Raw genomic sequence first — 56,403 nt, 5'->3', positions numbered from 1 at the left:
CCCTTATTAACCGCGAAGTTCGTAAACTTCTGGATTTTGTGCTTGATGCGGATGCTCCGAACCAGCGTATGCTTTAAGTCTAAGTTTCATTGCGTTACCTTGACGAGTTTTTGGCAACATGCCGTGAACTGCCAATTCGATAGCGCGGTCAGCTTTTTTAGCGATCATCTCGTGAGCTGGAGTTACTTTCAAACCACCAGAGTAACCCGAGTGACGGTAGTACATTTTGTTTTGCATTTTCTTACCAGTCAGTACAACTTTATCAGCGTTGATTACGATAACAAAATCGCCAGTATCAACGTGAGGAGTAAATTGCGGTTTGTGCTTGCCGCGGATCAGGCTAGCAGCTTCAGTAGCCAGACGGCCGAGCGTTTTACCAGCAGCATCAATGATGTGCCATTTGCGCTCAACTTCATTTGGCTTAGCCATATACGTAGTACGCATGGAGATCCTCCTTATATCCGTTACAGTTAAAATTTTATTAAACAACGTTTCACGTTTGCTTTAGTTGATTCAGATGTTGCATGCCAAGTTTGTGACAGTCTCAGTCGGGGCTGTGGGATAGCCACTAAGAAAGCACAAGTTATATTCTACTATAGATAATGGCCTAAATCAAGAAGTTATTAAATGTAAATTACATTTTGTCCGGATAATCGACTTTCATTAACGAAAGACCATGAGGCATCGCTGTTGGCCCTGCGAGAGACCGTTTACGACCGTCCAATATGCGCGCCATATCTTCGGGCTTTAGCTTCCCGTGGCCGACATGAAGCAGCGTGCCCATCACGATTCTAATCATGTTATAAAGAAACCCGTTACCGGTCATATACATATGGAGCATTTGTCCCTCACGCTCGAAATAAGCCTCGTAGATGGTCCGTACATGATGCGGCTTGGTCGAGTGAATAGATGTAAATGAAGTGAAGTCATGCTCCCCCACAAGGCAGCTAAGCCCTTGCTGCATCGCTTCAACATTAAGTGGTGTGGGATGATGGAATGCATAACGGCGGTAGAACACATCCGGAAACTTCCCCATATCAATCGTATAGCGATAAGTCTTCCGTTTAGCTGAGCGTCTCGAATGGAATTGTTCAGGTACCTCATAGGCATCTGTAATAACAATATCCTTCGGCAGCCGGGTATTCAAAGCAATCGCCCAACGTTCCGCTGGAATCGCCGACTCCGTATGGAAGTTGAATACTTGTCCCGTTGCATGCACGCCGGCATCCGTTCTGCCAGATCCGATAATGATAAGATCCTCACCGGTCAGCTTTTTGATCCCCAGCTCGATCTCTTGCTGGATGGTCCTTCCGAACGGCTGAGACTGAAACCCGTTAAAGTCCGTCCCGTCGTAGCTTACCGTTACTGCTATATTCCTCATCCTTCACCACCTCCCCCATATGTTAATAACACACGTAATTAACATTCAATCCCCTTAAATTCAAAAGGGTGAACCCTTTTCGGCCGCTCTTTTTTCTTGCCAAGCATGAAGTTGCGACACTGGCAGCTGTTCGGAATAAAAGGTTTTGACCGATGAAGCGTTAGCGTCCGCCTTTGTTATCGAATTTCAACCGCTTAAGCGAGTGTGATGAAGAAATTCGATAACAACAGCGGTCGAGGCAAAAACTTTTATGCAGGACAACAATAAGCCACTGTAGCACTCCTTCAATGCAGGGCAATAAAAAAAGGTGGCCTCAAGGGTCCACCCTTTCTCACCGCGAAACGTAGCTCTCCGCTCAGAGCGGCGAGCTGATTACGCTTGTGTTACGCACGGTCAACCAGTTCCAGGTACACCATAGGCGCAGCGTCGCCACGGCGAGGTCCTAGTTTCAAAATCCGTGTGTATCCGCCCGCACGTTCCGAGTAACGGGTGGCCAGATCGGAGAACAGTTTTTGGATTGCATCTTGCTCTCCGTCAACAGTTTCACGACGAACGTAAGCAGCTACTTGACGACGAGCGTGCAAGTCACCTTTTTTCGCTTTCGTGATCAGTTTTTCAGCGATCGAACGAACCTCTTTCGCTTTAGCTTCTGTTGTTTGAATGCGCTCATACAGGAATAGGTCAGTAACGAGGTCACGGAAAAGTGCTTTCCGCGCGCTAGCGTCACGGCCCAATTTTTGATATGCCATCTTGATTTCCCCTCCCTTGCCTATAGTCTGTTCTAGATGCTCAAGATTCTACTCTTCCATGCGAAGGCCAAGACCAAGCTCTTCGAGCTTCTCTTGAACTTCCTCAAGGGACTTACGGCCCAGGTTACGAACCTTCATCATATCCTCTTCGGATTTCGTAATCAGCTCTTGAACAGTGTTAATGCCTGCACGTTTCAAGCAGTTGTAGGAACGCACGGAAAGATCCAGTTCTTCGATAGTCATCTCCAGAACTTTCTCTTTCTTGTCCTCTTCCTTCTCGACCATGATTTCCGCGTCTTTGGCTTCATCGGTCAATCCGACGAACAGGTCCAAATGCTCGGTCAAAATTTTAGCGCCAAGGCTTACAGCCTCTTCCGGTCTGATACTACCGTCAGTCCATACTTCAAGCGTGAGCTTGTCGTAGTTGGTTACTTGACCAACGCGGGTATTTTCAACGCTGTAATTGACACGGGTAATTGGCGTGTAAATCGAATCAACGGGAATAACCCCAATCGGTTGATCGTCCCGTTTGTTACGGTCCGCTTGGACGTAACCACGTCCGCGATTGGCAAAAATTCGCAAATGGAGCCGCGCGCCGGAGGCCAAGGTTGCGATGTGAAGATCAGGGTTCAAAATCTCGACATCGCTGTCAGCTCGAATATCCCCTGCCGTAACGATTCCTTCGCCTTCAGCGTCGATTTCCAGCACCTTTTCTTCATCGGAGTGGATTTTCAACGAGAGGCCTTTCAAGTTCAGAATGATCTCAGTTACGTCCTCGATCACTCCTGGAACCGTAGAGAACTCGTGAAGCACTCCGTCGATTTGAACAGATGTTACTGCCGCGCCCGGCAGCGAGGACAATAAAATTCGGCGAAGCGAATTTCCAAGCGTCGTGCCATATCCACGCTCGAGCGGTTCTACTACGAAACGCCCGTAAGTTCCATCCTCATTCAAATCTACGGTCTCGATTTTCGGCTTTTCGATCTCAATCACTAATAGTACCCTCCTTCAAACGTCGCTCCGTTACCTTCGTTTTGTGTAGTCAAATCTCGTAGTATGCCAAACCTTCACAACCATTATTCACAAGTTGTTGTTATTTGATACCACAGCGGACCCAACTATACGCGACGACGTTTTGGCGGACGGCATCCGTTGTGAGGAACTGGCGTTACGTCTTTAATCAGGTTAACTTCCAGACCAGCTGCTTGAAGCGAACGAATCGCTGCTTCGCGGCCTGCGCCAGGACCTTTAACCATAACCTCAACAGCTTTCATGCCATGTTCCATCGCTGCTTTAGCTGCAGATTCAGCTGCCATTTGAGCTGCGAAAGGCGTGGATTTACGCGAACCTTTGAAGCCCAGGTTACCGGAGCTTGCCCAAGAGATTGCGTTGCCATGTGGGTCAGTGATCGTTACGATCGTGTTATTGAATGTCGAACGGATGTGTGCTACGCCCGACTCAATATTTTTCCGGTCACGACGTTTTGTACGAACGACTTTTTTAGGTTTAGCCATTGCCCTATTTCACCCCTTTATTATTTCTTTTTGTTAGCTACAGTCCGACGAGGACCTTTACGCGTACGCGCATTTGTTTTCGTGCGTTGACCACGAACAGGCAAACCACGACGGTGACGAACACCACGGTAGCAACCGATCTCGATCAGGCGTTTAATGTTAAGCGAAATTTCACGACGCAGGTCGCCTTCCACTTTAACGGATTTGTCAATTGCTTCACGCAATTTCGCAAGCTCGTCTTCTGTCAGATCGCGAACACGAGTGTCAGCGTTAACGCCAGCAGAGCTCAAGATTTTTTGCGAAGTTGTTTTGCCAATACCGAAAATGTATGTCAGGGCGATTTCGACGCGTTTATCACGCGGCAAGTCTACACCAGCTATACGTGCCATAGGCCGTTGTCCCTCCTTTTATCCTTGTTTTTGTTTGTGTTTCGGATTTTCACAAATTACCATAACGTTGCCTTTACGACGAATGACTTTGCATTTTTCGCAAATCGGCTTTACCGAAGGTCTAACCTTCATTGTGAATTACCTCCCGAATCCTTCGCAAGTAAACCGCAGGCGGTCTACTTCCGATAGGTGATGCGCCCTCTTGATAAATCATAAGGCGATAACTGTATAACCACTTTGTCCCCAGTCAAAATAGGGATGAAATGCATTCTGAGCTTACCGGAAACATGTGCGAGAATTTGATGACCGTTCTCCAGCTCCACCTTGAACATGGCATTCGGCAGCGGTTCAATTACCGTACCTTCGACCTCAATGACGTCTTCCTTAGCCACCGTCATTCTCCTTTCGCATGTGCGTACTTCTGAATCACATAACGTAACTTGGCATTGGTCACCCTGCCCGTTTCAAGCAAGCTGCTTGTAACTTCGCTGCTTATAGCGGGTTGTAACTCGAGATGCAGAACGTTCTTTTTCTTCGGTTGATCAAACCTGCGTTTATCGCCATCGACGATAAGAACGAAGCGTTCGTCAACAATGTCAATAATAACAGCATAGCTGTTCTCATCCTTGCCCCGAAGCACCTTGACGATTTGACCGATTTGCGGTTGTTTATCCATAACAGATTACACCGAATGCGGTAGTTTCGTCAAAATTTCGAATCCGTCCTCCGTTACGGCAACCGTGTGCTCGAAGTGAGCGCACCAGGAGCCGTCTTCCGTTACGACCGTCCAATTGTCTTCAAGCGTACGAACGTAACGTTCGCCGATGTTGACCATAGGTTCGATGCAAAGCACCATTCCTGGCTTAAGACGTGGCCCGCGATCCGGAATGCCGTAATTCGGAATTTGCGGTTCCTCGTGGAGGTCCTTGCCAATACCGTGTCCGACAAATTCCCTTACAATCGAAAAGCCCGCCGCTTCGGCAACCTGTTGAACCGCATGCGATATTGTAAATAAACGAACATCTGGGCGGATCAGATTCAGTCCTGCGTACAGAGACTGTTCTGTCACCTCAAGTAATCGCTTGACTTCATCCGAGACGTTGCCGACCGGGTAAGTCCAAGCCGAATCACCATGATAGCCTTTATACTGCGCTCCAATGTCGATGCTTATAATATCGCCTTCGTTCAACTTACGAGGTCCGGGAAAACCGTGTACCAGCTCGTCATTTACAGAAGCGCAAATGCTGGCAGGAAAACCATTGTAACCTTTGAAGGATGGCTCAGCGCCTTGACTGCGAATGTACGCTTCGGCCAGCTGATCAAGTTCCTGGGTAGTTACCCCGGGTTTAACCGCTTCAGCCATAATCCGATGTGTCTCCGCAACAATGCGGCCGGCTTCCCTCATATATCGCAGCTCCGATTCGGATTTGCAAATGATCATTACAATGAACCTCGCAAGCAGGAAACAATCTCAGTCGTAACCGTATCGATTTCCTTCTCGCCGTCGACTTCGCAAAGTAGACCTTTACCATTGTAGTAGTCGAGAAGTGGTGCGGTTTTCGAGATATACTCGTCAAGACGCGTTCCGACTTTCTCTTCCGTGTCATCCGACCGTTGGTACAATTCGCCGCCGCATTTGTCGCAGACGCCTTCTTGTTTCGGTGCGTTGAACATTACATGGTACGTTGATCCGCATGCTTTACAAATGCGACGTCCAGTCAGACGAGCAAGCAGCAAGCCGCGATCAACCTTCAAATTAACAACATGGTCAATGCCGCGGTTCAATTCTGTCAGCATAACATCAAGCGCTTCGGCTTGCTGCAGCGTACGTGGAAAACCATCGAGCAAGAAACCTTTATTACAATCGTCTTGAGCAAGACGCTCTTTGACAATACCGTTCGTAATCTCATCGGGAACGAGCAGTCCTTGATCGACAAACTCTTTCGCTTTAAGACCGAGCGGAGTCCCCTGTTTCATCGCAAGACGGAATGCATCGCCTGTCGAGATATGCGGAATGCCAAACTCTTCAACGATACGTTCTGCTTGCGTCCCTTTACCGGCCCCCGGAGGACCCATGAATAAAATGTTCATTCCGTCTTCCTCGCTTTAAGCACAATAGGCTCGTGCGGGTTCCGTCCATCGCATGCGACGTTACGGAAGCCCGGTCGGAACCTATTGTTATTTATTGATAAACCCTTTGTAATGGCGTTTTATCAACTGGCTCTCGATTTGCTTCATCGTATCAAGTGCAACACCGATGACGATAAGAAGCGAGGTACCGCCCAGTCTTACCGAAGCTGGCAATCCGGCGATTTCACCGAACAGCACCGGCAACAAGGAGATAACGGCCAGGAAAATCGCACCCGTCAGTGTTATCCGCGACAATACGCGAGTCAAGTAAGAAGATGTTGGTTTGCCAGGACGAATGCCTGGAATGTAACCACCGTTCTTCTTCATTTGATCCGCCATTTGAACCGGATTGATCTGTACGAATGTATAGAAGAACGTGAACCCGATAATCAACAGAACATAAAGTACCATGCCAAGCGGTTTGGTATAAGTTAAGTTCTGCGTGATCCAATCAGCCCAAGCGGCACCAGCCCAAAATTGTGCGATTGTTGCCGGGAACATCAATAACGAAATTGCGAAAATGACCGGAATAACACCTGCACCGTTCACTTTCATTGGTATGTGAGTCGATTGACCACCATACATCTTCCGTCCAACTACACGTTTAGCATATTGAACCGGAATTTTACGGATACCTTGTTGTACGAAGATAACCCCTACAATAATCAGTACAATCGCCAGAGCGATCAGTACAACCTTGCCGATACTCCAGAACAAGTTGCCGTCTTGGCCAACAAATTCTGTTTGGTAAATCGTACGGAAATGTTGTGGAATGCTTGCTGCGATGGCGGCAAAGATCAGAATCGAAATACCGTTACCGATACCACGTTCTGTAATCTGCTCACCAAGCCACATCAGGAATGATACGCCCGCTGTCAGTACGATAGCGATAAGCAAGTAATCTACAAAATTTGCACCAGGTACCATCTCATAGTTGTATTGACGATTGAAGCCGATTGCTGTTGCAAAACCTTGCAATAAACCAAGGATTACCGTGCCGTAACGTGTAATCTGCGCGAGCTTCTTTTTCCCGTTCTCGCCTTCCTTCGCCCATTCGGCGAATTTAGGGATAACGTCCATCGATAACAGCTGCACGATGATCGAAGCTGTAATGTATGGAGCGATACCAATCGCAAAGATTGAGAATTGGAACAGGGCCCCGCCGGAGAACGTGTTAAGCAAACCGAACAGATTCACACCGGTTTGGTCAATCTGTTTGAATACATCTTTGTTAACGCCTGGCGCCGGAATAAATGCTCCGATGCGATAAACAAGCAGAATGAAAAGGGTGAAGAGGATCCGCCTGCGCAAATCCGCCACTTTCCAAATGTTGGACACGGTGTTGAACAATTAGATCACCTCGGTTTTACCGCCGGCAGCCTGGATTTTCTCTACCGCAGATTGAGAGAACTTGTTTGCTTTAACAGTCAATTGAACCGTAATTTCGCCATTACCCAAAATCTTAATGCCAGCCAAAGGATTTTTGATGATCCCTTGCTCAATAAGAACTTCTGGAGTAACTTCGGTACCTGCTGCAAAGTTATTCAACTCTTCAATGTTCACGATAGCGTACTCCGTACGGAAACGGTTGTTGAAACCACGTTTCGGCAAACGACGGTACAATGGGTTTTGGCCACCCTCGAATCCAGGACGTACACCGCCGCCGGAACGAGCATTTTGACCTTTATGACCACGACCTGCAGTTTTACCATTGCCGGAGCCAATACCGCGACCTTTACGCTTACCCACTTGCGTGGAGCCTGGTGCTGGTGCGAGTTCATGCAATTTCATCGTTCTTGCACCTCCTTATTTATTTCTTGTAGCAAGCGTTCAGCTTACACTTCTTCTACTTTAACCAAGTGGCTTACAGCATTAACCATGCCGCGAACAGCCTCGCTGTCGTTCAAAACAACGGATTGACGAATTTTCTTCAAACCGAAGGATTCAACAGTAGCACGTTGTTTCTCGTTGCGGCCGATCAAACTGCGAACGAGGGTGATTTGCAATTTTGCCATCCTATTCCCCTCCTTAACCTAACAGCTCTTCGACAGTTTTACCACGAAGCTTAGCAACATCTTCCGCACGTTTCAGGCGGGAAAGGCCTTCAAGCGTTGCGTTTACCATGTTCATGGAGTTCGAAGAACCAAGCGATTTCGTCAGGATATCGCCTACACCAGCCAGTTCGAGTACTGCACGAACAGGACCGCCGGCGATAACACCTGTACCTTTGGATGCCGGTTTCAAGAGAACTTCCCCTGCACCGAAGTGTCCAATTACAAGATGTGGAATTGTTGTTCCTACGAGTGGAACGTGGATCAGGTTTTTCTTAGCGTCATCGATACCTTTGCGAATCGCATCAGGTACTTCGCCCGCTTTACCGATCCCTGCGCCTACATAGCCATTGCCGTCGCCGACAACTACGAGCGCACTAAAGCTGAAACGACGTCCGCCCTTAACAACTTTAGATACACGGTTGATATGGACAACTTTTTCAGTCAGTTCTAACGTATTTGGATCTACACGCAAGTCGATTAACCTCCTTATAAGTAAATTCGACTAGAATTCCAGACCAGCTTCGCGTGCTGCGTCAGCAAGCGCCTGAATTCTGCCATGATACAAGTAACCACCACGGTCAAATACGATTTGGGTCAACCCTTTCGCTTGAGCGCGTTGTGCAATCAATTGTCCTACTTGACGAGCAGCTTCTACGCTACCGCCGTTGCCGATCGATGCTGCCAGTTCTTTGTCTTGTGTGGACGCGGAAGCAATCGTTACGCCTTGTACATCGTCAATCAGTTGAACATAGATATGTTTAGCTGAACGGAATACAGAGAGACGTGGACGAGCAACAGTACCGTTGATTTTTTTACGAACACGCAGGTGTCTTTTCAGACGAGCCTTGTTTTTATCGCCTTTCGTAATCATTCAAGGTTCACTCCTTTCCTTATGCCTTATACCGCTATTTTAAGCAGCCCAATCAGACTGCTTATTTCTTCTTACCAGCTTTACCTTCTTTGCGGATGATGCGTTCGCCTTCATACTTGATACCTTTACCTTTGTAAGGTTCTGGTTCACGTACGGAGCGGATTTGAGCAGCAACAGCGCCTACGCGCTCTTTGTCGATACCGCGAACAGTAATCTTCGTGTTCGCTGGAACTTCGAACTCAATACCTGCTTCAGGTGCAATCTCCACTGGGTGGGAATAACCAACGTTAAGAACGATCTTATCGCCAGTTTTATTCGCACGGTAACCAACGCCTACCAGCTCCAAGTTTTTCGAGAAGCCTTCAGTAACACCGCTCACCATGTTAGCGATGACGCTGCGCGTTGTGCCGTGCAAAGAACGATGCAATTTATTGTCAGAAGGACGTTCGATAACGATCTCGTTCTCAGCAACGTTCACTTTCATATCTTTGTGAATTTCGCGGGAAAGCGATCCTTTCGGTCCTTTTACAGTAATAACCGTGTTATCCAAGTTAATGCTTACGCCAGCTGGCACTTGAATCGGTTTGCGACCAATACGGGACATTGTTACACCTCCAATCTTGTGACTAGTTAATTACCAAACGTAGCAAACGACTTCGCCGCCTGCTTTACCTTGGCGTGCTTCTTTATCGGTCATAATCCCTTTGGATGTGGAAATGATAGCAATTCCCAGACCACCCAAAACGCGAGGGACTTCAGTCGATTTTGTATAAACGCGCAGACCTGGTTTAGAAATACGTTTCAGACCAGTGATAACGCGCTCTTGGTTAGGGCCGTATTTCAAGAAAATACGGATCATCCCTTGTTTGTTGTCTTCGATATACTCAGCATCGCGGATGAAGCCCTCGCGTTTCAGAATCTCAGCGATTTGCTTCTTTACTTTCGAAGCGGGCAATTCCACGGTTTCGTGACGAACGACATTCGCGTTGCGAATGCGCGTCAGCATATCTGCAATCGGATCAGACATAACCATTTGTGTTAACCTCCTTCCCGAACTAGGCTGATTACCAGCTTGCTTTTTTAACGCCAGGAATCTGGCCTTTGTATGCTAACTCGCGGAAACAAATCCGACAAATTTTAAACTTTTGCAAAACAGAGTGCGGACGGCCACAACGTTCACAGCGCGTGTAGGCACGCACTTGGAATTTCGGTGTACGTTGTTGCTTCACTTTCATCGAAGTTTTTGCCACTGGGTATTACACCTCCTAAAAGTGGATTACTTCGCAAACGGCATGCCCATTTGGGTAAGCAGTTCACGAGATTCTTCGTCCGTTTTTGCCGTCGTGACGATGACGATGTCCATACCACGAACTTTATCAACTTTATCATACTCGATCTCAGGGAAGATCAATTGCTCTTTCAAGCCAAGCGTATAGTTACCGCGACCGTCGAATGCTTTCGTCGATACACCGCGGAAGTCACGTACGCGTGGAAGCGAGATGTTGAACAGCTTGTCAAGGAAGTAGTACATGCGCTCGCCGCGCAGTGTAACTTTAACCCCGATTGGCATGTTCTCACGAAGTTTGAAGCCAGCGATGGACTTCTTCGCACGAGTTACAACCGGCTTTTGACCGGAGATTTGACGAAGTTCGTCGACAGCGACATCAAGCACTTTGGAGTTAGCAACAGCTTCGCCAACACCCATGTTGATGACAACTTTCTCGATCTTCGGCACTTGCATTACAGTCGTATAACTAAACTTCTGCATCAATGCAGGCGTAATTTCGTTAAGAAATTTATCTTTCAATCTTGCTGCCATTTTTTATGGACCTCCTTCCTACAGTAACGATTAGTCGATTACTTCGCCGGAACGTTTTGCGAACCGAACTTTTTTGCCGTTGTCCAACACTTTGTATCCGATACGAGTTACTTTGCCACTCTTCGGATCAATGTGCATCACGTTCGAAACGTGAATCGGCGCTTCTTGCTCGATGATTCCACCTTGTGGATTCACTTGGGATGGACGAGTATGCTTTTTAACGAAGTTGACGCCTTCTACGAGAACGCGGTTTTCACGCGGATACGCAGCGATTACACGACCTTTTTTGCCTTTGTCCTTACCGGAGATGACAATGATTGTGTCGTCTTTTTTGACGTGCAGCTTGTTGTTATGCGATTCAAGAATTTTTTTCAGCCTTGGCATGAGTTACACCTCCTGCATGCTTGATAATCAAGCTATTGCGACCCTTTCAGGGACTGTATTAGATAACCTCTGGTGCAAGCGATACGATTTTCATGAAATCTTTATCGCGCAGCTCACGGGCAACAGGTCCAAAAATACGAGTACCCCGCGGGCTTTTATCTTCTTTAACGATTACAGCTGCATTCTCATCGAATGCGATGTAGGAACCGTCTTTACGACGAACCGCACGCTTCGTACGAACGATAACTGCTTTAACAACGTCGCCTTTTTTGACAACGCCGCCTGGTGTTGCTTGTTTCACGGAACATACGATCAGGTCGCCGATAGCACCTACACGACGTCCAGTACCGCCAAGAACACGGATACACATCAATTCTTTAGCGCCGGAGTTGTCCGCAACACGCAAACGAGTAAATGGTTGAATCATTTCATCGTCCTCCTTCCGGAAAAATGCTCATTCACTATACTACATATTAAAGGACAATCGCCACTTCTACAACTTCAACAAGTCTGAAGCGTTTATCTTTCGACAGCGGACGAGTCTCCATGATTTTCACGATGTCGCCAATTTTCGCTTGATTGTTCTCATCATGCGCTTTGAACTTTTTCGTGTACTTGATGCGTTTATGGTACAAATCATGTTTTTTGTATGTTTCAACAGCAACAACGATTGTTTTGTCCATTTTATCGCTAACGACCTTACCGATTTGAACTTTGCGGGCATTGCGTTCGCTCATGTTCTGCCTCCTTCCTTAAACCTTGGTAATCCTTAGTCAAGGACAGCTATTTAGCTGCTGATACCGAGTTGTCTTTCATGCAAAATGGTTTTAGCGCGAGCGATATTCTTACGCACGTCACGAATACGTGTCGGGCTTTCCAGTTGGCCAGTTGCCAATTGGAAACGAAGGTTGAAAAGCTCTTCTTTAAAACCAGCAATTTTTTGTTCAATCTCAGCAGAGGTTAGGTTGCGAAAATCACTAGCTTTCATTTGCTTCACCACCTACTTCTTCGCGTTTCACGAACTTCGTTTTGATCGGCAGTTTGTGGGACGCGAGGCGCATCGCTTCACGAGCGACTTCTTCGGAAACACCAGCCAGTTCGAACATGATCTTGCCTGGTTTCACAACTGCAACCCACTTCTCAACGTTACCTTTACCGCTACCCATCCGAACTTCGAGAGGCTTTTGAGTGATCGGTTTATGTGGGAAGATTTTAATCCACACTTTACCGCCACGTTTGATGTAACGAGTCATTGCAATACGAGCCGCTTCAATTTGACGGTTCGTAATCCAAGTTGGTTCAAGAGCTTGTAAGCCGTATTCGCCGAAAGCTACTTCAGTGCCGCCTTTAGCGCGACCTCTCATGCTTCCACGTTGTTGCTTACGATGTTTGACACGTTTAGGTACCAACATGATTAGTTGCCTCCTTCCTGGGGAGCTTTCTTCTTAGCTGGAAGGACTTCACCGCGGTAGATCCATACTTTTACGCCGATACGGCCGTAAGTTGTATGAGCTTCAGCTGTGCCATAATCGATATCTGCACGGAGCGTATGAAGCGGTACTGTACCTTCGCTGTAGCCTTCCGAACGAGCAATTTCAGCACCGCCGAGACGACCGCTGACAGCAGTCTTAATCCCTTTAGCGCCTGCGCGCATCGAACGTTGGATCGCTTGTTTCAAAGCACGACGGAAAGAAACACGACGTTCCAGTTGTTGCGCGATGCTTTCAGCTACAAGAATAGCGTCCAGATCTGCTTGTTTGATTTCGGAAATGTTAATGTGTACTTTTTTGCCTTTAGTGATCTTACCAAGCTCTGTGCGAAGGCCTTCCACTTCGGAACCGCCTTTGCCGATAACCATGCCTGGTTTAGCAGTTTGGATCGTTACGTTAACGCGGTTAGCCGCACGCTCGATCTCGATGTGGGATACTGCCGCATCTTTAAGTTTGTTCTTGAGGTACTCACGAATTTTAACGTCTTCCATAAGAAGATCGCCGAAGTCTTTACCAGCGTACCATTTGGATTCCCAATCACGGATGATCCCGATACGCAGGCCGACCGGATTTACCTTTTGACCCACACGTTATCCCTCCTTATTTTTCAGATACAACCAATGTGATGTGGCTGGTTCTTTTGTTAATCCGGCTTGCACGTCCCATTGCACGAGGGCGGAAACGTTTCATTGTCGGACCTTGGTTCACGAATGCTTGCGTGATAACCAGTTTGTTCACGTCCAATTGGTAGTTATGCTCAGCGTTAGCAATAGCAGAGTTCAGCAACTTCTCCAGGATTGGGGAAGCAGATTTCGGTGTATGACGCAAAATCGCGATCGCTTCACCTACTTGTTTGCCACGGATCAAGTCCGCAACTAACTGTGCTTTACGAGGAGCAATGCGTACGAAATTAGCGTGCGCTTTAGCTTCTGGCATGGATGAACCTCCTCTCATACATTAAAAAATGTTCTAGGCAAACTATCTTTTGCCTGTCTTTCTGTCATCGTCATGGCCTTTATAGGTACGAGTTGGTGCAAACTCACCGAACTTGTGTCCAACCATATCTTCCGTTACATAAACTGGTACATGCTTGCGGCCGTCATAGACTGCAATCGTGTGACCAATGAATTGTGGGAAAATTGTCGAGCGACGGGACCATGTTTTGATAACGACTTTTTTATTCGTTTCGTTCAAAACCTCGACTTTTTTAAGCAGGTGGCCGTCAATAAACGGACCTTTTTTCAAACTGCGACCCATTTGGAGTCCTCCCTTCGCGGAAACGTAGCGCGACCATCGGTCACGCAGCTTGCAAACAAGCGTTTATTACTTCGTACGACGACGAATAATATATTGGCTCGATGCTTTTTTCTTCTTGCGTGTTTTGTAACCAAGAGTCGGTTTGCCCCAAGGAGACATAGGGGATTTACGACCGATTGGAGCACGGCCTTCACCACCACCGTGTGGGTGATCGTTAGGGTTCATTACTACGCCGCGGACTTCAGGACGTTTGCCCATCCAACGGGAACGGCCGGCTTTACCGATTTTCACGAGTTCGTGATCTTCGTTACCAACAGAACCGATTGTTGCACGGCAAGTGCTCAGAATACGACGAACTTCACCAGATGTCAGACGAACGGATACATAGTCGCCTTCTTTACCAAGAAGTTGAGCATCTGTACCAGCTGCGCGAACCAATTGGCCGCCTTTGCCTGGTTTCAATTCGATATTGTGGATAACCGTACCTACTGGAATGTTGATAAGTGGCAACGCGTTACCGATTTTGATGTCAGCATCAGGTCCAGAAACGACTTGATCTCCAACTTTCAGACCTTTAGGTGCGATAATGTAAGCTTTCTCACCATCAAGGTAATGAATCAAAGCGATGTTGGAAGTACGGTTCGGATCGTATTCAACCGAAGCTACTTTACCTACAACACCATCTTTAGTACGTTTGAAGTCGATAATACGGTATTTACGTTTGTGTCCGCCGCCATGGTGACGAACTGTAATTTTACCTTGGTTATTACGACCAGCTCTTTTGAAAAGTGGTGCAAGCAAGGATTTCTCCGGTGTGCTTGTTGTGATCTCTTCAAAAGTCGAAACGGACATGTTACGACGAGCCGGGGATGTCGGTTTGTACTTTTTAATTGGCACTTAGTTTCCCTCCTTTTCTAAACAGACGTTTCAAAGAATTCAAGTTCTTTGCTCTCAGCGCTAAGCTGAACGATTGCTTTTTTCCAATCAGGTCTATAACCGTTGTATTTACCGTAGCGTTTCGGCTTACCGGCAACACGCATTGTATTAACGCTCGTTACTTTTACTTTAAAGATTTGCTCGATAGCATCTTTAATTTCGGTTTTGTTAGCACGAAGGTCAACTTCGAATACATAGCGTTTAACGGCCATGAAGTCACTTGTGCGTTCCGTAATAACAGGGCGTTTGATAATATCGCGAGGATCTTTCATTATGCAAACACCTCCTGTACTTTCTCTACGGCTTCTTTCGTGATGATGAGCTTGTCATGCACCAATACATCCAGAACATTAATGCCGTCAGCAGCGACGAATTTAACACCTGGGATATTGCGAGCCGACAATGCTACATTGTCATCATAAGTTGGCAAAACAACAAGTGCTTTGCGGTCAACTTTTAGGTTGTTCAACATTGCTACGAATTCCTTCGTTTTAGGAGCCGCGAATGCCAGTTGATCAAGAACGACGATTTCGTTAGCGATCACTTTCGAAGACAAAGCGGATTTAATCGCCAGACGGCGAACCTTCTTAGGAAGTTTGAAGCCATACGAGCGTGGTGTCGGTCCAAATACTGTACCGCCGCCAACCCATTGTGGCGAACGAATGCTACCTTGACGAGCACGGCCAGTACCTTTTTGTTTCCAAGGTTTACGACCGCCGCCACGTACTTCGGAGCGTCCTTTAGTTTTGTGCGTGCCTGCGCGCTCAGCAGCTTGCTGAAGCAACACAGCGCTATGCAGAACATGAGAGTTAGGTTGGATACCGAATACGCTATCTGCCAATTCGATTTGACCAACTTCAGATCCACTCACGTTATAAAGTGTAACTTTAGGCATTTTATGTTCCTCCTTTCTTTATAAGCAATTAGTTCTTAACTGTTTGTTTTACTTTAACGAAACCGTTTTTAGGACCAGGAATGGAACCTTTAACGAGAAGCACATTACGCTCAGCGTCTACACGGATAATTTCGAGTTTTTGGATCGTAATTGTCTCATGACCCATGTGACCAGGAAGGTGTTTACCTTTTGGTACGCGGTTCGCTTGAATGGAACCCATGGAACCAGGACCACGATGGTAACGGGAACCGTGGGCCATAGGACCCGTGCTTTGTCCCCAACGTTTGATAACGCCGGCAAAACCTTTACCTTTCGAAATACCTGTTACGTCAACAAACTCGCCTGCTACGAACAAATCAGCCTTCACTTCTTGGCCAACTTCATATTCGCCCAGATTAATACCGCGAATTTCACGAACGTAGCGCTTAGGAGCTGTATTAGCTTTCTTCGCGTGGCCGATTTCCGGCTTAATCGCTCTAGACTCTTTCTTATCGGAGAAACCGAATTGTACGGCTTCATAACCATCGTTCTCTTGATCTTTCTTCTGGAGAACTACACAAGGACCAGCTTCGATAACCGTTACTGGAACGACATTACCTTCAGCGGTGAACACTTGCGTCATACCAAGTTTTTTGCCTAAGATACCTTTCATGTTGACACCTCATTTCCTTTCAATAATCAAATATACTTATTACAGTTTGATTTCGATATCTACACCGGATGGTAAATCCAGGCGCATCAACGCATCAACCGTTTGCGGCGTTGGGTTAACAATATCGATCAAGCGTTTATGTGTACGCATTTCGAATTGCTCCCGGGAATCCTTGTACTTGTGCACCGCACGGAGAATAGTGATGATTTGCTTTTCCGTAGGAAGCGGAATCGGCCCGGATACGCCTGCACCGGAACGTTTTGCTGTTTCCACGATTTTCTCAGCGGATTGATCAAGAATTCTGTGATCGTATGCTTTCAAGCGAATACGAATCTTTTGCTTTGCCATATAAGTCCCTCCTTCTATCGCCCAATTTCTTATCGGACATACTCCGTGAGAAAACCCGGCACATGCCCCATGGCAAAGGGGCCGGGTGTGTCGGCAACCTCTCACATCATCGCAACGTCACAGACCAACATTCAATATTATACCGAAACAGCTGGGCAAATGCAAGGGAAAGTTATGGCTTTTCCTATCATTACTCAGCTTGGTGTAACGCGCTCGTTCGACTTTCCCGTTTTCCGCCCCTTAAGGACGAACCGTGTTTTCCACTTCGCCTATCATACACGATTTCGTCCACACTTCCAAATCCATTTTTGTCCTGTTGAATTGCTTCTATATAATAGAAGAAACGCAATGACGAATTAACGTCATTGCGTTCCTATGCGTTTCTATTATGAAGCTATTAACCCAATACCACACGGTCGTCTGCCATCTTCTTACCACTGATCTGTTCGAACTCGCCAAGCAAACGCTCCACGGTCAGATCTTTCTTCCGATCCTCATTAACCTCGAGAATAATCTTCCCTTTGTCCATCATGATTAATCGGTTACCAAGTCGGATAGCTTGCTCCATGTTATGGGTAACCATAAGAGTAGTCAGGTTCATCTCACGAACTAGTGTTTCAGTCAGAGTTGTAATTAACTCTGCACGTGCTGGATCTAGTGCCGCTGTATGTTCATCGAGGAGCAGAATCTGAGGTTTCGTGAAAGTAGCCATCAACAGGCTTAGTGCTTGTCGTTCACCACCAGATAATAATCCTACCTTAGCGCTTAATCGATTCTCAAGCCCAATGCCAAGACGAGAAAGCTGCTCCCGGAACAATTTACGACGAACACTGTTAATTGCGAGAGAGAATCCACGCTGCTTACCACGTGTATAAGCCATTGATAAATTCTCTTCTATAGACATACGTGGTGCAGTACCTGCCATAGGGTCCTGGAATACTCGTCCGATCCATTTACTTCTGCGGTACTCTGGAAGGCTGCTTATATTCTTGCCTTCAATCCGGACTTCGCCGATGTCCGGCTTCATTACACCAGAGATGATATTCATTAAGGTTGATTTGCCTGCTCCGTTACTGCCGATTACCGTAATAAAATCCCCCGGCTTCATCGCCAGATTTGCGTTTACTAGTGCTGTTTTTTCATCTAATGTTCCCGGGTTGAACAGCTTTGATACTTTTACAATTTCCAGCATCAGCGACTGCCCCCCTTCTGTTCAACGCTATTCAATAGAGCTGCCGTCCGTTTGCGAGCTAGAACTTTCTGCTTCCACGATTTCTGTATAGATGGGAAGACTAGAGCAATTATTACGATCACGGCAGTGATTAACTTAAGATCCGATACCTCAAGGAATTCACTCTGATAAGCAAGACCGATAATAATACGATAAATAATCGATCCAAGAATGACAGCCAATGTTGCCCGGAATACAGTTCTTCCACCAAACAACGCTTCGCCGATAATGACCGATGCCAGACCGATAACGATCATACCAACGCCCATAGAGATATCCGCAAATCCACTTTGTTGTGCAACAAACGACCCTGATAAAGCGACAAGACCGTTCGAGAGTGATATGCCCAAAATTTTCGTCGTATCTGTATTCGTACCAAAGCTCCGAATCATTCGTTCGTTATCACCTGTAGCGCGTAAGCTTAAACCCAAATCGGTCTTAAAGAACAAATCAAGCAAAAGCTTAATGATAATAACAATGATCGGCATAAGTAAAAGTACCTTAGCTCCAGAGAACACTGTGGAGATATCCGTTCCCATTAAACCGATATTCGGCTTGCCCATGATCCGCATATTAATCGAATATAACGCAATCATCATAAGAATACCGGACAATAGTCCATTAATTCTACCTTTCGTATGCAGCAAACCTGTAATTGCACCTGCGGCAGCTCCGGCGCCAAATGCCGCAAGACATGCTAGCCATGGCGAAGTGCCGTTCGTAATCAGAACTGCTGCTACCCCTGCTCCGGTTGTAAAGCTTGCATCAACCGTGAGATCGGGAAAATCTAGGATGCGAAATGTAATATAGACGCCAAGAGCCATTAATGAGTAAAGTAAACCAAGCTCAAAAGCACCATTTAACCATACTGGCACCGGGGCACCTCCTCCACATAATAAGAGAACGGGATGAACGCAAGGAGCGTTTACCCCGTTCTCATGTTGTTATTGAATAATATTATTATCCGGATCTTTAACTCCGGCTTTCATCGCATCAGTTACTGTGATGCCTTGGTCTGCAGCAGCTTTCAGGTTCAAAATCAAATCAAGCTTATCAGGTGTAGTCACTTTCATTTCACCTGGATTTTTACCATTCAGAATTTCAGCAGCCATTTGGCCTACTTGGTATCCATGGTCGTAATACTTAAAACCAACAGTTGCGAATGCGCCCTTCTCAACCGTATCGCGATCGCTAGAGAAGAATGGAATTTTGTTTTCTTTCGCAAGCTGCAGAAGTGCGTCAACACCGGATACAACCACGTTGTCCAAAGTAATGAACATCGCGTCTACTTTACCAACAAGCGACTCGCCTGCTTGTTTTACTTCCGAAGTGTTTGTTACAGCAGCTTCAACAAGTTCAATGTTGTGTTTAGCCAGTGCTTGTTTAGCGTTAGCTGTCATAACAACGGCATTTGGCTCACCTTTATTAATAACCACACCAATTTTCTTCACATCAGGGAAGTTAGCCGCAATGAAATCCATTAATTGAATGACTGCATCAGGGTTCGTATCAGAAGCACCTGTTACATTCGCGCCTGGAGCATCAAGATTTGTAACAAGCTTAGCATCAAGAGGATCCGTTACTGCTGCGAACAATACTGGACCTTTATTACCAGCTTTGTCATAAGCATTAACGAGTGCTTGTGCAGAAGGTGTAGCAATACCAAGAGCAAGATCAGCTTTAGCTCCTGCAATCTTTTGAGCGATAGACAAGTTATTTGTTTGATCGCCTTGTGCAGTATTGAAATCTACTGTCAAGTTTTCCCCTTGAACAAAGCCTGCATCCTTAAGCGCTGCAAGAAAACCTTCTTTTGTAGCGTCAAGTGATGGATGCTCTACGATCTGAGAAATAGAAATCTTGTATGATTTCTTATCTTGCGAATTTGCCGCGTTAGATGCGTCAGATGCATTTGTTCCATTATTACTACCTTCGTTGTTCTTCGCACTGTTCCCGCATGCTGCTGTAATAAGCAAAAGTACTAAAGCAAGTGGTACCAACCATTTCTGTTTCACTTCTAGATTGCCCCCTCAGTTGGATATATTGTCTGAATACTACTAATAACGTCGATTGACGCCCATCCATCAATTTTAATAGCATGTAAAGTTATACGTCAATGGATTCAATTACAAATTTAAATAAAAAAACCCTCTGCATATGGCAGAGGGTTTTTAAGATAAAGCGCGGCTAATGCCGCACTTTATTATTTTTGGATTGTTGCTACAGCGCCAGCGCCTACAGTACGGCCGCCTTCACGGATGGAGAAACGAGTTCCTTCTTCAACCGCGATTGGAGCGATCAGTTCAACTGTAACTGTGATGTTATCGCCAGGCATAACCATTTCAGTACCTTCAGGCAGGTTGATGATACCTGTTACGTCAGTTGTACGGAAATAGAATTGTGGACGGTAACCAGTGAAGAAAGGCTTGTGACGGCCACCCTCTTCTTTAGTCAGAACGTAGATTTGAGCTGTGAAGTTAGTGTGTGGTTTAACCGAAGCCGGTTTAGCCAATACTTGACCACGCTCGATGTCTTTACGGTCTACACCACGAAGCAATGCGCCGATGTTGTCGCCCGCTTGAGCGGAATCCATCAATTTACGGAACATTTCTACGCCCGTAACAACGGATTTGCGAGTTTCTTCAGCAAGACCAACGATTTCGATCTCGTCGCCAACTTTAACCACACCACGATCGATACGGCCAGTTGCAACTGTACCACGACCTGTGATTGTGAATACGTCCTCGACAGGCATCAGGAAAGGCTTAGCTGTGTCGCGCTCAGGAGTTGGGATGTAAGTGTCAACTTGTTCGAACAGTTCAACGATTTTCTCAGCCCAAGGACCATCTGGGTTTTGCAGAGCTTCACGAGCTGCACCACGGATGATTGGAGTGTCGTCGCCTGGGAACTCATACTCGTTAAGAAGGTCGCGAACTTCCATCTCAACCAGTTCAAGAAGCTCTTCGTCTTCAACCATGTCGCATTTGTTCAGGAATACAACGATGTAAGGTACGCCTACTTGGCGGGACAGAAGGATGTGCTCGCGAGTTTGCGGCATAGGGCCGTCAGCTGCGGATACAACCAGGATTGCGCCGTCCATTTGAGCAGCACCAGTGATCATGTTTTTAACATAGTCGGCGTGACCAGGGCAGTCAACGTGAGCATAGTGACGGTTAGGAGTCTCATACTCAACGTGAGCTGTCGAGATTGTGATACCACGCTCGCGCTCTTCTGGAGCTTTGTCGATTTGGTCAAAAGCGATTGCAGCGCCACCGTATTTTTTGGAAAGTACAGTAGTGATTGCAGCAGTCAAAGTAGTTTTACCATGGTCGACGTGACCGATTGTACCGATATTTACGTGCGGTTTATTACGTTCAAATTTAGCCTTTGCCATTGAACTTAATCCTCCTCAATATAACTAAAGTTTTATGTGTGGGCAAAGCACAAATGCTATAAAGCCTTTGTGCCCAGCCTAGCATACCCTAAGGTATCGTTAAGTCACTTAATAATTAAGCGCCTTTGTGTTTGGAAATGATTTCTTCCGAGATCGAACGTGGTACTTCTTCATAGTGCGAAAGCTCCATGGAGAATACGCCACGACCTTGAGTACCGGAACGAAGAGTTGTGGAGTAACCAAACATCTCAGCGAGAGGCACCTTAGCACGGATGATTTGTGCACCTGCACGAGTATCCATACCTTCGATACGACCACGACGGGAGTTCAACATACCCATAACGTCGCCCATGTACTCTTCCGGAACCATAACTTCAACCTTCATGATAGGCTCAAGAAGAACTGGGTTACATTTTTCTTTGGCAGCTTTAAGCGCCATCGAACCTGCAATTTTGAACGCCATCTCCGAGGAGTCAACGTCATGGTACGATCCGTCTACAACAGTTGCTTTAACGTCAACGAGTGGGAAGCCAGCGATTACGCCGTTCTTCATCGACTCTTCGATACCCGCTTGGATAGGACCAATGAATTCACGAGGAATAGATCCACCCACAACTTTGTTTTCGAATACGAAGCCTTGACCTGGCTCTTGCGGAGTGAATTCCACCCAACAATGACCATATTGACCTTTACCACCGGACTGACGAACGAATTTACCTTCAACCTTAGCCGCAGTACGGAATGTCTCACGGTAAGCTACTTGAGGTTTACCAACGTTTGTCTCAACTTTGAATTCACGAAGCATACGGTCAACCAGGATTTCAAGGTGAAGCTCACCCATACCCGAGATGATCGTTTGGTTCGTTTCTTCGTCTGTATGAGCACGGAACGTTGGATCTTCTTCAGCCAGTTTGGAAATTGCGATACCTAGTTTATCTTGGTCAGCTTTCGTTTTTGGTTCGATAGCTACCGAGATAACTGGGTCAGGGAAGTTCATCGATTCAAGAATGATCGGGCTCTTCTCATCGCAAAGTGTGTCGCCCGTAATCGTGTCTTTCAGACCGACTGCAGCAGCGATATCACCGGAGTAAACTTCGGCAATTTCTTGACGTGCATTCGCATGCATTTGCAGGATACGGCCAATCCGCTCACGTTTGTTCTTAGTTGCATTAAGAACATACGAACCGGATTTCAAGATACCCGAATATACACGGAAGAACGTCAACTTACCAACATAAGGGTCAGTCATGATTTTGAATGCAAGTGCCGCGAACGGCTCTTCATCAGAAGAATGACGTACTCCCTCTTCGCCATCTTCGAGTGTACCTTTAATAGCAGGAACATCGAGTGGGGAAGGAAGGAAGTCAACAACTGCATCCAACATCATTTGAACGCCTTTATTACGGTAAGAAGAACCTGCGATTACTGGGAAGATCTTAACTTCGCAAACACCCTTACGGAGTGCAGCTTTCAGTTCTGGAATCGTAATTTCTTCGCCTTCCAGATACTTCATTGTTAATTCTTCATCCAGCTCAGCTACCTTCTCGATAAGCTCCAAACGAAGCTCTTCTACTTGGTCAGCATATTCAGCAGGAATTTCGATTTTCTCAGGATCTTTCCCGAGATCATCTTTGTATTTGTAAGCTACGCGATCAATAATATCGATTACGCCGAGGAAATCACTCTCAGCACCAATCGGCAGTTGAATCGCAACAGCATTCGCTTGCAGACGCTCGCGCATGTCTTTAATAACATTCAGGAAGTCCGCACCGATAATGTCCATCTTGTTGATGTAAGCGATCCGAGGAACGCCATAACGGTCAGCTTGACGCCATACTGTTTCTGACTGTGGTTCAACGCCTTCTTTAGCACTGAAAACCCCAACAGCCCCATCCAATACGCGCAGGGAACGCTCTACTTCAACAGTGAAGTCAACGTGCCCCGGGGTGTCGATAATATTGATGCGGTGACCATCCCATTGAGCGGTCGTCGCGGCAGACGTAATCGTAATACCGCGTTCTTGTTCTTGCTCCATCCAGTCCATCGTTGCAGCGCCTTCATGCACTTCACCGATTTTATGAGTACGGCCTGTATAGAACAAGATACGCTCAGTTGTAGTCGTTTTACCAGCATCGATATGCGCCATGATCCCGATATTACGCGTATTCTTCAAGGAGAATTCTCTTGACATGAATTTGTCTCCTCTCGTGTATTGAGTTAAACTCAATCAAATTATTTAAAATCCTACCAACGGTAGTGAGCAAACGCTTTGTTCGCTTCTGCCATTTTGTGTGTGTCTTCGCGCTTCTTCACAGATGCACCAGTGTTGTTCGCTGCATCCATGATTTCTGCTGCCAGACGCTCTTCCATCGTTTTCTCACCGCGGTTACGCGAGTAGTTAACGAGCCAACGAAGACCAAGCGACGTACGGCGCTCTGGTTTTACTTCGATAGGCACTTGGTAGTTAGTACCGCCTACACGGCGTGCTTTAACCTCAAGTACTGGCATAATGTTTTTCAATGCTGCTTCGAACGTTTCCATTGGATCTTTACCTGTGCGTTCTTGGATCAGTGTGAAAGCATTATACAACAGCGTTTGAGCAACACCGCGTTTGCCGTCGATCATAATACGGTTGATAAGACGAGTTACCAGCTTGCTATTATAAAGCGGATCTGGCAATACATCACGTTTTGTTACAGGACCTTTGCGTGGCATGATAAAGTCCCCCTTTCCCAGTTAGTCGTTATACCCGGATATTATCCGAATGTATTCAACTTATTATTTTTTAACTTTAGGACGTTTAGTACCATATTTCGAACGAGATTGGTTACGGTTGTTTACACCCGCAGTATCCAATGCGCCACGAACGATATGATAACGTACGCCCGGAAGGTCTTTTACCCGTCCACCGCGGATCAATACAACGCTGTGTTCTTGAAGGTTATGACCGATACCTGGAATATACGCCGTTACCTCTACGCGGTTAGTCAAACGTACACGCGCATATTTACGAAGTGCGGAGTTCGGTTTTTTCGGAGTCATAGTACCTACACGAGTGCACACACCGCGTTTTTGCGGAGCGCTGATATTCGTTGCTTCACGTTTCAGAGCGTTAAACCCTCTTTGCAAAGCAGGCGATTTCGATTTTACGACTTTAGCTTGGCGGCCTTTACGGACCAGCTGATTAATTGTTGGCATGTTGCCACCCCCTTCCCATGATTATGTCTTATTTATGGCAAGACATTTAACCCAATCATTAAGCCCACAGATCCAGGCGGTTCATAAAAGAACAAATAAAAATTTTCGCCAGTCCATCATCTTTCAATTCTGCACCAACAAAAATTATGTTTTCATTATTCTTCATCAGGTATGAGCGCTGCCATAGCAGCTCCGACATCAATCCCGCAGGTCTCCCCAAGTTCATGCATCGTATCTGCCCACTTAATCGGAACACTCAACCGCTCGCAAAGATGAACGATCTTCTCTATCATCCTTGGATCTGCATCACGAGCTACATAGACTTCGATAGCTTTATCTTGCTCAAGCATCTTCGTCGTCTGTTTCGCGCCAACCTTGAACTGCATGATATCACCTTTCCTTCATCGGTAGAGCGATCACACAATTAGGCACACTTCGATATAGTAACACCTACATCTACAAGTGTCAAGCTGTAATACACCCTGTCCAAATTGCAAAGTTATGGATAATTCATTCGGACGGTTAAAGGTAAGGCCCACTAATCATTATACATGTAAAAGAGCGAGTATCAACAGGGAAGACCAACCATCCCTGCCGATGCCGCGCTCTTCTCATCTATTACACTATTCTATTCAATCGTTACAGCTTCGGATTCCAATTCGCCTTCTTCAGTTGTTTCCGGCTCATCTTCAAGGCCTACCAGCTTAATACTGCGGTAACGGTTCATACCTGTACCAGCCGGGATCAGCTTACCGATAATAACGTTCTCTTTCAGGCCTAGCAATTGGTCGACTTTACCTTTGATAGCAGCGTCGGTCAATACGCGAGTCGTTTCTTGGAACGATGCCGCGGACAAGAACGAGTCTGTCTCAAGGGATGCCTTCGTAATACCAAGCAATACTGGCTTCGCAACTGCAGGCTCAAGACCTGCAAAGATTGCTTCACGGTTAGCTGCTTCGTATTCATGAATGTCAACAAATGCGCCTGGAAGAAGCGTAGTGTCCCCAGCGTCAACGATACGGATTTTGCGAAGCATTTGCTTAACCATAACCTCAACGTGTTTATCGTTGATTTCTACACCTTGGTTACGGTATACGCGCTGTACTTCTTGCAAAATGTAGTTTTGAACGCCACGGATACCTTTAATACGCAGCATATCTTTAGGGTCGATCGAACCATCTGTCAGCTCGTCGCCGGCTTCGATTTGCTGGCCTTCGGTTACACGGATACGCGAACCATACGTAATAGCGTATACTTTCGTTTCCGCTTCACCTTGTACTTCAACTTCGCGACGGTCTTTCGCTTCGCGAATTTCTTTTACGACACCGTCGAGCTCAGTGATAATCGCTTGACCTTTCGGATTACGCGCCTCGAACAGCTCTTGGATACGCGGCAAACCTTGCGTAATATCATCGCCGGCTACACCGCCGGTATGGAACGTACGCATTGTAAGCTGTGTTCCTGGTTCGCCGATCGATTGCGCCGCGATAATACCAACCGCTTCGCCGATCTCAACGTGTTTGCCTGTTGCCAAGTTACGGCCGTAGCAAATTTTACATACGCCATGACGCGCACGGCAGCTAAGCACCGAACGGATCTGAAGTTTCTCGATACCAGCATCGATAATCGCATCTGCTTTACCGGAATCGATAAGCTCGCTTTTCTTAACGATAACTTCACCCGTTTTAGGATGACGAATCGTTTCGAATGCATAGCGACCTTCGATACGGTCATACAGATCCTCGATAACTTCTTTACCATCTTGGATTTTGCTAACAGCAAAGCCTTTATCTGTACCACAATCATCTTCACGAACGATAACATCCTGCGCTACGTCAACCAGACGACGAGTCAAGTAACCCGAGTCAGCTGTACGAAGGGCTGTATCGGCCAAACCTTTACGCGCACCATGCGTCGAGATGAAGTACTCGAGGACGGTAAGGCCTTCACGGAAGTTCGATTTGATTGGCAACTCGATGATACGACCGGATGGGTTCGCCATCAGACCACGCATACCGCCGAGCTGAGCGATCTGCGATTTGTTACCCCGTGCTTTGGAGTCAACCATGAGCATGATGGAATTGTAACGGTCCATCGATCTCATGAGAATTTCCGTAATTTGATCTTTGGATTTACTCCAAATTTCGATAACACGGTCATAACGTTCTTCGTTTGTAATCAGACCACGACGGTACTGATTCATAACGACAGCTACTTTAGCATCGGATTCTTTCAAGATCTCGACTTTTTCCTCTGGAACAATTACGTCCGATACCGCTACAGTAATACCCGCGCGAGTAGAGTACGTAAAGCCGAGTTGTTTAATACGGTCAAGAATAATCGACGTTAAAGTTGTATGGTAGATACGGAAGCATTCGCCGATGATGTTGCCGAGATACTCTTTACCGACACCGCCGGCAATTGGTAATTCGTCAACAATTTTGTTCAGGTCGCTGCCTTTTTCGTATACGAAATACTTATCCGGTGTTCCATGCAGCAAGTTCGCTTTAGTAGCTTCGTTGATGTAAGGGAAGTCTTCCGGGAAGATCTCGTTGAAAATGACTTTACCAACCGTTGTACTAATCAGCGAGTTCTGCTGCAGTTCCGTAAAGATCGTTTTCTTCAGTACTTTAGCTGGCACGAATACACGAGCATGGAGCGATACAATACCACGCTGATAAGCGGAGATTGCTTCGTTCACAGTCGCGAACACAGAACCGGAACCTTTGGCTTCCTTGTTGTCCATCGTCAAGTAATACGATCCGAGAACCATATCCTGCGATGGTGTAACAACTGGTTTGCCGTCTTTCGGGTTCAAAATATTACCCGATGCAAGCATCAGGAGACGTGCTTCAGCTTGTGCTTCTGCCGACAATGGTACGTGAACGGCCATTTGGTCACCGTCGAAGTCCGCGTTATAAGCGGTACATACGAGCGGATGAAGCTTGATGGCACGGCCTTCAACCAAGATCGGTTCGAACGCTTGGATACCAAGACGGTGAAGCGTAGGGGCACGGTTAAGAAGAACCGGGTGCTCCTTGATTACTTCTTCAAGAACGTCCCATACTTCTGGGCTAACGCGCTCAACCTTACGTTTCGCGCTCTTGATATTATGAGCCAAACCTTTGTTAACAAGCTCTTTCATAACGAATGGCTTGAACAGCTCCAGTGCCATCTCTTTTGGAAGACCACATTGGAACATTTTAAGGTTTGGACCTACTACGATAACGGAACGACCAGAGTAGTCAACCCGTTTACCGAGCAAGTTCTGACGGAAACGACCTTGTTTACCTTTCAGCATATGGCTGAGCGATTTCAAAGGACGGTTACCTGGGCCTGTTACTGGACGACCACGACGACCGTTATCGATGAGAGCATCAACTGCTTCTTGCAGCATACGCTTCTCATTCTGAACGATAATGTCTGGTGCACCAAGGTCAAGCAGACGCTTCAGACGGTTGTTACGGTTAATAACACGGCGGTACAGGTCATTCAAGTCAGACGTTGCGAAACGTCCGCCATCCAATTGTACCATCGGACGAAGCTCTGGCGGGATAACCGGAAGTACATCGAGAATCATCCATTCCGGCTGATTGCCGGAGTTACGGAATGCTTCGATAACTTCAAGACGCTTAATCGCACGATTACGACGTTGCCCTTGAGCAGTGCGCAATTCTTCTTTAAGCTGTTCCAGTTCTTTCTCTACGTCGATGTCTTGAAGCAATTTCTTAACTGCTTCTGCACCCATGCTTGCTTGGAAGCCATAACCGTATTTTTCACGGTAGCTGCGGTATTCTTTCTCCGACAGCAGTTGTTTTTTCTCAAGCGGCGTATCACCAGGATCGGTTGTAACATAGGATGCAAAATAGATAATCTCCTCAAGCGAACGAGGCGACATGTCAAGCGCAAGGCCCATACGGCTTGGAATACCTTTAAAGTACCAGATATGCGATACAGGAGCAGCAAGCTCGATATGGCCCATACGCTCGCGGCGTACTTTAGCGCGAGTTACTTCAACGCCACAGCGGTCACAGACTACGCCTTTATAACGAACGCGTTTGTATTTACCGCAATGACATTCCCAGTCTTTTGTAGGCCCGAAGATCTTCTCACAGAAAAGACCTTCTTTCTCCGGTTTTAACGTCCTATAGTTGATCGTCTCCGGTTTTTTGACTTCTCCGCGGGACCAAGAACGAATTTTATCCGGCGAGGCAAGCCCGATTTTCATATACTCGAAGTTGTTCACGTCCAACAAGGAGCAACCCTCCTTCGTCATGTATGGCTATGTCGTACAAATTGGCGGCTGCACGCCCTTCTGATGAAGGACGAGCAGCCTATAATCAAATCTTATTCAGCGCCTGCTTCGGCACCTTCCAAATTCAGGTTGAGCTTATCGCTCGTACCGTCATCTTCGTCATCGATTTCTCTCATCTCGATCTCTTCTTCATTCTCGGAAAGGATCTTAACGTCCATACCTAGAGATTGAAGCTCTTTGATCAATACTTTGAACGACTCAGGAACACCTGGCTCCGGTACGTTCTCACCCTTAACGATCGATTCATACGTCTTCACACGGCCAACAACGTCATCGGATTTGACGGTAAGAATCTCTTGAAGCGTATAGGCAGCGCCGTATGCTTCAAGCGCCCAAACTTCCATCTCGCCGAAGCGCTGACCACCGAATTGAGCTTTACCGCCCAATGGTTGTTGCGTAACGAGGGAGTAAGGACCAGTCGAGCGAGCATGGATTTTATCGTCAACCATGTGCGCCAGTTTGATCATGTACATGACGCCAACTGTAACTTCACGTTCGAACGATTCACCTGTACGTCCATCGTACAGAACCGTTTTACCGTTACGTTGCATACCGGCTTCTTCCATTGTGTCAAATACGTCATACTCGCGCGCACCGTCGAATACCGGTGTTGCAGCATGCAAGCCGAGCTGTTTACAAGCCATACCCAGATGGACTTCGAGTACTTGACCGATGTTCATCCGTGATGGTACGCCTAGTGGGTTAAGCACGACTTCTACTGGTGTGCCGTCTGGCAAGAACGGCATATCTTCCTCAGGCATAATACGGGCGATAACCCCTTTATTACCGTGGCGTCCTGCCATTTTGTCGCCTTCGGAAATTTTACGTTTTTGAGCAATATATACACGGACCAGCTGATTCACGCCTGGTGGCAGTTCATCGCCGTTCTCACGAGTAAATACTTTAACGTCTACAACGATACCGTCGGTACCATGCGGTACACGAAGCGATGTATCACGGACTTCACGAGCTTTCTCACCAAAGATCGCGTGAAGGAGACGTTCTTCCGCTGTCAGTTCCGTAACACCTTTAGGTGTTACTTTACCAACGAGGATATCGCCAGCGCCAATCTCTGCGCCGACACGGATAATACCGCGTTCGTCGAGGTTCTTAAGCGCTTCTTCGCCGACATTCGGAATGTCGCGCGTAATTTCTTCTGGTCCAAGCTTCGTATCACGTGCTTCGGATTCATATTCTTCGATGTGAATGGATGTATAAACATCCTCTTTCACAAGCTTCTCGCTAAGAAGAATCGCATCCTCATAGTTGTAGCCTTCCCAAGTCATGAACGCAACGACAACGTTACGGCCAAGCGCCAATTCACCTTGCTCTGTCGAAGGACCATCAGCGAGGATATCGCCAACCTTGATCACATCACCTTTGCGGACAAGCGGACGTTGGTTAATACATGTTCCTTGGTTAGAACGCATAAACTTATGCAGTTTATGTTTTACGAGATCGCCAACAACTTGTTTGCCGTCCAAAACTTCAGTACGACGCAGCCAAATTTCATTTGCAGAAACTCGTTCAATAACACCGTCAAACTTGGACACAATACATACACCAGAGTCTTTTGCCGATTTGTGTTCCATACCAGTACCAACGAGTGGTGCTTTAGGAATAAGAAGCGGCACGGCTTGACGTTGCATGTTGGATCCCATGAGCGCACGGTTGGAGTCGTCATTTTCCAAGAACGGAATGAGCGCTGTCGCAACCGATACAACCTGCTTCGGCGATACGTCCATGTAGTCAACGCGTTCACTTGGCATAGTCAGGATGTTATCTGCTTGTTTGTTATAACGAACGATTACGCTGTCGTCGACAAATCTACCGTCTTCTGCCAACTTCGCGTTCGCTTGTGCGATAACGTAGTTATCCTCTTCGTCAGCCGTCAAATACGAGATTTGCTCGGTAACGATACTAGTCTTCGGATCAACCCAACGGTAAGGCGCCTCAATGAAGCCATACTCGTTAATACGAGCAAATGTCGACAAGGAGTTGATCAAACCGATGTTCGGACCCTCTGGTGTTTCGATCGGACACATCCGCCCATAGTGGGAGTGATGGACGTCACGCACTTCAAAGCCTGCGCGCTCACGCGTCAAACCACCCGGACCGAGTGCAGACAGACGACGTTTGTGCGTCAATTCCGCCAGCGGGTTCGTTTGGTCCATGAACTGCGACAGCTGCGAGGAACCAAAGAATTCTTTAATCGACGCAATAACTGGTCGAATGTTAATCAAAGCTTGCGGCGTGATCGCGTTAGCGTCTTGAATCGACATTCTTTCGCGAACAACACGTTCCATACGGGACAGACCAATACGGAACTGGTTTTGCAACAATTCGCCTACCGAACGCAAACGGCGGTTACCGAGATGGTCGATATCGTCTGTGTTGCCTACGCCATGCAGAAGGTTAATGAAGTAGTTAATGGACGAAATAATATCCGCAGGCGTAATATGCTTAACGGATTTATCAATAACGCCATTCGCAATAACTTTAATGACCTTCGCATCATCAAGCGGTGAATACACACTAATCGCTTGAAGTGGAATGCTGTCTGCATCCAACACACCATTAGCAACATGATATGTTTTGAAGCCGACGTTTTTCTCCAATTTGTCGAGGATCTCATCAAGCAGACGACGGTCAATCATTTGTCCTGCTTCTGCGATGATTTCACCCGTACCTGGATCAACCAGTGTCTCAGCAAGACGTTGGTTAAACAGGCGGTTCTTAATGTGAAGCTTTTTGTTTATTTTGTAACGACCAACGTTAGCCAAATCATAACGTTTTGGATCAAAGAAACGAGCAACTAGCAAGCTCTTTGCATTGTCCAATGTAGGCGGCTCGCCTGGACGAAGGCGTTCGTAGATCTCGATCAACGCTTTCTCAGTCGAATCTGTGTTGTCTTTATCCAGCGTGTTGCGAATATACTCGTCATGGCCGAGCAATTCTAGGATTTCAGCGTCGGTCCCGAAGCCAAGAGCGCGCAAAAGCACCGTCACCGGTATTTTCCGGGTCCGGTCAATACGAACGTAAATGATGTCTTTAGCATCCGTCTCAAGTTCGAGCCAAGCTCCGCGATTCGGAATTACCGTTGCCGTGTATGTTTTCTTCCCGTTCTTATCAACCTTCGTGCTGAAGTACACACTTGGGGATCGAACCAACTGGCTGACAATAACACGTTCCGCCCCGTTAATAATGAACGTACCGGTCTCTGTCATCAGCGGGAAGTCGCCCATGAACACTTCTTGTTCTTTCACTTCGCCGGTTTCTTTGTTGAAGAGCCGTACTTTAACGCGTAGTGGAGCAGCATACGTCACATCGCGTTCCTTTGATTCATCGACCGAATATTTCGGTTCGCCTAAGCTATAGTCGATAAACTCAAGCGATAGATTGCCCGTAAAGTCCTGAATCGGCGAAATGTCCTGGAATAACTCAAGCAAGTCATTGTCCAAGAACTTTTCGTACGATTTTTGTTGGATTTCAATCAGGTTCGGGACTTCCAGCACCTCGTTGATCCGGGCGTAACTTCTCCGCGTGCGCCGACCATACTGAACAAGTTGTCCTGCCAACTTAACCTCACCCCTCATGTCTGTCTCACAGCATCGATATATCACTGCGTATACTTTAAATAAAGAAAAGCCCTTATCGAATAGTTCGAAAAAAGAGCGTGTTCCGGCAGCCAACCAAACGCAGCGCGGCGCGATGGTTCCATATCAAGTAATTTTGCCCAAAATGTAAACATTATACGTCAAATGTGCAAGTATTATGCATTCCGCGCCAAAAATCGCACTTGACATTTTAGTTGACTAAAGAGATTGAGCCCAATTTAATGCTGACATTTTATAATATTACCATATCTAAAAAGTCAAGTCAAGAAAATCGTTAGCTAGATTTCGTTGCCAAAAAAATCCTGTACCCCTTGTCCTTCGTTACCTCTTCCACATCGCCAAACAGCAACTCCAGCTTGGCTTCCGCCGATGGCGCGCCTTGCTTCTTCTGAATGACAACCCACATCTTACCGCCGGGATTTAGGAGCTGATAACCCTCTTCGAAAATACGATGAACTACTTGTTTGCCTGCCCGAATAGGAGGGTTGGTCAAGATAACATCATACCGGTTCTCTTTCACCGATTCATAGATATCACTTTGCGTAACCGTAACATTGTTTATTCCGTTTAGCTTGGCATTCTCTTTCGAGAGTTCCACAGCACGTTCATTAATGTCGATCATGGTTACATGCCCCTCTGGCGCAAGCTTAGCCGCAGTTAATCCGATGGGCCCATAACCGCACCCGACATCCAGCACTTTAGCAGACGGCGCAAGAACGAGCGCATCCAGCAGTACACGACTGCCATAATCGACACCTGATTTGGAGAAAACGCCGGCATCCGTCATAAATCGTAGCGTATACCCTCGAAGGTTCGCCTCATGTATTTGTCTATCATGCTTCACTCCCGGAGTTTGGGAGTAATAGTGGTCCGACATCCTTATGGCCTCCTGCCTATCGCTCTTCATGGCTTTAACATGCAACGAACCCCTTGAAACGTGACGTTTCAAGGGGCCCGTTATTATAGTTTGAAGTGAAATTACTTCACTTCTACAGATGCGCCAGCTGCTTCAAGCTTAGCTTTAACTGCTTCTGCTTCTTCTTTAGCAACATTTTCTTTGATTGCTTTAGGAGCGCCGTCAACCAGGTCTTTCGCTTCTTTCAGGCCAAGACCTGTGATTTCGCGAACAACTTTGATTACGTTGATTTTCGATGCGCCAGCGTTGTTAAGGATAACGTCGAATTCAGTTTGCTCAGCAACTTCTGCTGCGCCGCCTGCAACAACTGCAACTGGTGCAGCAGCTGTAACGCCGAATTCTTCTTCGATTGCTTTAACAAGATCGTTCAGTTCAAGAACAGTCATAACTTTAATCGCTTCTAAGATTTGCTCTTTAGACATGATTATACCTCCGAGAGTGTTTTTATTTTTTTTGGTTTATGCCGCCTTCTGAAGAAGGTCAGCAGTTCGAACATGGTTTATGCAACAGCTATTATTAAGCTGATTCTTTTTGCTCGCCAACTGCTTTAACCGCAAGCGCGAAGTTGCGCATTGGAGCTTGCAGAACGCTGAGGAGCATGGAGAGCAAGCCTTCGCGGGACGGAAGTTCCGCCAGTGCTTTGATCTCTTCCGCACCTACTACTTTACCTTCAACAACGCCGCCTTTTAATTTCAGCGCGTCATTCTTTTTAGCGAAATCGTTCAAGATTTTCGCTGGTGCTACGGCATCGTCAACGCTGAAAGCGATGGCTGTAGGACCAACCAAAATGCTGTTCAGTTCTGTCAATTCCGCAGCTTCAGTAGCACGGCGAACGAGCGAGTTTTTCAGTACTTGAAACTCGATACCAGCTTCACGAAGCTGTTTACGAAGTTCAGTTACTTGCCCAACGTTCAATCCGCGATAGTCTGCAACGACAGTGCTGGAGCTCTCACGAAGTTTCGCTGTGATCACTTCAACCGCCTGTTGTTTCTCTTGGATGATTTTTGCGTTTGCCAAAACGTACACCTCCCATAAAATTTGTACATTCCGTTTTATGACAAGCTTCCTCAGCTTAGGGTGCATGAGAAAGGCCTCCACAGAGACTGCGAAGGCCATGATATATTGTTGCCGTAAAGTTAATCACGCGCAAGTCTATTTATCATAACACCTCGGTAGGGAATTAAGCCTTACGGCACCTACTGTCTACGGTATGCGTATTCGAATGTTAGTTCCGTTCTCGTTAACTTAACGGTAAACCGATACGTTAAGACGAGCACCAGGGCCCATAGTCGAGGAAACGGAGATGTTTCTCAGGTAAACCCCTTTAGCTGCTGCCGGTTTAGCACGGTTCAAAGCATCGATCAGAGACTTAAGGTTTTCATTAAGTTTCTCAGCATCGAAGGAAACCTTGCCGATTGGAGCATGGATTTGACCTGCTTTATCAAGACGGTATTCGATTTTACCAGCTTTAATTTCTTGAACAGCTTTAGTAACGTCGAATGTTACCGTACCCGCTTTAGGGTTAGGCATAAGGCCTTTACCACCGAGGATACGACCCAGTTTACCAACTTCAGCCATCATGTCCGGCGTTGCTACGCAGACGTCGAAATCGAACCAGCCTTGTTGGATTTTGTTGATCATGTCTGCATCGCCAACGAAGTCAGCGCCAGCAGCTTCTGCTTCTTTTGCTTTTTCGCCTTTCGCGAATACGAGAACACGTTTCGTTTTACCAGTACCATGCGGAAGTACAACAACGCCACGAACCGCTTGGTCTTGTTTACGAGGGTCAACGCCCAGACGTACAGCTACTTCAACGGATTCGTCGAATTTTGCTGTAGCAGCCTTCTTTACAAGCTCGATAGCTTCCAAAGACTCGTAAGTTGCTTCGCTGGAGATCAGCTTAGCTGCTTCCAAATATTTTTTGCCATGTTTAGCCATTTGAGTTTTCCTCCTTTGTGGTTGTAGCGGAAAATTCCCGATCGGGACTCCTCCCACCTACGAAGCCGAAACTTCGCTGGGCATCGCCTTATAGGCGGCCCTTGTGCAGTGACCGCAAGCGGTCAGCAGCACAATTAGTCAACGATTGTAACACCCATGCTGCGTGCAGTACCTTCAATCATAAGCATTGCTGCCTCAACGGAAGCTGCATTCAGGTCAGGCATTTTTTGCTCAGCGATCTCACGTACTTTCGCACGATTAACCGTAGCAACTTTCTTCTTGTTTGGTTCACCGGAACCCTTTTCGATACCTGCTGCTACGCGAAGCAATACTGCTGCCGGCGGAGTTTTAGTTTCGAAAGTGAAGGAACGGTCTTCAAACACTGTGATAACAACCGGGATAATCAATCCCGCTTGATCTGCAGTACGCGCATTGAATTCTTTACAGAATGCCATAATGTTAACGCCTGCTTGACCTAGTGCTGGACCAATCGGCGGAGCCGGATTAGCTTTGCCTGCAGGAACCTGCAGTTTGACCATTTTGATAACCTTTTTTGCCATGACTTAACACCTCCTTACACTGGTAATCCCAAACCTGGAAACAAAGATACTAGATCTTCTCCACTTGAGTATAATCAAGCTCAAGAGGGGTTTCCCTGCCAAACATGTTGACATGTACCTTAAGCTTCGCTTTGTCGAGTAGAATTTCTTCTATCGTACCAACAAAGTCTGCAAAAGGACCTTCTTTGACGCGCACGGTTTCCTTCAGGTCGAATTCAATCTTCGGCTTCGGTTCTTCCATGCCCATATGCTTCAGAATTTGTTCAACTTCATCTGGCATAAGCGCAATTGGCTTGGAGCCAGATCCCGTCGACCCTACAAATCCTGTGACGCCCGGTGTATTGCGAACAACATACCATGAATCGTCAGTTTGAACCATCTCCACAAGGACGTAGCCGGGATAGACTTTACGTTGAACGGTCTTTTTCTTACCGTCCTTCTCTACCACTTCTTCTTCCATTGGAACCAGAACGCGAAAGATCTTATCTTCCATGCCCATCGATTCGAGGCGACGCTCCAAATTGGCTTTCACTTTGTTCTCATAACCGGCGTAAGTGTGTACGACATACCATCTTTTTTCCATTCCAATCCACCTTTGGACCCTTCTTAAACAATCAGTTCAACTAGAGACGAGATCCCGATGTCAAGAAGCCAAAAGTAAATCGTCACAAACGCGATCGTTAGAAGTACGACGATCGAATAGCTTGTCAACTCTTTACGGTTTGGCCAGCGAACTTTTTTAAGTTCTGCCCAGCTGTCGGCAAAGAAACTAAACGTTGTTCCGAAGCTTTGCTTCAGTTTAGCCAAAAATGCCACGTCAACACCTCCAATGACTATCTCGTCTCGCGATGAGGAGTCTGCTCGTTACAGAACTTGCAAAACTTCTTCAACTCGATGCGGTCGGGGTGATTGCGTTTGTTCTTGCTGCTCGCATAGTTTCTCTGTTTGCAGTTTGTGCATGCCAACGTGATAATTACCCGCATTGAATTACACCTCCCGAACTGCTAAATACGGATTACGACGTCATAATGATATTATGTCGTCCCAACATCAACCCCAATACGAAACAAAGCCTCGCATTAAGGCCTACCTAAAACAATTTATCACACGGCATATTGCATGTCAATGGAAACATAGGCTGTACCGTAGCGAATATTATGGAAAAAAGTCGATATCGGAACTCTCGTCTCTACCATTATCGTCACAATTCCTGCTTTTATAACTCCTGTGTCAATGAATGCACCGTCCAAAGGAGAGTTAGCGTACATTTCGCGCGCAAAACATGAAAATGAGCTGTCCTCCGCCCTTGGCTTGCAGCCTGGCGGATGAACAGCTCATATAGACTCTATAAATACTTATAGAGGTTAATAGATTAACTGCTAAGATCACGAACTTCCAAGTAACGCTCTAGCTTACGCTTTACACGCTGCAAAGCATTATCAATCGACTTCACATGCCTGTCCAAATCGACAGCAATCTCCTGGTACGATCTCCCATCCAAATAAAGCATGAGCACCTTACGCTCCAGATCGCTTAGAATCTCGGACATCTTATCTTCCAGACCTACGAATTCCTCTTGGTTAATAATGAGCTCTTCCGGATCGGATACCCGAGTGCCGCAAATAACATCAAGCAGGGTACGGTCCGAATCTTCATCATAAATAGGTTTGTCGAGCGAAACATAGGAGTTGAGCGGTATATGCTTCTGTCTCGTAGCCGTCTTAATGGCAGTAATAATCTGCCGCGTGATACATAACTCCGCAAATGCTTTAAAGCTGGCAAGTTTGTCCCCTTTAAAGTCGCGAATAGATTTATAGAGTCCGATCATGCCTTCCTGCACGATATCTTCCCGATCGGCACCGATAAGGAAGTACGAACGCGCCTTGGCACGGACAAAGTTCTTATATTTGTTGATCAAATATTCAAGAGCTAGACTGTCGCCGTTACGAACCGCTTCTACGATATCCTCGTCAGAACTGCAGTCATACTCAAGCGTACTCCATTTTTTGAGGTCGATGCTCACAAACTATCCCTCCGGCCTGCAAGGCGTACGCCGCTAGATTCATATGCAACCAAACATGTATGGCTTCATTACCATAACGAACGTCTAAACTGTCAACTAAGACAAAATAGCGATATAACCCACCGTTCTCATCACTAAATATAGAGTCAGTATACATTATGTAATCTTACACCGTCAACCGATTTGCCGTTTTGAGAGAGTCGTAATACTAGTAATTATGTAATTTTATGGATGAATTAAGAGCTACTTGTCTCCTCGCCTCAGTCGTTCGAGCTTTGTACGCACCTCAAGACTAAGATTGCCGTCCAGCGTATTACGTTTTCCGGGTGAGCTTTCGCGTTCGCGCAAGGTGTGTTCAATCTGTTTTCGGTTCTGATTAATATCGATCAGAAGCTCTCTCGCTGACAGCCGAAGTGCTCCTTTGCCAAACGCAACATGCTGCTCGACAAGATCAGAAGTTGCGACGAATACATTGCGGCGTCTTGCCATCAGCTCACTTACAAGACGTTCAATGCATTCGTCTGCCGTTTCTTTCTCTTTTGTATAGAGGATCGTCAGCTTATGATGCCGATAGGTAGCCCCAAGTCCAGGCACCTGATGGGCATCAAAAATAACATATACCATCATCCCCGAAAAACCCTGATAATCAGCCAGCATGTCCAGCAGCTTGTCCCGCGCTTCCTCCAGATCAATTTCCTTCAGCTTCTCAAGCACAGGCCAGGCACCGATCATGTTATAGCCGTCCACCAGCAAAATATCATTACGCCGGTTCATCGGCTATACGCTCCGACGCTGCCTGACCACTTCGTACATCAGAACACCTGCTGCTACAGAGGCATTCAAGGAATTAAGCCGGCCGTGCATCGGCAGCTTCACAAGGAAATCGCATTTTTCTTTAATTAATCGTCCCATGCCTTTGCCTTCATTCCCGATCACAATCGCAAGAGGCAGATCAAACTTTGTCTTGTAAACATCCTGCGGCGCACTTACATCAGTACCCGCTACCCATACACCTTCTTCTTTCAAACGGTCAATGGTCTGTGCCAGGTTCGTCACTCGAGCAACGGGTACATGTTCCGCCGCTCCAGCCGATGTTTTAAGCACAGATGCCGTTAGGCCGACGGAACGGCGCTTTGGAATAATAACGCCATGTACGCCGGTACACTCTGCCGTACGCAGAATAGAACCAAGGTTATGGGGATCTTCGATCTCGTCCAAGATAAGCAGGAATGGTGTTTCGTTGAGCTCACGTGCTCTTGCAAGCAGATCCTCTACTTCTGCATAGGCAAAAGCAGCTGCCTGAGCAACTACGCCCTGATGCTGCACACCTTCTACCATCGTATCAAGCTTACGCTTGTCCACAAACTGGACGATAACGCCATGCTGTTTGGCTTCCGCCACAATCGGTTGAGTCAGGCTCTTCTGTGCGCCTTCAGCAATCCAGATTTTATTAATATCACGTCCGGAACGGAGTGCCTCCATGACAGGATGCTTGCCGGCAATCATTTCTTCTTGGTTGTAACGTTCAGTCACGCTTGACCCTCCTTCTCTTCTTGCTGTTCTTCAGTTATAGACGGTGCCATTGCTGCCGCAAATAGTTCATGCAGACGCTCAATCTGGCCCTCATAGTACAAATAGCCAACCAGACATTCCAGCGCAGTGGCCTGCCTGTAATCTGCAGGGTCGGCGTTTTTCGGTGGTGCTCCTGATTTCGTATTGCGTCCGCGCCTTACAATATCCGCTTCTTCTTCACTTAGCATCGGCTGCCACTTCTCAAGCAGCTTACGCTGAGCTTTCGCAGAAACGATCTTAGTCGCTTCCTTATGAAGGTGATGCGATTTATGGTTGGTAAGCGATACAAGGTATTGCCTCACAAGAAGTTCAAATACGCTGTCACCTACATAAGCGAGCACAACCGGATTAATAAGCTGTGTCTTCTTGGAAGGACGATGGAACAGAAGTCCCACTCCCGCTCCCGCTCCTGTTCCATCCCCTGATCCCGCTTCCTCTATATCCCCAAATTCCCGTTCATTATTGCTATTCAAAATAACACTTCCTCCAATTCCGATTCGCGGAAGATGCCTACAGGCGCCGCCAACGAATCCCTTGCGGAGTGTCCTCTAGTGCAATTCCTTTTTCCGTGAGCAGATCGCGGATTTCGTCCGCCCGTGCCCAGTTCTTTGCTTTGCGTACTTCTGTCCGCTCCACAATTAGTGCTTCAATCTCCTCATCAAGCAATTCGGCGTTCGCATCCGCTTCAGGAAGAAGGCCAATCACGGCGTTTATTTGCTCAAGTGCCTCAAGTATTGCAGTCACTCCTGCCGCCGTGGCATCCGTGCGATTCATATATTGATTCGCTTCGGTTACAAGGTCGAATACGGCCGTAATTGCATCTGGTGTATTGAAATCATCGTTCATCTTCACTCCGAACTGTGCCTTAATTTGCGCCAGTCTTTCAACAAGCTCAGGTTCGGCCGATGCGGCACCCTCAGCTTGTTCGCCAAATGCAGTAAGACGATGCTTCAAGTTCGCCGCACAGTTTGCAATCCGCTCTACACTGTTTTCCGCTTGAGTAATGGTCTCATCCGTGAAGTTGAGTGGGCTGCGGTAATGCGTCGACAAAATGAAATAACGAATGGCAGCTGGCTTCACCTTCTTCACGAGCTCACGAACAGTGATGCCATTGCCAAGCGATTTGGACATTTTCTCATTGTTAATATGAATATAACCATTATGCATCCAATAATTCGCAAGAGGCTTGCCAGTAAACGCCTCAGATTGAGCTACCTCGCATTCATGATGCGGGAACTGCAGGTCATGACCGCCACCGTGAATGTCCAGCGTATCTCCCAGATACTCACGAGCCATTGCCGAGCATTCTATATGCCATCCTGGGCGCCCAGGTCCCCAAGGACTTTCCCAGTTAATTTCACCAGGCTTAACACCTTTCCATAAAACGAAGTCCTGCGGATTCTCTTTACGATCACCAACTTCGATCCGGATGCCGAACTGAAGCTCCTCCAGATTTTGATGAGACAACTTGCCGTAATCCTCAAACTTCGAAGTGCGGTAGTAAACGTCACCTTCACTTGCATAGGCATAGCCTTTGTCGACAAGGCCTTGAATAAACGCAACGATAGATGGGATATGCTCGGTAACTCGTGGATTGATTGTCGCCTTATGCACACCAAGTGCAACAATATCTTCGTTGAATGCATCAATGAACTTATCTGCAACTTCAGGAACCGTCAATCCAAGCTGCTCTGCCTTGCGGATCAGCTTATCATCTACATCCGTAAAGTTCACAATATAATTAACATCATACCCTGCGTATTCCAGGTAACGACGTACAACGTCGAAGAAAATAACCGGACGTGCGTTGCCGATATGAATATAGTCATAGACCGTTGGTCCACATACGTACATCTTTACTTTTCCCGGCTCCTGCGGGACGAACGCTTCCTTGGATCGGGTCAGCGTATTATAAATTTGAACATTCATGATCTCGTTTCTCCTCCAGCTACAGGCTGCCGAAGCTTCTCTACCTCGGACTTTAAGCCATTAATTTCTTTTTGCATTTCGCGGAACATCTCGATGACAGGGTCCGGCAGCTGTTTATGATCCAGCCGATCTCCAACCCGCTCACCGTTCCGCCTAACGACTCGTCCTGGATTGCCAACTACTGTACAGTTATCCGGCACTTCACGAAGGACGACGGCATTGGATCCAATATTCGAATTATCGCCAATACTGAACGAGCCTAATACTTTTGCACCTGATCCGATAACCACGTTGTTGCCGATCGTTGGATGCCGCTTCCCTTTTTCCTTGCCGGTCCCCCCCAGAGTAACACCTTGATAGATGACAACATCATCACCAATCTCGCATGTTTCCCCAATAACAATTCCCATCCCGTGGTCAATGAATAACCGATGTCCGATCGTCGCTCCCGGATGAATCTCAATGCCTGTCATAAAGCGGCTAAACTGCGAGACCATACGTGCAACGGTAAACCATTTTCGGCGGAACAGCATATGAGCGATCCGATGAGCCCATATGGCATGCAGGCCGGAATACGTAAAAATGACTTCGAATCGGCTTCGCGCCGCGGGGTCGTTCTCAAATACTGCGTTAATATCTGATCGAAAATGGCGAAACATGTGATTTCTCCTCTCCCGGCAATAAAAAAAGCCTCTGCAGCATATAAATGCTGCAGAGGCGGGCGTGTAACGTCGCGGTTCCACTCTGCTTGAACGAACCAGATCATATACCGCTGCTGCGAGAGCTTCGGCATGCCATATCCGGCTGTCCGTCTTAACGCCTGTAACGTTGGCTAACGTTGCTGCCTACCCCGCTCCGCCATCTTCGGTATACGAAGTGGAAGGATACGGATCGGAACAAAGCTCCCAGGTGCATTCTTCCGTCTCCGAATTAGACAATTCCCAGCCCACATGAGTAAGCCCATGCTGATTGTCCTCTCTGTAAATCCGGCTAAACGTACTTTTCCTGTTCACGGCTTTTTCGAAATTCATCAAATTGTAATTAGTATCAGTATAACGAATCCCTATACGGGTGACAAGGGAATAATCCCCTGGCTTGTTCAAACCTGCCCAGCTGATAAATTAAGCCAGACGGTTGTTAAGGCGGTTAATGACCTTATTTCTGCCAAGCAGAGCAATCGATTGGTTCAAATCAGAGCCATGCGTTTGGCCGGTAAGTGCTGCCCGAATTGGCATGAACAGCTGCTTGCCTTTGAAGCCTGTTTCTTTTTGAACCGCTTTAATCCAATCTTTAATGCCGTCAACTGTAAAGGCCTCAGCATCATTTTCTTTAACCTTCGTAAGGAATGCTGCAAGTACTACCGGTACTTGCTCTTCAGCAAGCACGACAGCTGCTTCCTCTTCATCCACAACTGTTTCAGCGAAGAACAAATCCGTCAGGGCAACGATATCCGAAGCCGCACGAAGTTTTTCCTGATACAAGGCAGCTAGAGCCGTAACCCAAACACGTCCAGCTTCATCCAATTGCTCCGCAACGCGTCCAGCCTTTTGCAGATGCGGCAGACACAGATCAACAAGACGATCCAAATCAATTTTTTTCAAGTACTCCCCGTTCATCCAGCTAAGCTTTTGCGTATCGAATACGGCCGGGCTTTTGCTCAGACGTTCAGCTGTAAATACTTCAACTAGTTGATCGTGTGAGAAAATCTCCTGCTCGCCTTCTGGTGACCAGCCAAGCAGTGCGATGAAATTAAATAACGCTTCTGGCAAATAGCCCAGATCGTCATATTGCTCAATAAACTGAATGATTGACTCATCGCGTTTGCTAAGCTTCTTACGACTTTCATTTACGATCAAAGTCATATGAGCAAACTTCGGTGCTTCCCAGTTAAGTGCTTCATAGATCATCAGCTGGCGAGGAGTGTTGGAGATATGATCTTCGCCGCGCAGCACGTGGCTGATTTTCATCAAGTAATCGTCAACAACAACTGCGAAATTGTACGTTGGGATACCGTCCTTCTTCACAATAACGAAGTCGCCCATCTCAGTCGTATCGAAGCTGATTGAGCCCTTCACCATATCGTCCCATGCATAGGTTTTGTTTTCAGGCACACGGAAACGAACGCTTGGTACACGGCCTTCCGCTTCAAATGCTTGGCGCTGCTCTTCCGTCAGATCGCGGTGGCGTCCAGAATAACGAGGCGTCTCGCCGCGGCTTGTTTGCTCTTCCCGCTCCTGTTCGAGCTCCTCTTCTGTGCAATAGCAGCGGTATGCCAGACCGCGATCAATCAGGTCCTGCCAGTACTCTTTGTAAAGATCAAGGCGTTCCGTCTGACGGTACGGCCCGTAGCCTCCGCCGATATCTATGCTCTCATCCCAGTCCATGCCAAGCCATTTCAAATATTTCAGCTGGCTTTCTTCCCCGCCTGCCACGTTACGCTTCACATCGGTATCTTCAATCCGGATAATAAATTTGCCGCCTAGGCTGCGTGCATACAAATAATTGAATAAGGCCGTTCTTGCATTACCAATATGTAAATGACCCGTTGGCGACGGCGCATAACGGACTCTAATTTCTTGTGTCATAATGAATTACCCCTCTCGTATATCTTAAAACTGTTACTTGATTATACCATCCTTAATTAAGCAAACAACCGACTGCGATGCAATTCCTTCGCCTCTGCCTGTAAATCCGAGTTGTTCAGTAGTTGTTGCTTTCACGTTCACTTGCTCCACATCCGCTTCCAGCGCACGCGCGATAATCTCAGCCATTTGTGGGATATAAGGTGCCATCTTCGGTCGTTGCGCAATGATCGTAGAATCACAATTACCAAGCTTATAGCCTCGCTCCTTCGCAAGCGCCCATACCTGCTCCAGCAGCTTCAGGCTGTCAGCGTCTTTAAATTCTTCAGCCGTATCTGGGAAATGCTTGCCGATATCTCCTAAGCCCAGCGCTCCCAAAATAGCATCCGAAATGGCATGAAGCAGCACATCTGCATCGGAATGACCAAGCAATCCTTTCTCATAAGGAATTGTGACGCCCCCTATAATACATGGACGCCCCTCCACCAACTGATGTACATCAAAGCCTTGTCCTACTCGAATCATTATTCCTGCTCCTCTCTCCTGCGTTTCTCTAACAATAACTCTGCCCATGGCAGATCATCCGGCGTTGTAATCTTAATATTCGTATAGTCGCCTTCAGCAATAACGACAGGTGCCCCCATCCGTTCAACCACCATCGCATCATCCGTCCCGAGGAACAGCTCATCTACTGCGTGCTGATGCGCTTCCGTCAGCAAATCACGACGAAAAGCTTGCGGCGTTTGTATCGCCCACAAGCTTCGGCGGTCTGGGGTTGAAATGATCAGACCTGTGTCATCTACCTGTTTAATTGTATCCTTAACCGGCACGGCAAGGACGGCTGCCCCGCTTTGCTCCGCTCTTTCGCAGCAGGCACGTACCGCCTTAGGGGTCACAAGCGGCCGAACGCCGTCATGTACCATAACCCATTTCGCATCCGGAGACAAAGCCTTGATCCCGGCAAATACCGAATGCTGACGCTCGCTTCCTCCTGCTACAACAGCCGTAACTTTCCCAAGCTTGTACTCCTGCACCAGCATGCTGCAGCGCTCAACATCATCAGCGCCTACAACAAGCGCTATATCGGCAATCTCGTCCATCGACTGGAACAGCTCCAAAGTATGGACGAGAATCGGCTTTCCATGCAGCGGCAAATATTGTTTGCTTTCTTTGGTTCCCATTCGCGAACCGCGTCCGGCCGCGACGATAACCACTCCCCAATGTGCATTCATCGCTTAAGTCTCCTTGTAAAATAGCTACTCCCTACTATACAAGGTTACAGCGCTTTTTCCAACAGCTTCGGCTTTGCAAATATCATTCGGCCAGCTGAGGTTTGCAGAACACTCGTTACCAGCACTTCCATCGTGGTGCCGATATAGTCACGTCCGCCTTCGACAACGATCATCGTGCCGTCATCCAAGTAAGCGACACCTTGTCCATGCTCTTTGCCGTCCTTAATAACTTGTACGATAATTTCTTCTCCGGGAAGGACGACAGGCTTCACTGCATTTGCCAAGTCGTTAATATTAAGAACCGATACCCCTTGCAGCTCGCAAACTTTATTCAAATTGAAATCATTCGTGACGACCTTGCCTTTAAGTACTTTAGCCAGTTTGACCAATTTACTGTCCACCTCGCCTATTTCTTCAAAGTCTCCTTCGTAGATCAGCACTCGTACATCAAGTTCCTTTTGAATTTTGTTCAAAATATCGAGCCCGCGGCGACCCCGGTTACGCTTAAGCAAATCGGAAGAATCTGCAATATGCTGCAGCTCCTCCAGCACGAATTCTGGTATGACCAGCGTGCCTTCAATAAAACCGGTTTTGCAAATGTCCGCGATTCTACCATCAATAATAACACTTGTGTCCAAAATTTTATGTTCCTCAAAACCACTTGTTTCATCCACCGCTGGCGGAGCTTTACGTTGTTCCAACATAGCAGAAGCTGCATCAAACAGCTCGTCCTTCTTATACCACCCAATTCTGAGTCCCAAATAACCGAAGAAGAGCGACATTGCAGCTGGAATAAGCATGCCTGGACCGCCAATTTTGGATACTGCGGGATACAGTAAAACGGATAAGAGCAGCCCTGCAAGAAGACCTCCGCCCCCTGCCATCAGATCTCTCATTGGCATCTCGGCCGTTTGCTCGACTCCACGCTGCATAAAGCGAATAAGCCGACCTGCTACCATTGTTGCCACTAGAAGACCAAAGAGTGCCCCAATCGCGAAATAATACAAACTTGTTCCCTGCCAAATACCAAGCGACGATTGCGACCAGCTTTCCATGCCATTTGTTTTTCCTTGTACTTCTAAACCTGCCAAACCGCCAAATAATAGTCCGACGATCTGAATCATACGTCTCATCATAAATACCACCTCCATTACAATTATGTTCCAATAATGGGCGGGCTAACCCTGTGCTCATGAATGATTTTTCATTTTGAAATGATGGCAAGGTATGCTTATAATGGAATTAGCAATTATAGCAGATGAAGCTGATGAAAGAGGTGGAATCGATGAGCGCTCCTACGCTGGAACAATTTCAGCAGCAAGTGTCGGAATTATTACTTAGACATCGAAGTTTGCTTGATGTCATGTCCAAGTTCGGTCAGTCCGGTGCATCCGTTAACCGCGCAGTTACAAAGGCCGTCACGGATTGTGGTTGTATTGAGCTCAATGCACGCAAGCAAGAGTATTCAGATGAACCTAATCTCGAGAGTGCTAAATCTACGCTTCAAAATCACATTTCCGGCCATGTATGTGAATCATGCCGCGACGTGCTCAAATCCGAGCTCGGACGCAATCTGTTCTACATGACCGCGATGTGCAATCTGCTTGATATTGAATTAGACGAAGTTCTCGCCAAAGAATACGACAAATGCTCAACACTCGGATTATTTAACTTAACTTAGATGGAAGTAAAAAAGGAGCTGTATCCTTTACTCGTCAAGACGAGAATAGGGTACAGCTCCTTTTTATTCTTTTAAGCAATCGTCTCCGACTGTACGTTTTCGTCTTGAGCCTCTTGGGCGCGGCGTTTACGCACACGTTTCTTCAGGCGGCTATCAACGTTTTTTTTTAAGCCATAAAGCGCATATAACAACATCGGTACAAAGATAATTTTTGATAATTGGTCAGGGAATTGGATCCCAAGGAAAATCGCCAGCGCCACTACAAATGGAATCGCCCAAATGGCACCCTTGGAAATACCGATTTTTTTGAAATTAGGATACTTAATCGTACTAACCATCAATAGGGAAAGCACAAGTGTGCTCGCTAATAAAACCGAAACTGTAATATCGTCATGGAATAGCGCAAGTGTAGAAACCACGCCTCCGGCAGCAGGTATTGGAAGACCGATGAAATAACCTGGTTTCCCGGGTATAACATTAAATCGGGCAAGCCTCAAAGCGCCGCAGATTGGGAACAACGCGGTAATAATCCAAGCAATGGCTGGGTTAAGCTCCTGAAAGGCAACAACATACATAATAAAAGCCGGCGCAACGCCGAACGAGATCACATCGGATAATGAATCGAGCTCTTTGCCGAACTCGCTTTGCACATTCAGTGCACGTGCTACACGGCCGTCCACACCGTCAAGCAGCATCGCAATAATAACCATCATCGCAGCTGTTTCCGGCTTTTCATTAAACACTAGAATGATGGCGGCTATTCCAAGGAACAAGTTCCCGACCGTGAGAAGGCTCGGTATCGACTTAGTGATCATCTATTCCACCTCTTCTCTACTATGCCCTAAAACCGTTTACTAATGTATGATCGTAATACGGTACACATTCCATCCATTGTATGAGATTTAAATTTGTCTGTCAATGAACATCTGCTCTTGGATCCGTTTCAAGCCGTCCTTAATAGCACGTGCCCGAACCTCCCCAATTCCGTCCACTTCGTCAAGCTCATCAATGGTTGCCATCAAAATATGAGGCAGACGAGCGAACCGTTCAATGAGGTTATTCATAATAATTAATGGAAGACGTGGAATCTTATTCAGCAGTCTGAAACCACGTGGAGATACCGCTTCCTCTACCATTGCTGCCGTGTGGGTGTAACCCAGAAGGCGAATAATTGGAGGAGCATCGAGTAAATCTTCAGCGCTTAACTTCTTGAGTGCAACCCGGATTTCACGAATTTTATCATCGGAGTTATCTTTCGCATAATCTTTAAGCAAGTACCAGGCATCTTCATCCACACCATTTACAAGCTCATCCATCTGCATCGCGATCAGGCGTCCTTCAGTACCAAGCTCCGTTACGTAACGCTTAATCTCCATTTTGACCCGAAGCACCATCTCAACACGCTGAACAACATGTGCCACTTCCTGCAGAGTGACCAGCTCTTCGAATTCCAGAGCAGACAAATTCGTCAGGGACTGGCTGAGTACGACCTTATATTTCTCCAGCGTCTGAATCGCTTGATTAGCCTTCGTCAGGATGACGCCCATTTCTTTCAGTGAATAACGCAGATTGCCTTGATACAGTGTAATGATATTCCGGCGCTGCGAGATTGATACGACAAGCTTACCTGTCTGCTTCGCAACCCGCTCCGCCGTACGATGGCGGATACCGGTCTCGATTGAGGATATCGAGTTATTCGGGATAAGCTGTGTATTGGCGTACAAAATACGCTTCATATCCTCACTGAGGATAATCGCTCCGTCCATCTTAGCAAGCTCATACAAATAGTTTGGCGAGAAATCACAATTAATGGAGAAGCCTCCATCAACGACTTCCATCACTTCGGGACTATACCCTACAACAAGTAGCGCGCCCGTTTTGGCTCGAAGTACATTATCAAGCCCATCACGGAACGGGGTGCCTGGTGCGACTAACTGCAAAAGCTGATTCATTATTTCTAGCTGACTTTGTTCCTTCATCATTTGCCCCCTATCCAAGTGCTGCGGACAGCGCTTCTGCTACCGTACTCACGCCGATTATCTCAATGCCTTCTGGTGTCTTCCAGCCTTTCAAGCTCTTCTCCGGCATAATGACGCGCTTGAAGCCAAGCTTCTCTGCTTCCTTCACCCGCTGCTCGGCACGGGACACCGCGCGCACTTCGCCTGTTAAGCCGATCTCGCCGAAAATAACATCATACGGCCGAGTCGGTGCATCACGAAAGCTTGATGCCAGCGATACAGCAGCAGCTAAGTCGACAGCTGGCTCATCCAGCTTCACGCCGCCCGCTACATTCAAATAGGCATCCTGCGTTTGTAGAAACATACCGATCCGCTTTTCTAATACTGCAATAATTAAGGCCATCCTGTGATGATCGATCCCTGTAGACATCCGACGCGGCGACGGGAAATTTGTTGCTGCGACAAGTGCCTGAAGCTCAACGAGCACTGGCCTTGTTCCTTCCATGCTGGCTACAACCGTAGAGCCGGATACACCAAGCGGACGCTCGGACAAGAACAGCTCTGAGGGATTGAGCACCTCACGTAAGCCATCTTCACCCATTTCAAAAATGCCGATCTCGTTCGTGGAACCGAAACGGTTCTTAACCGCACGAAGCAGCCGGTATGTATGATGGCGTTCGCCTTCGAAATAAAGCACACAGTCAACCATATGCTCCAACAAACGAGGGCCTGCAATCGCGCCTTCCTTCGTTACATGCCCAACAAGTACGGTTGCAATGCCATTAATCTTAGCCACACGCATGAAATGCGCTGTACATTCCCTAACCTGCGCGACGCTGCCTGGTGCCGACTGGACACTAGGATCATAAACCGTTTGGATTGAGTCAATGACAAGAAAGTCCGGCTGAACCATATCGATTGCGTCATTGACCTGCTCCATATTCGTCTCACAAAGGACAAATAGTGATTCCGTCAAAGCACCAAGTCGGTCAGCGCGAAGACGCGTCTGACGAACGGATTCCTCCCCGGAAATATACAGCACCTTCAGTCCTTTTGATGCCAAGGCATGCGAAGTTTGCAAGAGCAGCGTTGATTTCCCGATACCAGGATCACCACCTACCAGAATCAGCGAGCCCGGTACAACGCCTCCGCCCAGCACGCGGTTAAGCTCCTGCAACGTGGTTTCAATACGCGGTTCCTGCCCACTTTCTATATGTATGATGGATTGCGGCTTTTCTTTCGTCTGAGCCACACGAAGACCAACACCTTGTGTCTTAATTACGGTTTCTTTTTCTTCCACCATCGTATTCCAAGACTGGCAGCCTGGACATTTGCCAAGCCATTTCGGCGATTCCGTCCCACATTCCGTACATACAAACTTCAACTTTATCTTTGCCATACAAGGCTCCTTTTAACAAGCGTTTCCATTTAAAAGTTTACCATTTTATCGGTGGGGTATAAACCCCTTCTTACGAACTAATGTACGGACAAGTTACCAATAGCAAAAAGCCTCCCCTGCTCCGTGAGTGGAATAGAGAAAGCTTTCGTTGAAGTTAGTATAAGAAGAATATTAGAAATTATACCTTTACTGCTTCCCGGGATACCAGGATTTGATGGGTTGTCAGGTGAGAGCCGAGCATAATACGCTCTCCTTCACCCTCTTGCGGACTAGATGATTTGCTGCCTCGATGGGCATGTGCCTGGCGGAAGGAATCACTGTTTACCCAAGCCTCAAAGGAAGCTTTATCCTCCCAAGTCGTGCATACCTTCAGCTCATCATACTCGATGAGCCCTTCCGTCAACATAACCTCCATGCGTACAAAACCTGGGGATTGATCAACGCCTTTCGTTTTTTGGAAACGTCCAGCAACCTCCTCGCCATGGCCCTTTTTCACTTTTATCGTATTCGTTACGACGATCATAATCATTCCTCCATCTAACCAAATCAATCTTCTATCAGTCACTGAATAACTTTAATAAAATGTATGTTATATCAAGCATATACGATAATGATTATCATTGTCAAATAGACAATAAAACCAAGGCTGCCCGATAAAGGTGTTACCCTTGCTGGACAGCCTTGGTCTCAAATTATTTATTTAGCAGCTGGCTCCTCGGAGGCAACTTCTGTTTTCGTTACCGTCAACCCGCCATCTTTCTCATCGATGACGAAGGAATCACCTTTACGGATATTACCGAGCAGCAAGTCCTCAGACAGCCGGTCTTCGATATGCTTCTGGATTGCACGACGCAGTGGACGTGCACCATATTGTGGATCGAAGCCTTCTTTGGCTAGGAAAGCTTTTGCAGCATCTGTGAGGTTGAAATCAACCTCTTGCTCACGAAGCCGTTTACGAAGCTCGTCGGACATCAGCGTTACGATTTGAGCGATATGCTCTTGCTCCAGCGCGTGGAACACAATCGATTCGTCGATCCGGTTCAGGAACTCCGGACGGAAGCTTTTCTTAAGCTCTGCCATTACTTTGTCTTTCATTTGAGTGAATTCACGGCCAGCATCGTGTACAGCCGTAAAGCCAAGTGATGAATTACGTTTAATTTGATCCGCACCTACGTTTGACGTCATGATGATCAGCGTATTACGGAAATCGACTACTCTGCCTTTGGAATCGGTCAAGCGACCATCTTCCAGTACTTGCAGCAGAATGTTGAATACTTCCGGATGGGCTTTCTCAATCTCGTCAAGCAGGACAACGGAATATGGTTTGCGGCGTACTTTCTCGGTCAATTGACCGCCTTCTTCATAGCCGACATAACCTGGAGGCGCTCCGACGAGACGGGAAGTCGAATGCTTCTCCATATATTCCGACATGTCGATGCGGATTACCGCATTCTCATCACCAAACATCGCTTCAGCAAGAGCTCGGGCAAGCTCGGTTTTACCTACACCAGTAGGGCCGAGGAAAATAAACGAGCCGATTGGACGCTTCGGATCTTTCAGACCTGCACGGGCTCTGCGAATGGCCCGTGATACGGATTTGACCGCTTCGTCTTGACCGATAACACGGTCATGAAGGATCGATTCCATATTGAGCAGACGCTCGGTCTCTTCCTCTGCCAGCTTGCTAACCGGAATACCAGTCCAGCTCGCTACAACCTGTGCGATATCCTCTGTCGTAACTTCGGAATCGGTACGGCCTTGTTTCTCTTTCCATTGGTTCTTCGTAATATCGAGCTCTTCACGAATCTTTTGCTCCGTATCACGAAGCGCTGCTGCCTTCTCGAATTCTTGGCTTTGAACCGCGGAGTCTTTTTCCTTGCGGATATCATCCAGACGGTTCTCCAGCTGTTTCAGGTTAGGCGGTACCGTATAGGAGTTCAGTCTTACCTTCGAGCTCGCCTCGTCGATCAGGTCGATCGCTTTGTCCGGCAGGAACCGGTCTGTAATATAACGGTCAGACAGTTTCACCGCTTGAACGATTGCTTCGTCCGTAATTTTTACACGGTGATGAGCTTCATAACGGTCACGGAGACCATGCAAAATTTGAATCGCTTCTTCCGGCGACGGTTGGTCGACGGTAATTGGCTGGAAGCGGCGCTCAAGAGCGGCATCCTTCTCAATGTACTTGCGATATTCATCCAGCGTTGTGGCACCAATACATTGCAGTTCACCACGCGCAAGCGCAGGCTTCAGAATATTGGAAGCGTCAATCGCGCCTTCTGCACCGCCTGCACCAATCAGCGTATGCAGCTCATCAATGAACAGGATGATGTTACCCGCTTGACGGATCTCATCCATAATTTTTTTCAATCGGTCTTCGAACTCACCGCGGTATTTCGTACCGGCTACTACAGAGCCCATATCCAGTGTCATTACACGTTTGTCACGCAGCGTTTCAGGGATCTCGTTAGCGATAATCTTTTGTGCGAGACCTTCAGCGATTGCCGTTTTACCAACACCAGGCTCACCAATCAATACCGGGTTGTTCTTCGTACGACGGCTCAGCACTTGAATAACACGTTCAATTTCTTTGCTGCGGCCGATAACCGGATCAAGATTACCTTCGCGTGCATAAGCCGTCAGGTCTCTTGCTAATCCATCCAGCGTTGGTGTGCTCACATTCGAAGGTGATCCATGATTGCTAGATACCGCTTCGCTGCTGCCAAGCAGCTGCAATACTTGCTGACGAGCTTTGTTCAGGCTGATGCCGAGGTTATTAAGAACCCGAGCTGCTACGCCTTCACCTTCACGAATCAGACCAAGCAGGATATGTTCTGTACCTACATACGTATGGCCAAGCTTTCTTGCTTCATCCATCGACAGCTCAATGACTTTCTTCGCACGCGGCGTATAAGCAATATTCGTTGGTTGTTCTTGCCCACGACCAATTAATGCTTCTACTTCATCTTGAATTTTCTCAAGACCAAGACCAAGCCCGATTAATGCCTTCGCTGCAATACCTTCCCCTTCGCGAATCAGGCCAAGTAAAATATGCTCTGTACCAATATTATTGTGACCAAGACGAACCGCTTCCTCCTGCGCCAAGGCAAGTACCTTTTGCGCACGCTCTGTAAATCGTCCAAACATCATGTTTCATGCACCCCCATGCTCGGTTTGACCCCGCAATTGAATGCGGATTAATTCAGCCCTGCGGTAATCCCGCTGTTCAGCACTCATCTTTTCGTTGAACGTCTGCTGCAAGAACCCTGGCTGTGTCATAACAATTAACTCATTTAAAGATTGTGACGTGATGTGTTCCAGTAATCCCAGATCAACACCTAGCCTTACATCGGACAGCCGCTGTGCGGACTCTTTGGAGTCCATAATCGTTGCATAAGATAAGATGCCGAATGACCGTTTCACCCGATCTTCGATCCGCATACGTGATTCGGATAAAAGCCTTTGGCGAGCGGACTTCTCATGCTCGATAATCTGCTTAGCTACACCATGCAAATTATCAATGATCTCGCTCTCGGACTGTCCAAGCGTAATCTGGTTCGAGATTTGAAATATATTGCCAAGCGCTTCGCTGCCTTCCCCATACATCCCGCGGACAGCGAGCCCAACCTGCGTAACCGCTGATAAAATGCGGTTAATTTGCTGTGTAAGCACCAGTGCCGGCAAATGCATCATTACTGATGCGCGTATTCCAGTTCCTACATTTGTTGGACAAGTGGTCAAATAACCTCTTTGTTCATCAAAAGCGTAGTTCGCTTCTTCCTCGAAAATATCATCGATCTGATTAGCCAGTGTCCAAGCCTCTTTGACTTGAAAGCCCGGGTAAAGACATTGGATACGAAGATGATCTTCTTCGTTAATCATAATACTAATCGATTCATTTTCGCTTAAGATAACCGCCCCTCCGCGTGACTCATTAGCCAGGTTGGGACTAATCAAATGTTTTTCGACCAATACCCGTCTTTCCAGTTCGCTTAGCTCCGATAAAACAATCGTATCGAATCGGCCAATAGGATCCAGCTTATCGGAATGTCCAATAGCTGTCAGCTGATTCATGACATCAATCGATTGCTGGTTGGTTGCAAGCATCGGGAACGGAAAGTGCCTTAAGTTTCGCGCAATGCGTACTCGGCTGCTAATGACGATTTCGGATTCTGGACCATCTCCCTTCATCCAATCGCTTAACGCTTGTTGTGAGAAACGACGACTCGCCAAGAGTAACCCTCCTTCGTGCGCCTTACAGATCTACTATTTTACGCTCCAGCTCACGGATTCGATCACGAATATGAGCCGCGCTTTCAAATTCTTCTCGTTCAATGCGGCTTTGCAAATCACGCCGCAGCTTTTCAATCTCTCGCTTGTACTGAATTTGGCCACCGGAACGTTTCGGAATCTTCCCTACATGTACCGCATTACCATGTACCCGTTTCAGCAATGGATCTAACTTGTCGGCGAATTGGCGGTAGCAATTGCTGCATCCAAATCTGCCGAGCTTGCTGAATTGCGCATACGTTAATCCGCAATTTTCACAACGGATCATTTGCTGTTGCTTGGCGCTGTTCGTGCCACTGGAACTACTCGGATCGAAATCGAGAAGGCCCGACAGCAGACTGTGAATGGAGAACCCGTTAGGAGCGCCGGGAATTCCTTCCCCACGTTCTCTAGCACAGGATTCACAGATGTGAAATTCGGTTTTTTCACCGTTCACGATTTTCGTAAAATGAAGCGTTGCCGGCTTCTTGCCGCATTCTTGGCAAATCAAGCCGAATCCCCTCCTTCCGGTGTAACCTTCTCAGGCGCTTATTTGGCTAATAAAGTTATCAGCATGGAGCGCAGTAATCTGGCTCTAATCTCATCGCGAAGCGGCAGCATAACAGCAATGGTCTCACGATCAACAGCTGCACGAAGCAGGTTCGCTTCACGTTTCGTTATTAGCCTTGCCTCTTCCATCTGATAAATAAGCCCCTCCGCTACACTTTGTTCGACACAATCGCCAATCGTCTGATGGATATGGTATTGGATCGTCTTAAGTGCCGGCAAATCTACCCGCTGAATACGGATATAGCCGCCGCCGCCGCGCTTGCTCTCAACCATGTAACCCTTCTCCAGTGTGAATCGGGTACTGATTACATAATTAATCTGCGACGGAACGCAGGAAAACTTGTCTGCCAGTTCATTGCGTTGAATTTCAACAGCGCCTTCCGGGCTTTCCTGCAACATTTGCTTCAAGTACTGCTCGATGAGATCGGAAATGTTACGCAAATTTACCAACCTCCTGGCGACATGAGCTGTGGATGCATTTGTGGAAAAATGCTGCCCCAACTGACTTTGACTTTCTTTGACTTTAACCTTATTATACGCAAAAATCAGGAAAGGTCAATACATGGAATTTCAATTTTCTGATAATTTAAAACTCGCACTATCGCCATTATCTATCATGGTGCGGATTCATCTTATTTATACACAGTAAACCCTTGTCACACTCAGCTGCAGCTGCATTTTGTCACACTTTACTCACACTTGTGTATAAACGTTGTGTAACCAAGAAAGCTTCTTTAATTGTTATTCAACAAAATTCAGGTGTTTGTAAACAGGCTGCGGATAAAAAGGGGATAGAAATAGATCATGTTCAGCTTCTATCCACTGGTTATTCAGTTATCTCAGTGCTGCTAACGTTAGTGATTTTGAACTTATGCACAATCATTAAATAATTCGGCAGATAAGTTGAAATTGAGTGACTATTCACATGTGGATAGAAAAACAAAAAAGCAGCTTAATCCTAGTGGGGATCAGCTGTTAGGGATGTGGATGAAACGTTGATAAGTGCTGTGGATAAGACAAAACAAAAAGCCTGCCGCGTAATGCGACAGGCCCCTCGCTGCTTGGCGACGTCCTACTCTCCCAGGACCCTGCGGTCCAAGTACCATCGGCGCTGGAGGGCTTAACGGTCGTGTTCGGTATGGGAACGCGTGGT

70 protein-coding genes, 1 rRNA gene and 1 other annotated feature are annotated in these 56,403 nt (G+C 47.0%); of the genes, 1 reads left to right on the top strand and 70 read right to left on the bottom strand.

From position 1 onward, the window contains the following. Nucleotides 1-6: 6 nt before the first annotated feature. From rplM to FHS17_RS29150, 61 genes are all read right to left on the bottom strand, one after another. Nucleotides 7-444: a 50S ribosomal protein L13 gene (rplM, locus tag FHS17_RS29450; protein ID WP_167282903.1), complete on the bottom strand. Its 438-nt coding sequence runs from the start codon at nt 442-444 to the stop codon at nt 7-9. Between the two features lie 190 nt (nt 445-634). Further along, nucleotides 635-1,381, bottom strand: a complete 747-nt coding sequence (truA, locus tag FHS17_RS29445; RefSeq protein WP_167282901.1) for a tRNA pseudouridine(38-40) synthase TruA — start codon at nt 1,379-1,381, stop codon at nt 635-637. Between the two features lie 383 nt (nt 1,382-1,764). Next, nucleotides 1,765-2,130: a 50S ribosomal protein L17 gene (gene rplQ, locus FHS17_RS29440; protein ID WP_167282899.1), complete on the bottom strand. Its 366-nt coding sequence runs from the start codon at nt 2,128-2,130 to the stop codon at nt 1,765-1,767. 48 nt (nt 2,131-2,178) lie between these two features. Then, the gene (locus FHS17_RS29435) at nt 2,179-3,123 is read right to left on the bottom strand and encodes a DNA-directed RNA polymerase subunit alpha (protein ID WP_015847197.1); all 945 of its coding nucleotides are present in this window, start codon (nt 3,121-3,123) and stop codon (nt 2,179-2,181) included. Nucleotides 3,124-3,248: 125 nt separating this feature from the next. Next, nucleotides 3,249-3,644, bottom strand: coding sequence for a 30S ribosomal protein S11 (rpsK, locus tag FHS17_RS29430; protein ID WP_148933645.1), 396 nt, complete (start codon nt 3,642-3,644; stop codon nt 3,249-3,251). 20 nt (nt 3,645-3,664) lie between these two features. Further along, nucleotides 3,665-4,033, bottom strand: coding sequence for a 30S ribosomal protein S13 (gene rpsM / locus FHS17_RS29425; RefSeq protein WP_091190746.1), 369 nt, complete (start codon nt 4,031-4,033; stop codon nt 3,665-3,667). A gap of 18 nt (nt 4,034-4,051) precedes the next feature. After that, nucleotides 4,052-4,165 (bottom strand): 50S ribosomal protein L36, encoded by a 114-nt coding sequence (rpmJ, locus tag FHS17_RS29420; RefSeq protein WP_003333770.1) that lies wholly within the window; start codon nt 4,163-4,165, stop codon nt 4,052-4,054. Between the two features lie 44 nt (nt 4,166-4,209). After that, complete coding sequence (gene infA, locus FHS17_RS29415; RefSeq protein WP_167282898.1) at nt 4,210-4,425, bottom strand: translation initiation factor IF-1; 216 nt, start codon at nt 4,423-4,425, stop codon at nt 4,210-4,212. Nucleotides 4,426-4,427: 2 nt separating this feature from the next. Continuing rightward, entirely contained in the window at nt 4,428-4,709 is a 282-nt protein-coding gene (locus FHS17_RS29410; protein ID WP_167282896.1) for a KOW domain-containing RNA-binding protein, read from the bottom strand. Nucleotides 4,710-4,715: 6 nt separating this feature from the next. Next, the gene (map, locus tag FHS17_RS29405) at nt 4,716-5,474 is read right to left on the bottom strand and encodes a type I methionyl aminopeptidase (protein WP_167282894.1); all 759 of its coding nucleotides are present in this window, start codon (nt 5,472-5,474) and stop codon (nt 4,716-4,718) included. Then, nucleotides 5,474-6,124 (bottom strand): adenylate kinase, encoded by a 651-nt coding sequence (locus FHS17_RS29400; protein ID WP_167282892.1) that lies wholly within the window; start codon nt 6,122-6,124, stop codon nt 5,474-5,476. Before FHS17_RS29400 ends, map begins: the two co-directional genes overlap by 1 nt. Before the next feature lie 87 nt (nt 6,125-6,211). Next, nucleotides 6,212-7,513, bottom strand: a complete 1,302-nt coding sequence (gene secY / locus FHS17_RS29395) for a preprotein translocase subunit SecY (RefSeq protein WP_167282890.1) — start codon at nt 7,511-7,513, stop codon at nt 6,212-6,214. Next, nucleotides 7,514-7,954, bottom strand: coding sequence for a 50S ribosomal protein L15 (gene rplO / locus FHS17_RS29390; RefSeq protein WP_167282888.1), 441 nt, complete (start codon nt 7,952-7,954; stop codon nt 7,514-7,516). A 44-nt stretch (nt 7,955-7,998) separates the two neighbouring features. Beyond that, nucleotides 7,999-8,178 (bottom strand): 50S ribosomal protein L30, encoded by a 180-nt coding sequence (rpmD, locus tag FHS17_RS29385; protein ID WP_167282884.1) that lies wholly within the window; start codon nt 8,176-8,178, stop codon nt 7,999-8,001. Nucleotides 8,179-8,191: 13 nt separating this feature from the next. Further along, nucleotides 8,192-8,689, bottom strand: coding sequence for a 30S ribosomal protein S5 (gene rpsE / locus FHS17_RS29380; RefSeq protein ID WP_167282881.1), 498 nt, complete (start codon nt 8,687-8,689; stop codon nt 8,192-8,194). A gap of 30 nt (nt 8,690-8,719) precedes the next feature. Beyond that, nucleotides 8,720-9,088 carry a 50S ribosomal protein L18 gene (rplR, locus tag FHS17_RS29375; protein ID WP_167282877.1) on the bottom strand — a complete coding sequence of 123 codons (369 nt, stop codon included), beginning with the start codon at nt 9,086-9,088 and terminating at the stop codon, nt 8,720-8,722. Between the two features lie 61 nt (nt 9,089-9,149). After that, complete coding sequence (gene rplF / locus FHS17_RS29370; RefSeq protein WP_167282873.1) at nt 9,150-9,692, bottom strand: 50S ribosomal protein L6; 543 nt, start codon at nt 9,690-9,692, stop codon at nt 9,150-9,152. A gap of 30 nt (nt 9,693-9,722) precedes the next feature. Further along, nucleotides 9,723-10,121, bottom strand: coding sequence for a 30S ribosomal protein S8 (rpsH, locus tag FHS17_RS29365; RefSeq protein ID WP_167282869.1), 399 nt, complete (start codon nt 10,119-10,121; stop codon nt 9,723-9,725). Between the two features lie 31 nt (nt 10,122-10,152). Then, nucleotides 10,153-10,338 carry a type Z 30S ribosomal protein S14 gene (locus FHS17_RS29360; protein ID WP_015847211.1) on the bottom strand — a complete coding sequence of 62 codons (186 nt, stop codon included), beginning with the start codon at nt 10,336-10,338 and terminating at the stop codon, nt 10,153-10,155. A 26-nt stretch (nt 10,339-10,364) separates the two neighbouring features. Continuing rightward, entirely contained in the window at nt 10,365-10,907 is a 543-nt protein-coding gene (gene rplE, locus FHS17_RS29355) for a 50S ribosomal protein L5 (protein WP_167282865.1), read from the bottom strand. Nucleotides 10,908-10,937: 30 nt separating this feature from the next. Continuing rightward, nucleotides 10,938-11,291 carry a 50S ribosomal protein L24 gene (rplX, locus tag FHS17_RS29350; protein ID WP_208420626.1) on the bottom strand — a complete coding sequence of 118 codons (354 nt, stop codon included), beginning with the start codon at nt 11,289-11,291 and terminating at the stop codon, nt 10,938-10,940. Nucleotides 11,292-11,349: 58 nt separating this feature from the next. Continuing rightward, a complete protein-coding gene (rplN, locus tag FHS17_RS29345) occupies nt 11,350-11,718 on the bottom strand; it encodes a 50S ribosomal protein L14 (RefSeq protein ID WP_015847214.1) in 369 nt (122 codons plus the stop codon). Between the two features lie 46 nt (nt 11,719-11,764). Then, on the bottom strand, nt 11,765-12,028 hold the full coding sequence (rpsQ, locus tag FHS17_RS29340) for a 30S ribosomal protein S17 (RefSeq protein WP_167282861.1): 264 nt from the start codon (nt 12,026-12,028) through the stop codon (nt 11,765-11,767). Nucleotides 12,029-12,078: 50 nt separating this feature from the next. Continuing rightward, a complete protein-coding gene (rpmC, locus tag FHS17_RS29335) occupies nt 12,079-12,279 on the bottom strand; it encodes a 50S ribosomal protein L29 (RefSeq protein ID WP_167282859.1) in 201 nt (66 codons plus the stop codon). Beyond that, nucleotides 12,269-12,703, bottom strand: coding sequence for a 50S ribosomal protein L16 (gene rplP / locus FHS17_RS29330; RefSeq protein WP_091190717.1), 435 nt, complete (start codon nt 12,701-12,703; stop codon nt 12,269-12,271). Before rplP ends, rpmC begins: the two co-directional genes overlap by 11 nt. Before the next feature lie 2 nt (nt 12,704-12,705). After that, entirely contained in the window at nt 12,706-13,368 is a 663-nt protein-coding gene (gene rpsC / locus FHS17_RS29325; RefSeq protein WP_167282856.1) for a 30S ribosomal protein S3, read from the bottom strand. A gap of 13 nt (nt 13,369-13,381) precedes the next feature. Next, a complete protein-coding gene (gene rplV, locus FHS17_RS29320) occupies nt 13,382-13,717 on the bottom strand; it encodes a 50S ribosomal protein L22 (protein ID WP_015847219.1) in 336 nt (111 codons plus the stop codon). Between the two features lie 42 nt (nt 13,718-13,759). Continuing rightward, the gene (rpsS, locus tag FHS17_RS29315) at nt 13,760-14,038 is read right to left on the bottom strand and encodes a 30S ribosomal protein S19 (protein WP_167282852.1); all 279 of its coding nucleotides are present in this window, start codon (nt 14,036-14,038) and stop codon (nt 13,760-13,762) included. A gap of 66 nt (nt 14,039-14,104) precedes the next feature. Further along, nucleotides 14,105-14,935 (bottom strand): 50S ribosomal protein L2, encoded by an 831-nt coding sequence (rplB, locus tag FHS17_RS29310; RefSeq protein ID WP_167282850.1) that lies wholly within the window; start codon nt 14,933-14,935, stop codon nt 14,105-14,107. Nucleotides 14,936-14,952: 17 nt separating this feature from the next. Next, a complete protein-coding gene (rplW, locus tag FHS17_RS29305) occupies nt 14,953-15,246 on the bottom strand; it encodes a 50S ribosomal protein L23 (RefSeq protein ID WP_015847222.1) in 294 nt (97 codons plus the stop codon). Beyond that, a complete protein-coding gene (rplD, locus tag FHS17_RS29300) occupies nt 15,246-15,869 on the bottom strand; it encodes a 50S ribosomal protein L4 (protein ID WP_167282849.1) in 624 nt (207 codons plus the stop codon). Before rplD ends, rplW begins: the two co-directional genes overlap by 1 nt. Before the next feature lie 28 nt (nt 15,870-15,897). After that, a complete protein-coding gene (gene rplC / locus FHS17_RS29295; protein ID WP_167282847.1) occupies nt 15,898-16,521 on the bottom strand; it encodes a 50S ribosomal protein L3 in 624 nt (207 codons plus the stop codon). A 39-nt stretch (nt 16,522-16,560) separates the two neighbouring features. Further along, entirely contained in the window at nt 16,561-16,869 is a 309-nt protein-coding gene (rpsJ, locus tag FHS17_RS29290; protein WP_005544556.1) for a 30S ribosomal protein S10, read from the bottom strand. A gap of 397 nt (nt 16,870-17,266) precedes the next feature. Continuing rightward, a complete protein-coding gene (locus FHS17_RS29285; RefSeq protein WP_167282845.1) occupies nt 17,267-18,061 on the bottom strand; it encodes an ABC transporter ATP-binding protein in 795 nt (264 codons plus the stop codon). Beyond that, on the bottom strand, nt 18,061-18,975 hold the full coding sequence (locus FHS17_RS29280) for an ABC transporter permease subunit (RefSeq protein WP_167282843.1): 915 nt from the start codon (nt 18,973-18,975) through the stop codon (nt 18,061-18,063). The genes FHS17_RS29285 and FHS17_RS29280 overlap by 1 nt, the downstream gene beginning before the upstream one ends. 69 nt (nt 18,976-19,044) lie before the next feature. Continuing rightward, nucleotides 19,045-20,112 carry an ABC transporter substrate binding protein gene (locus FHS17_RS29275; protein ID WP_167282841.1) on the bottom strand — a complete coding sequence of 356 codons (1,068 nt, stop codon included), beginning with the start codon at nt 20,110-20,112 and terminating at the stop codon, nt 19,045-19,047. A 188-nt stretch (nt 20,113-20,300) separates the two neighbouring features. Further along, the gene (gene tuf / locus FHS17_RS29270) at nt 20,301-21,491 is read right to left on the bottom strand and encodes an elongation factor Tu (protein WP_167282839.1); all 1,191 of its coding nucleotides are present in this window, start codon (nt 21,489-21,491) and stop codon (nt 20,301-20,303) included. Nucleotides 21,492-21,606: 115 nt separating this feature from the next. Next, nucleotides 21,607-23,682, bottom strand: coding sequence for an elongation factor G (fusA, locus tag FHS17_RS29265; RefSeq protein WP_167282837.1), 2,076 nt, complete (start codon nt 23,680-23,682; stop codon nt 21,607-21,609). Nucleotides 23,683-23,735: 53 nt separating this feature from the next. Next, nucleotides 23,736-24,206, bottom strand: a complete 471-nt coding sequence (rpsG, locus tag FHS17_RS29260) for a 30S ribosomal protein S7 (protein ID WP_091190695.1) — start codon at nt 24,204-24,206, stop codon at nt 23,736-23,738. Between the two features lie 63 nt (nt 24,207-24,269). Then, nucleotides 24,270-24,689 (bottom strand): 30S ribosomal protein S12, encoded by a 420-nt coding sequence (gene rpsL, locus FHS17_RS29255; protein WP_015847231.1) that lies wholly within the window; start codon nt 24,687-24,689, stop codon nt 24,270-24,272. A gap of 155 nt (nt 24,690-24,844) precedes the next feature. After that, nucleotides 24,845-25,075, bottom strand: coding sequence for a ribosomal L7Ae/L30e/S12e/Gadd45 family protein (locus FHS17_RS29250; RefSeq protein WP_167282836.1), 231 nt, complete (start codon nt 25,073-25,075; stop codon nt 24,845-24,847). A gap of 242 nt (nt 25,076-25,317) precedes the next feature. Beyond that, nucleotides 25,318-28,944, bottom strand: a complete 3,627-nt coding sequence (gene rpoC, locus FHS17_RS29245; protein ID WP_167282834.1) for a DNA-directed RNA polymerase subunit beta' — start codon at nt 28,942-28,944, stop codon at nt 25,318-25,320. A gap of 92 nt (nt 28,945-29,036) precedes the next feature. Further along, the gene (gene rpoB / locus FHS17_RS29240; protein WP_167282832.1) at nt 29,037-32,600 is read right to left on the bottom strand and encodes a DNA-directed RNA polymerase subunit beta; all 3,564 of its coding nucleotides are present in this window, start codon (nt 32,598-32,600) and stop codon (nt 29,037-29,039) included. A 295-nt stretch (nt 32,601-32,895) separates the two neighbouring features. Continuing rightward, nucleotides 32,896-33,498, bottom strand: coding sequence for a class I SAM-dependent methyltransferase (locus tag FHS17_RS29235; protein WP_167282830.1), 603 nt, complete (start codon nt 33,496-33,498; stop codon nt 32,896-32,898). Nucleotides 33,499-33,599: 101 nt separating this feature from the next. Further along, nucleotides 33,600-33,959, bottom strand: a complete 360-nt coding sequence (rplL, locus tag FHS17_RS29230) for a 50S ribosomal protein L7/L12 (protein WP_167282828.1) — start codon at nt 33,957-33,959, stop codon at nt 33,600-33,602. Between the two features lie 94 nt (nt 33,960-34,053). Further along, complete coding sequence (rplJ, locus tag FHS17_RS29225; RefSeq protein ID WP_167282826.1) at nt 34,054-34,554, bottom strand: 50S ribosomal protein L10; 501 nt, start codon at nt 34,552-34,554, stop codon at nt 34,054-34,056. A 57-nt stretch (nt 34,555-34,611) separates the two neighbouring features. Then, nucleotides 34,612-34,764, bottom strand: a sequence feature (ribosomal protein L10 leader region). 18 nt (nt 34,765-34,782) lie between these two features. Beyond that, nucleotides 34,783-35,475 carry a 50S ribosomal protein L1 gene (gene rplA, locus FHS17_RS29220; RefSeq protein ID WP_167282824.1) on the bottom strand — a complete coding sequence of 231 codons (693 nt, stop codon included), beginning with the start codon at nt 35,473-35,475 and terminating at the stop codon, nt 34,783-34,785. Nucleotides 35,476-35,609: 134 nt separating this feature from the next. Further along, on the bottom strand, nt 35,610-36,035 hold the full coding sequence (gene rplK, locus FHS17_RS29215; RefSeq protein ID WP_091190677.1) for a 50S ribosomal protein L11: 426 nt from the start codon (nt 36,033-36,035) through the stop codon (nt 35,610-35,612). Nucleotides 36,036-36,084: 49 nt separating this feature from the next. Continuing rightward, the gene (nusG, locus tag FHS17_RS29210) at nt 36,085-36,618 is read right to left on the bottom strand and encodes a transcription termination/antitermination protein NusG (protein ID WP_091190675.1); all 534 of its coding nucleotides are present in this window, start codon (nt 36,616-36,618) and stop codon (nt 36,085-36,087) included. A gap of 23 nt (nt 36,619-36,641) precedes the next feature. Next, nucleotides 36,642-36,851, bottom strand: a complete 210-nt coding sequence (gene secE, locus FHS17_RS29205) for a preprotein translocase subunit SecE (protein ID WP_091190672.1) — start codon at nt 36,849-36,851, stop codon at nt 36,642-36,644. A 17-nt stretch (nt 36,852-36,868) separates the two neighbouring features. Continuing rightward, nucleotides 36,869-37,018: a 50S ribosomal protein L33 gene (gene rpmG / locus FHS17_RS29200; RefSeq protein ID WP_015847242.1), complete on the bottom strand. Its 150-nt coding sequence runs from the start codon at nt 37,016-37,018 to the stop codon at nt 36,869-36,871. Nucleotides 37,019-37,407: 389 nt separating this feature from the next. Then, nucleotides 37,408-38,058, bottom strand: a complete 651-nt coding sequence (sigH, locus tag FHS17_RS29195) for an RNA polymerase sporulation sigma factor SigH (protein WP_091190671.1) — start codon at nt 38,056-38,058, stop codon at nt 37,408-37,410. 243 nt (nt 38,059-38,301) lie between these two features. Beyond that, nucleotides 38,302-38,832: an NYN domain-containing protein gene (locus tag FHS17_RS29190; RefSeq protein WP_167282822.1), complete on the bottom strand. Its 531-nt coding sequence runs from the start codon at nt 38,830-38,832 to the stop codon at nt 38,302-38,304. Nucleotides 38,833-38,835: 3 nt separating this feature from the next. Continuing rightward, a complete protein-coding gene (gene rlmB / locus FHS17_RS29185) occupies nt 38,836-39,564 on the bottom strand; it encodes a 23S rRNA (guanosine(2251)-2'-O)-methyltransferase RlmB (RefSeq protein ID WP_091190770.1) in 729 nt (242 codons plus the stop codon). A gap of 23 nt (nt 39,565-39,587) precedes the next feature. Next, on the bottom strand, nt 39,588-40,103 hold the full coding sequence (locus FHS17_RS29180; protein ID WP_208420625.1) for a Mini-ribonuclease 3: 516 nt from the start codon (nt 40,101-40,103) through the stop codon (nt 39,588-39,590). Nucleotides 40,104-40,140: 37 nt separating this feature from the next. Then, on the bottom strand, nt 40,141-41,559 hold the full coding sequence (cysS, locus tag FHS17_RS29175; RefSeq protein ID WP_167282820.1) for a cysteine--tRNA ligase: 1,419 nt from the start codon (nt 41,557-41,559) through the stop codon (nt 40,141-40,143). Next, the gene (gene cysE / locus FHS17_RS29170; protein WP_341805944.1) at nt 41,556-42,263 is read right to left on the bottom strand and encodes a serine O-acetyltransferase; all 708 of its coding nucleotides are present in this window, start codon (nt 42,261-42,263) and stop codon (nt 41,556-41,558) included. The genes cysS and cysE overlap by 4 nt, the downstream gene beginning before the upstream one ends. 417 nt (nt 42,264-42,680) lie before the next feature. After that, nucleotides 42,681-44,144 carry a glutamate--tRNA ligase gene (gltX, locus tag FHS17_RS29165; protein ID WP_167282816.1) on the bottom strand — a complete coding sequence of 488 codons (1,464 nt, stop codon included), beginning with the start codon at nt 44,142-44,144 and terminating at the stop codon, nt 42,681-42,683. A 33-nt stretch (nt 44,145-44,177) separates the two neighbouring features. Next, on the bottom strand, nt 44,178-44,666 hold the full coding sequence (ispF, locus tag FHS17_RS29160) for a 2-C-methyl-D-erythritol 2,4-cyclodiphosphate synthase (protein ID WP_167282814.1): 489 nt from the start codon (nt 44,664-44,666) through the stop codon (nt 44,178-44,180). Continuing rightward, a complete protein-coding gene (gene ispD / locus FHS17_RS29155; RefSeq protein ID WP_167282812.1) occupies nt 44,666-45,373 on the bottom strand; it encodes a 2-C-methyl-D-erythritol 4-phosphate cytidylyltransferase in 708 nt (235 codons plus the stop codon). Before ispD ends, ispF begins: the two co-directional genes overlap by 1 nt. Before the next feature lie 44 nt (nt 45,374-45,417). Beyond that, complete coding sequence (locus FHS17_RS29150) at nt 45,418-46,509, bottom strand: PIN/TRAM domain-containing protein (protein ID WP_167282810.1); 1,092 nt, start codon at nt 46,507-46,509, stop codon at nt 45,418-45,420. Nucleotides 46,510-46,658: 149 nt separating this feature from the next. On the opposite strand from FHS17_RS29150, the gene FHS17_RS29145 reads away from it, so the two are divergent. After that, complete coding sequence (locus FHS17_RS29145) at nt 46,659-47,054, top strand: nucleoside triphosphate pyrophosphohydrolase family protein (protein ID WP_167282919.1); 396 nt, start codon at nt 46,659-46,661, stop codon at nt 47,052-47,054. Nucleotides 47,055-47,125: 71 nt separating this feature from the next. On the opposite strand, the gene pssA is transcribed toward FHS17_RS29145, so the two are convergent. The 9 genes from pssA to rrf form a co-directional block, all read right to left on the bottom strand. Continuing rightward, the gene (pssA, locus tag FHS17_RS29140) at nt 47,126-47,869 is read right to left on the bottom strand and encodes a CDP-diacylglycerol--serine O-phosphatidyltransferase (RefSeq protein WP_167282808.1); all 744 of its coding nucleotides are present in this window, start codon (nt 47,867-47,869) and stop codon (nt 47,126-47,128) included. A gap of 87 nt (nt 47,870-47,956) precedes the next feature. Continuing rightward, nucleotides 47,957-49,033, bottom strand: coding sequence for a DNA integrity scanning diadenylate cyclase DisA (disA, locus tag FHS17_RS29135; protein WP_167282917.1), 1,077 nt, complete (start codon nt 49,031-49,033; stop codon nt 47,957-47,959). A 10-nt stretch (nt 49,034-49,043) separates the two neighbouring features. Next, a complete protein-coding gene (radA, locus tag FHS17_RS29130; RefSeq protein ID WP_167282806.1) occupies nt 49,044-50,411 on the bottom strand; it encodes a DNA repair protein RadA in 1,368 nt (455 codons plus the stop codon). 178 nt (nt 50,412-50,589) lie between these two features. Further along, nucleotides 50,590-50,934: an antibiotic biosynthesis monooxygenase gene (locus FHS17_RS29125; protein WP_167282804.1), complete on the bottom strand. Its 345-nt coding sequence runs from the start codon at nt 50,932-50,934 to the stop codon at nt 50,590-50,592. Nucleotides 50,935-51,107: 173 nt separating this feature from the next. Next, entirely contained in the window at nt 51,108-53,561 is a 2,454-nt protein-coding gene (gene clpC, locus FHS17_RS29120; protein ID WP_167282803.1) for an ATP-dependent protease ATP-binding subunit ClpC, read from the bottom strand. 3 nt (nt 53,562-53,564) lie between these two features. Then, nucleotides 53,565-54,644 (bottom strand): protein-arginine kinase McsB, encoded by a 1,080-nt coding sequence (gene mcsB / locus FHS17_RS29115; protein ID WP_167282801.1) that lies wholly within the window; start codon nt 54,642-54,644, stop codon nt 53,565-53,567. A 22-nt stretch (nt 54,645-54,666) separates the two neighbouring features. Further along, the gene (gene mcsA / locus FHS17_RS29110) at nt 54,667-55,191 is read right to left on the bottom strand and encodes a protein-arginine kinase activator protein McsA (RefSeq protein ID WP_167282799.1); all 525 of its coding nucleotides are present in this window, start codon (nt 55,189-55,191) and stop codon (nt 54,667-54,669) included. A gap of 38 nt (nt 55,192-55,229) precedes the next feature. Beyond that, on the bottom strand, nt 55,230-55,691 hold the full coding sequence (locus FHS17_RS29105) for a CtsR family transcriptional regulator (protein WP_167282797.1): 462 nt from the start codon (nt 55,689-55,691) through the stop codon (nt 55,230-55,232). 618 nt (nt 55,692-56,309) lie between these two features. Continuing rightward, nucleotides 56,310-56,403 (bottom strand): 5S ribosomal RNA (rrf, locus tag FHS17_RS29100); the annotation flags it as partial.

Origin of the sequence: Paenibacillus lupini, assembly GCF_011761355.1 — a bacterium.
Classification (GTDB): Bacteria; Bacillota; Bacilli; order Paenibacillales; family Paenibacillaceae; genus Pristimantibacillus; species Pristimantibacillus lupini.
The sequence above is the reverse complement of the archived record's forward strand: the minus strand, read 5'-3'. Positions and strand labels throughout refer to the sequence as shown.

What these genes read in the sequence shown, in the direction of transcription:
- FHS17_RS29190 (WP_167282822.1), bottom strand. Translation starts at nt 38,832, where the DNA reads ATGAACCGGCGTAATGATATTTTGCTGGTGGACGGCTATAACATGATC.
- rpmG (WP_015847242.1), bottom strand. Translation starts at nt 37,018, where the DNA reads ATGCGGGTAATTATCACGTTGGCATGCACAAACTGCAAACAGAGAAAC.
- rpmJ (WP_003333770.1), bottom strand. Translation starts at nt 4,165, where the DNA reads ATGAAGGTTAGACCTTCGGTAAAGCCGATTTGCGAAAAATGCAAAGTC.
- cysS (WP_167282820.1), bottom strand. Translation starts at nt 41,559, where the DNA reads ATGAATGTTCAAATTTATAATACGCTGACCCGATCCAAGGAAGCGTTC.
- rplQ (WP_167282899.1), bottom strand. Translation starts at nt 2,130, where the DNA reads ATGGCATATCAAAAATTGGGCCGTGACGCTAGCGCGCGGAAAGCACTT.
- rpsM (WP_091190746.1), bottom strand. Translation starts at nt 4,033, where the DNA reads ATGGCACGTATAGCTGGTGTAGACTTGCCGCGTGATAAACGCGTCGAA.
- clpC (WP_167282803.1), bottom strand. Translation starts at nt 53,561, where the DNA reads ATGATGTTTGGACGATTTACAGAGCGTGCGCAAAAGGTACTTGCCTTG.
- tuf (WP_167282839.1), bottom strand. Translation starts at nt 21,491, where the DNA reads ATGGCAAAGGCTAAATTTGAACGTAATAAACCGCACGTAAATATCGGT.
- rpsJ (WP_005544556.1), bottom strand. Translation starts at nt 16,869, where the DNA reads ATGGCAAAGCAAAAGATTCGTATTCGCTTGAAAGCATACGATCACAGA.
- rpsK (WP_148933645.1), bottom strand. Translation starts at nt 3,644, where the DNA reads ATGGCTAAACCTAAAAAAGTCGTTCGTACAAAACGTCGTGACCGGAAA.
- rplA (WP_167282824.1), bottom strand. Translation starts at nt 35,475, where the DNA reads ATGGCTAAACATGGCAAAAAATATTTGGAAGCAGCTAAGCTGATCTCC.
- rplL (WP_167282828.1), bottom strand. Translation starts at nt 33,959, where the DNA reads ATGTCTAAAGAGCAAATCTTAGAAGCGATTAAAGTTATGACTGTTCTT.
- nusG (WP_091190675.1), bottom strand. Translation starts at nt 36,618, where the DNA reads ATGGAAAAAAGATGGTATGTCGTACACACTTACGCCGGTTATGAGAAC.
- FHS17_RS29285 (WP_167282845.1), bottom strand. Translation starts at nt 18,061, where the DNA reads ATGCTGGAAATTGTAAAAGTATCAAAGCTGTTCAACCCGGGAACATTA.
- rpsS (WP_167282852.1), bottom strand. Translation starts at nt 14,038, where the DNA reads ATGGGTCGCAGTTTGAAAAAAGGTCCGTTTATTGACGGCCACCTGCTT.
- FHS17_RS29150 (WP_167282810.1), bottom strand. Translation starts at nt 46,509, where the DNA reads ATGATGAGACGTATGATTCAGATCGTCGGACTATTATTTGGCGGTTTG.
- rplP (WP_091190717.1), bottom strand. Translation starts at nt 12,703, where the DNA reads ATGTTGGTACCTAAACGTGTCAAACATCGTAAGCAACAACGTGGAAGC.
- rpsH (WP_167282869.1), bottom strand. Translation starts at nt 10,121, where the DNA reads ATGGTTATGTCTGATCCGATTGCAGATATGCTGACGCGCATTCGCAAC.
- rplO (WP_167282888.1), bottom strand. Translation starts at nt 7,954, where the DNA reads ATGAAATTGCATGAACTCGCACCAGCACCAGGCTCCACGCAAGTGGGT.
- rlmB (WP_091190770.1), bottom strand. Translation starts at nt 39,564, where the DNA reads ATGATTGCCGGCAAGCATCCTGTCATGGAGGCACTCCGTTCCGGACGT.
- rplW (WP_015847222.1), bottom strand. Translation starts at nt 15,246, where the DNA reads ATGAAAGATCCTCGCGATATTATCAAACGCCCTGTTATTACGGAACGC.
- pssA (WP_167282808.1), bottom strand. Translation starts at nt 47,869, where the DNA reads ATGATCACTAAGTCGATACCGAGCCTTCTCACGGTCGGGAACTTGTTC.
- rplF (WP_167282873.1), bottom strand. Translation starts at nt 9,692, where the DNA reads ATGTCCCGTATTGGTCGCAAACCGATTCAAGTGCCAGCTGGCGTAAGC.
- rpsQ (WP_167282861.1), bottom strand. Translation starts at nt 12,028, where the DNA reads ATGAGCGAACGCAATGCCCGCAAAGTTCAAATCGGTAAGGTCGTTAGC.
- map (WP_167282894.1), bottom strand. Translation starts at nt 5,474, where the DNA reads ATGATCATTTGCAAATCCGAATCGGAGCTGCGATATATGAGGGAAGCC.
- FHS17_RS29145 (WP_167282919.1), top strand. Translation starts at nt 46,659, where the DNA reads ATGAGCGCTCCTACGCTGGAACAATTTCAGCAGCAAGTGTCGGAATTA.
- rpmD (WP_167282884.1), bottom strand. Translation starts at nt 8,178, where the DNA reads ATGGCAAAATTGCAAATCACCCTCGTTCGCAGTTTGATCGGCCGCAAC.
- rplK (WP_091190677.1), bottom strand. Translation starts at nt 36,035, where the DNA reads ATGGCAAAAAAGGTTATCAAAATGGTCAAACTGCAGGTTCCTGCAGGC.
- FHS17_RS29400 (WP_167282892.1), bottom strand. Translation starts at nt 6,124, where the DNA reads ATGAACATTTTATTCATGGGTCCTCCGGGGGCCGGTAAAGGGACGCAA.
- rpoB (WP_167282832.1), bottom strand. Translation starts at nt 32,600, where the DNA reads ATGAGGGGTGAGGTTAAGTTGGCAGGACAACTTGTTCAGTATGGTCGG.
- fusA (WP_167282837.1), bottom strand. Translation starts at nt 23,682, where the DNA reads ATGTCAAGAGAATTCTCCTTGAAGAATACGCGTAATATCGGGATCATG.
- rplR (WP_167282877.1), bottom strand. Translation starts at nt 9,088, where the DNA reads ATGATTACGAAAGGCGATAAAAACAAGGCTCGTCTGAAAAGACACCTG.
- rpsG (WP_091190695.1), bottom strand. Translation starts at nt 24,206, where the DNA reads ATGCCACGCAAAGGTCCTGTAACAAAACGTGATGTATTGCCAGATCCG.
- rpsL (WP_015847231.1), bottom strand. Translation starts at nt 24,689, where the DNA reads ATGCCAACAATTAATCAGCTGGTCCGTAAAGGCCGCCAAGCTAAAGTC.
- ispF (WP_167282814.1), bottom strand. Translation starts at nt 44,666, where the DNA reads ATGATTCGAGTAGGACAAGGCTTTGATGTACATCAGTTGGTGGAGGGG.
- rplM (WP_167282903.1), bottom strand. Translation starts at nt 444, where the DNA reads ATGCGTACTACGTATATGGCTAAGCCAAATGAAGTTGAGCGCAAATGG.
- radA (WP_167282806.1), bottom strand. Translation starts at nt 50,411, where the DNA reads ATGGCAAAGATAAAGTTGAAGTTTGTATGTACGGAATGTGGGACGGAA.
- FHS17_RS29235 (WP_167282830.1), bottom strand. Translation starts at nt 33,498, where the DNA reads ATGTCGGACCACTATTACTCCCAAACTCCGGGAGTGAAGCATGATAGA.
- rplX (WP_208420626.1), bottom strand. Translation starts at nt 11,291, where the DNA reads ATGCCAAGGCTGAAAAAAATTCTTGAATCGCATAACAACAAGCTGCAC.
- FHS17_RS29250 (WP_167282836.1), bottom strand. Translation starts at nt 25,075, where the DNA reads ATGCAGTTCAAGGTTGGCGCGAAACAGACGACGAAGATGCTTGAGCAA.
- rplD (WP_167282849.1), bottom strand. Translation starts at nt 15,869, where the DNA reads ATGCCTAAAGTTACACTTTATAACGTGAGTGGATCTGAAGTTGGTCAA.
- rplE (WP_167282865.1), bottom strand. Translation starts at nt 10,907, where the DNA reads ATGGCAGCAAGATTGAAAGATAAATTTCTTAACGAAATTACGCCTGCA.
- rplC (WP_167282847.1), bottom strand. Translation starts at nt 16,521, where the DNA reads ATGAAAGGTATCTTAGGCAAAAAACTTGGTATGACGCAAGTGTTCACC.
- truA (WP_167282901.1), bottom strand. Translation starts at nt 1,381, where the DNA reads ATGAGGAATATAGCAGTAACGGTAAGCTACGACGGGACGGACTTTAAC.
- disA (WP_167282917.1), bottom strand. Translation starts at nt 49,033, where the DNA reads ATGAAGGAACAAAGTCAGCTAGAAATAATGAATCAGCTTTTGCAGTTA.
- ispD (WP_167282812.1), bottom strand. Translation starts at nt 45,373, where the DNA reads ATGAATGCACATTGGGGAGTGGTTATCGTCGCGGCCGGACGCGGTTCG.
- rplN (WP_015847214.1), bottom strand. Translation starts at nt 11,718, where the DNA reads ATGATTCAACCATTTACTCGTTTGCGTGTTGCGGACAACTCCGGCGCT.
- FHS17_RS29125 (WP_167282804.1), bottom strand. Translation starts at nt 50,934, where the DNA reads ATGATCGTCGTAACGAATACGATAAAAGTGAAAAAGGGCCATGGCGAG.
- gltX (WP_167282816.1), bottom strand. Translation starts at nt 44,144, where the DNA reads ATGACACAAGAAATTAGAGTCCGTTATGCGCCGTCGCCAACGGGTCAT.
- rplV (WP_015847219.1), bottom strand. Translation starts at nt 13,717, where the DNA reads ATGCCAGAAGCTAAAGCGCACGCTAATTTCGTACGCATTGCTCCTCGT.
- rpmC (WP_167282859.1), bottom strand. Translation starts at nt 12,279, where the DNA reads ATGAAAGCTAGTGATTTTCGCAACCTAACCTCTGCTGAGATTGAACAA.
- FHS17_RS29410 (WP_167282896.1), bottom strand. Translation starts at nt 4,709, where the DNA reads ATGGATAAACAACCGCAAATCGGTCAAATCGTCAAGGTGCTTCGGGGC.